Origin of the sequence: Streptomyces sp. NPDC050743 (genome assembly GCF_044456925.1) — a bacterium.
Taxonomy (GTDB): domain Bacteria; phylum Actinomycetota; class Actinomycetes; order Streptomycetales; family Streptomycetaceae; genus Streptomyces.
Genome location: NZ_JBITGJ010000061.1, coordinates 1 through 54530, shown reverse-complemented (window position 1 = coordinate 54530; position 54530 = coordinate 1). Strand labels below are relative to the sequence as shown.

Here is a 54530-nt window from a genome sequence, read left to right as displayed (position 1 = left end):
ACCGCCAAGAGCGTCACCGACCCGGTGGCCAACATCACCGCGGCCGCCAACTACGCCGCCCACCGCTACGGCTCCATCGACAACGTCAACTCCGCCTACTGACCAGCCCCGAGGCCGACTGCAGTGGCCGGTCCGCAACCGGCCCGACAGCCAGGACGGAGCTGGTCGGCCATCACGCCCGGTGCGCACTTCTCGCTCCCGACCCGTCCAGGCCGGATCACCCCTGCCAGCCGCTCCTCCTCGCCTGCGGCCCTTTCACAGCGGGCCCGACACCGGCCAGGGCCGTAAGGGCGTGCTGGACAACTCCCGCGCCACCCATCTGAGTCCGACCGGCCGTTTGACCGAGAGGTCCGGCCGGAGCCGTGCCACGGCGGCCGCATTCCTGGCAGGATCTCCTGCAAGCCCGGTCCTTCACGACCGGGTCAAGTTGACAACATGGGACATCAGCCGGCGCACGGCTGGGGAGTACCTCAGGGCCAGCGGCCGCAGGCGAACCGCACCCAGCGCATCCCCGAAGACGTCATGGGCCCGCTGTTTGTATGGGCCCTGCGGTTCATCGACCACTTCGCTGCGGACATCTGCGCGGCCGATGAGCAATGGCGTCGGCAACGCTGGGGGCATACCGGTCGACCGCATGACCAGGGTGAGTGAGGTCTCGACCCGAGCAGCCCTTGAGGCCGCGCTTGACACCTATCTCGCACACAACCGGCCGCTGCTCGGCTGGCGCGGACAGCCGAACCTGGTCCGCATCGCCCGTCAGATCGGCTACCACCGCGCGATGTTCCGCGACCCCGCACTGCGGCTGCCGGTCGAGTCGGCGGCCGCCGTGGTCGGTGTCGCCGAGACCGCCGGCTTCGATCTCGACATCCACGGCCGGCTGGACGGCAGGCCCTGGATCGGCCAGCTAAGCAGGTACTCCTCCGCACTCACATGCGCGCCGTCCTGTCCGGCGGCGACTCGGAGGGGGCAGGTCCGCCGCCGCGCCCTGGTCAGCCGGGCACGTCAAAGCCGCGTACGCCAGTGAGGTCGTCCGTCGAAGCTGAAGGCTGCGCGAGCGCATTGCCGACCTTTCCGGCATCGCCTGAATGCACTGCATCACGGCCGGTCAATCGATAGAGTCGAGCGGTGCGTTGATCTTCCGGGCGGCAGCCACGTGCAGCCGCGGACGGTGCCGGGTGCCTCGTAGCGGGGGCGCCCCAGCAGGCATACCCGTCAAAACCCCACCGGAGATCCACACCATGGCCGCTCAGCAACCCCTCACCTACGACGCCTTTGTCGAACTCGCTTCCGCTGATCCAGCCGTCGTCGGCCTCGTCCTCAAAGGGTCGCGAGCCCACGACGGCATGGTGACCCCGTACTCCGACCACGACCTGTACGTGGTCGTCGCCGACGACGCCCGCACCGATCTGACCCGGTTTGCGGGCCACCGTAGCGCCGAGCTCGACCTTGTCATCGTCACTCTCACCGAGTTCCGTCGGGCCGGGACGCCCGGTTGGGAACGCTACGCCCTCGCCCGCGCCCAGACCGTGCTCGACCGACTCGACGGAGGCATCGCCCGGATCCTCGCCGACAAGGCCCGTCTGGGTGCCGATGAGGCATTCCAGGACGCAAGTCGCTGGCTCGATGCCTATGCCAACTCGCTCTATCGCTCCGTAAAGAACCATCGGGACGGCCAGATTCTCGCTGCTCGTCTCGACGCCGCCGACAGCATCCGGTTCCTGCTTGAGCTGCTCTTCGCTCTCGACCGCCGCCCCCGCCCCTACAACAAGTACCTGGAGTGGGAACTCGCCCAGCACCCGCTGCCGGGCTGGGACACCGACATACTGCTCCGTGCCGTGGACCGCATCTCGGCCACGGGTGACCTATCCCAGCAACGACACGTCTTCGCCCTTGTGGAGACGGCGGCCCGAGAAGCCGGACACGGTGCGGTGCTGGACGCATGGGGCGATGACCTTGACCTCATGCGACCGCAACAAGAACAGAGCGACACTCCCTGAACTCTGCCCTGCTGCGACGGCATCGGACCGCCCTGGATGGCACGTTTCGCTGGGCTGAGCCCGAGGCAGGTCACCGTGTCGATCAGCGCGCTGCGGCGCGAGGCCGCCGATCTGGTTTCAACGGCTCCAGGCCCATCCCCGCCGCGAACCTGCTTGAACTCTCCGACGATCGAGCAGTGATCGACTGGTGCATCGAGCACTTGGGCTCCCCGGTTGCCGAGCGCACGTTGACGGCGGGGAACGTGTCCGTGGTCCACGGCCTCCGGCTGATGAACGGCCGCGAGGTGGTGCTGAAGATCCGCGAGGAGGATGAGCGGCTGGGAGCCTGTACCTGGGTGCAACGCCGGATGTGGCAGGCGGGCTTCCCATGCCCGGAGCCATTGGCCGGTCCGTTGCCGCTGGGCCTCTCGTGTTCGGCAAGCACCCGGTATGTGCTGGCGACGGACGGACTCTGTCCCTTGCGCTTGCCGGTGGGGATGATCAGGTCGGGCTGGATCTGCTCGGCGGACTCGCCGAGCGCCATGCGTCGCAGCACAGTGTGCAGCATGTCGTCCGCGATGACCGGGGGCCTGCCGCCGTACTTGCCCTTGCGGGCCTCGGTCTCCAGCGTCGAATCTCGGATGTTCTCCCGCTCCGTCTCAGCTATCGCAGCGAAGAAGCCGAACCGAGAGTGGCTGACCTTTTCCGCGTAAGGTCGGTGCCGTACGTGGGATTGCCGAAGCCTTGGTTCGGGCACCGAGGAGCCGTGGATGCTGGACCAGGATGTGCTGCGCGCCGCGCGCCTGGCTGGTTACGGGACCGTGAGCACTCAGCTCTCCTTGCTGAGCGACCACCGGCTCGGGGAGGCCGTGGCCGCCGCTACCCCCCTCGGGTCGGGCATCGGCGGCAGGTCGGCAGAGCTGGACATCAACGGAACACGCGTCTTCGTCAAGCGGGTCCCTTTGACGGACCTCGAATTGCGCCCGGAGAATGTGCGGTCGACGGCGAACGTCTTCGAACTGCCGATGTTCTACCAGTACGGGGTGGGCTCGGCCGGGTTCGGTGCCTGGCGCGAGCTTGCCGTGCACACCATGACCACGAACTGGGTTCTCGGCGACGAGTATGCGGGATTCCCCCTGATGTACCACTGGCGGGTTCTGCCTGATTCCCCTCCCGAAGGATTCACCGACGTGTTCGGGGGACTGGAGGGGGCCGTCGCTCACTGGGAGGGATCACCCGCCGTTCGTGACCGGCTGGAGGCCATCGGCCAGTCCTCGTACAGCCTGGTGGTCTTTCTGGAGCACGTGCCGCACACACTCGCCGGATGGCTGGCCGACCACCGCAAAACCGCCGTGCCGGTAGGCGGGGACGGCTCGCCCTTCCGCTGGGTGGAGGAAGCTCTGATGGACGGAGCTGCCTTCATGAGTTCTCGCGGACTTGTCCACTTCGATGCTCACTTCGACAACATCCTGACCGATGGCCGCCAGCTCTACTTCGCTGACTTCGGACTTGCCCTGAGCTCCCGCTTCGACCTTTCGGCGGACGAGTCCGACTTCCTCGCGGACCACCTCGCGTACGACCACTGCTATACCGCGAGCCACCTGCTCCAATACCACTTGCTCGACGGCGTCCGCGGTGACACCGAACGCGAAGTCTTCCTGCACGACTGGATCGCGGGCCGGCGACCTGGCGGCATCCCGGCTGAGATCACGGCCATCATCGACCGGCACGCACGCCCTACCGTCGTCGTGGACTCCTTCTTCCGCCGTCTGCTCACCGAGAGCAAGCAGACGCCGTTCCCGGCCGCGGAGCTCCAGCGGCAGTTGGGCGCTGGCGCTTCAACCCCGAGCTGATTCACGCCCTCGCCTCGGCTGCCACGGCCGCTGCCTGCCGACGGGCCTCTCGGCGCGCCTTCCCGGCCATAGGACACCGCAAGTCCGACGGGGCACCACTCAGCGGCGGTACCGAGACGACCGCGATGGACCTGTGCGGCCATGGGAGAAGCTCAGGTGACGCCTGCGCTGCTGCGGAGCATCGGGGCATCGGAGTCGATCCGTGGGCAGGGGCCCCTGGTCCACGGAAGGCCGCGGGCCAGGGCGTGGGTGCCGGTTCTTCGTGAGAGCGGTCAGCTGTTGACGTTGAGGACAGGGTAGTAGCCGGATGCGTGGCCGGTGGCGCTGGGGTGGTAGGACTCCCAGCTCGGGGAGACCACCAGGGAGTGCAGCCAGTCGTCGCCGGAACACAGTTCGTGCCCGTTGAAGGTGGAGCGGACGTCGCCGAAGACGAAGCCGTGCGCCGAGGCCCGGCCGGCGACGACGTTGTCGAGGACGTCTGCGGCCTCGTCGATCTTGCGGTGTTTCGTGTCGCTGAGTCCGACGCAGAAGACGCCGAGGGTGTACATCCGCGGATAGCCGAGCACGACGACCTTGGCATTGGGCGCCTTGGTGCGAATCGCGTTGTAGGTGGCGTCCAGGCGGGCGGGCAGCGTGTTCTGGGCGTAGCTCTCGGCCTGGTTGACCCGGTTGACGCAGTCGCTGTCCGATCCGGTCACGCAGGTGGTCATGACGTCGGAGAAGCCTGCGTCGTTGCCGCCGATGGTGACGGAGACCAGCGTGGTGGCGGAGTTCAGCGGACCGAGCTGGGAGTTGGTCACGTCCGTGGTCACTGCACCCGAGCAGGAGGTGTCGGCGAACGAGGACGGGGCGTGGACGTTCTTCCACAGGTAGGGGTAGGCGCTGAAGCTGCGGTGGCAGGAACCGCTCGAACTGTCGTAGTTGCCGGCTCCGTTGCCGGCCGCGTAGGAGTCACCGAGGGCGACGTAGGAGGCGCCGGCGGCCTGTGCGGGAGCGGTCAGTGTCAGGCTGAGCACGGTCGCGAAGCACAGCGTGGCGAGGGCTGATAGACATCTGAGGGGTCTCACGAAACCTCCCGAGAGCGAAAACCGGTTGCCATGGGGCCGGAAGACGACGAACGCAATGAGGTGTGCTCATGACAAGCGTTCTTCACGCGTAGACTCCGCGTGCGCCGCGGCGCGCGGGAGCGCTTGCGGATGTGACGTGAACGACCGTCGCCTGCCGGTGACTTGCGTCGGCGACGGACGGACGGGAGTGGCGGCGCGCGTAGTGCGGGCTCGGTCGGGGCGGTGCGCGACCGGGCGCGGACGCAGCCGGGGGGAGTGTGGGATCGGGGAGTGTCAGCGCACGTGGGTGCCCTGGGTGTTCAGTTCCTGGTCACCGGCTGAATGGCAGGCGTACTGCCTCTGGGGCCGCCGCTGTCGCCGAGTGAGGCTGAGCCGCCCCGGCGTCAGGGGGAAGGGGGCCGTGGGTGCGGGTTGTGGGCGCGGCGGGTGCCGCCGTCGTGAACAAGCCGGACGCCGAGCCGGTTTGCCCGGCGTGTCTCGTGGTGCTGCGCGTTTCGAACCGCACGCGGTCCTCCTGGGAGGGGATGCCTTCAGGGGGGTGCGGCACGGGGTGCCCGCCGAAAAGCCGCATTCGGCGTGCTCCTGACAAGTTCAAGTCTTGATTATCCGAGGCACAAGCGCGGTAGGCAAGCGGTCGGACAAAATCTGTGCGTGTAGCACCGGAACGGGTACTCGCCTGCCGTAGCCCCGAGTCCCCTCGTGGGCATACTCGTTCGTGCATCAACCTACAAGCGTGCGAACACGCGGCGGTTTGACTGCCTAGTGCTCGGGCGCAACATCCGCATGTGGGGTCGGCGACGCCGTGCTTGGGCCCGTACGCCGCCATTGGGTGTTCGGTCGGGGCTGGTTCAGCTGTTTCTGGCGAGGAACACCGGGCCTTCAGGCCCGGGAGGAATCGCCTCCTCAACCACGGCGCCGCGCAGCGGCGCCGCTTCACTGCCCTCCGTGCTCCAGCGGCCGGGCACGGCAGCTATTGCCAGTACCTGGCACTGAGGCACATGGGCAACTGCGGCCCACATCGGGTCCGTTGTCAGTGTCGAGGGGTACGGTTCGTCGCGTGAAGATCGCCGTGCGGGCAAAGCTGTGGCCGACTGCCGTGCAGGCAGTCGCGCTGCGGTCGACCCTGCTCGAGTGCAACGACGCCGCGAACTGGGTCTCCAGGATTGCGTTCGAGCACGGCGTCCCGCGCGAATACGAACTCCGGAAGTACACGTACGCGGAGCTGAAGGCCCGCGGACTGGGTGCGCAGGCGGCGCAGCACGTCATAAGGAAGGTCCGCGACGCCTACACGACCCTGCACGCGAACATCGAAGCCGGCAACCTGGGCAAGCCGTGTTCGAAGCGCCGGGTGAAGGCCGAGTCAAAGCCGATCACCTTCCGAGCCGGCGCAGCTCAGCCGTACGACGACCGGTGCCTTGGCTGGCAGCATGATTCAGGGGCCGTTTCCCTATGGACGACGGCCGGCCGGCTCAAGGGCGTGCGCTTCATCGGGTCCGCCGACCAGCTGAAGGTGCTGCGCGAGTACCGCCAGGGCGAGTCGGACCTCGTCGAACGCGACGGAGAGTTCTACCTCCTCGCGACGTGCGACGTTCCCGAGACCGACCTCAACGAGAATCCGGAGGGACTTCTCGGCGTCGACCTCGGCATCGTCACCATCGGAACGACGTCTGACGGCGACGTCCTCGCCGGCCGGAGACTGAACCGGTACCGGACCCGGCAGATGCGGCTGCGGCGAAGCTGCAGAAGAAGGGCACGAAGTCTGCGAAGCGCCGCCTGAAGGAGCGCTCGCGGCGCGAGCGGCGGTTCGCCGCCAACACCAATCACGTCATCTCCAAACGCATCGTGGCAGAGGCTGAACGCACCTCGCGCGGCATCGCCCTGGAAGATCTCAAGGGCATCCGTGCGAGGGCACGGCTCACAAAGCCCCAACGGGCCGCGGTGCACTCGTGGGCATTCGCCCAGCTCGGGCAGTTCCTGGCGTACAAGGCCCGCCGTGCCGGCGTGCCCCTGGTCTTCGTCGACCCGGCGTACACCAGCCAGACGTGTGCCGCGTGCGGACGTGCAGACAAGCGGAACCGGGCCCTCGCAGGCCCGGTTCCAATGCAGGTCGTGTGGCGTCGTTGCGCACGCCGACCTGAATGCTTCCCGCAACATCGCCCGAAAGGGCGAGACCGCGTGGAATGCGGGGCGTGAGTCACGCGTCCCGGCCCTGCCCAGCGGGTGGCTCGGATGCGGGAGGTCACGCGGCAGCCAGCCGCGCCCTACCTGCAAGCCCGGTCCCTCAGGACCGGGTCAAGTTGACCGGTAGGCGCTCACAGCGGCGAAGTAGAGGGCTAGGCAGGTGGCGGCAGCGCGATGGGCTGCCACCGAGCGGTCCTGGCTCGACCTCGCCTGCCGGTTCGCCGGCCGGGATCTGCAACCCGAAGAGTGGCGGGAGGTAACTGGCTTCAATCCCCCAGGGGACCTCAGCTGTCACAGGTGAGCCGTCAGGGGAGACCAGGGGGCCAACGTGTCCGCGCTCTGCCAAGAGGACGGCCGGTAAGGCCATAGCGTCCACCGTACCGGGGGCGGCCGGGCGTGCCCGAGGCGGGGGAGTGTCAACTTAGCGGCCGGTCTTGGTTGTTGAGTGGTCGGCGATTGCTTGGGCTCAGTCGGCCGTCGAAGGCGATCTGGAAGGCGTTCAGCGGTGCCTTCCAGCGCATGGTCCATCTGCGTCGGCCCTTTCCGGTTGGGTCCAGGCTCATCAGCGCGAGGTAGACGCATGTGAGGGCGGCGGCTTCGATCGGGAGGTGCCCACGTGCCGCACGGCCTTGCGGATGTGGGCGTTGACCGACTCGATCGCGTTCGTCGAGCAGATGACTTTGCGAACAGGAACGGGTACACGCGGTCCAGCGGGCGGCTCTGCCAGGCGGCCATGCCGTCCATGATCTGGGCGGTGATGGTGGAGATGGCGGTGGGGCGAGTCTGGGCGAGTACCGGGACGGGCTCCCGCCGCGTCCAGCAGGGTCAGGAGGCACTCGGCCGGCTGGTCGCACAGGCCCGCGGCCTGCAACCCGGCCTGCGGCCGTGGCTTCGACCGTTCGCGTTCGCGCTGCTGAACTGGGTCTTCGACGTCGCTTGTCTGGCTGCCAGCCTGTGGGCGCTCGGCATCGGTGTGCCCTGGCACAGCCTGCTGCTCGCCTACGTGCTCACCCAGATCCCCGGCAGCCTGTGCCTGACCCCGGGCAGCCTCGGCATCGTGGAGACGAGCCTGTCCGCACTGCTCGTGTTGTACGGTCTCCGGCCCGGCCCGGCGATCGCCGCGACGCTCTTGTACCGCGCCGTCAGCTATTGGGCCCTGCAACCCGTCGGTTGGGCGTGCTGGCTCGCCATCACCCTGCATACCGGTGCGTCGGGCTCTCCGCCACGCCACTCGGCACGACGTGGTAGCCCCACGCAACTGTGAGTGGAGATCACAAGGGTGGCCGGGACAGCGACCGCCGCAGCGTCAGTCCTTCGGGAGAAGGAGCGTGCACGTCTCCCCCGGGGCGATGGTCACCGCTCGGTCGGCCAGCACTACGCGGATCGCCGACTCTTCCGAGTCGGGTACGGCGATCTCCAGTTGCCCGCTTCGGCGGCGCACGCCGACACCCCAGTGACCGCGATAGTGGAGCGAGAATCCGTACTCGGACAGCGCTGGGAGAGGCACCGGGTCCAGCCAGAGGGCGTCCTCGCGTGTCTCCAGTCCCGTCAGGCCGCGCTGGATCAGGTCGAGGGTTCCGGCCATGGCACCGAGGTGGATGCCTTCGCCCGTGGTGCCGCCCTGGATGTCGGCGATGTCCGCCTCCAGGGCTTCGTGGACGTACTGCCATGCGTCGGCCCGTCTGGCTCTGGCGAGGACCAGGCCGTGGACGAGTTCGCTGAGGGTCGAGCCGTGGCTGGTGCGCTGGAGGTAGTAGTCGACGGTGCTGCGCCAGATCTTGTCGTCCAGGTGGTAACCGAGACGCCGGAACAGACCACGCAGTTCTGTGGGCGAGAACAGGTAGCCGAGCATGAGGACATCGGCCTGTTTGGACGCCTTGTAGCGGTTGACCGTGTCGCCCTCGGCTTCGAGTACACGGTCCAGCCGCCGGATGGTGCCGTAGCGGGCGCGGTAGGCGTCCCAGTCGAGTTCGGCGAGGTCGTCGTAGCCCTCGAACTGGCTGATGACGCCTTGGTGGAAGGGCACCCGCAGGCGTCGGGAGACCTCCTCCCACTCCGGCAGCGCGTCGGCGCTCAGCCGGACCCGCTGGAACAGTTCCTCGCGCCGCCATGCGGGAAGGCGCCGCACGAGCTGCAGAGTGCGGGTGAGGACCCAGGCGGCCGTGACGTTGGTGTACGCATTGTCGTCCAGCCCGGGCTTCGCGGCACCGGGATAGCCGTCGTGGTACTCGTCGGGGCCGACGACACCGCGGATCCGGTAGCGGCGCGTGTCATGGTCGAAGACTGCCAAGTCGGCCCAGAAGCGGGCGATCTGCAGCAGCATTTCCGCGCCTTTGGTGTGCAGGTACTCCGTGTCACCGGTGGCCTCGCAGTACTGCCAGACGTTGTAGGCGATCGCCGAACCCACGTGGTGCTGGAGGCACGAGTGGTCCGGTAGCCAGCGGCCCGAGACAGGGTTGAGATGCCATTCCTGGGATTCCTCACGCCCGTTGCTGCCGCTCTGCCAGGGATACATCGCCCCGGCCCTGCCGGCCGCGCCCGCCGCCGCGCAGGCTCGGGGGAGGCGTCGGTGGCGGTAGTTCAGCAGCGCCCGGGACACCTCCGGAAGGTGCAGGTTGAGATAGGGGAGGACGAACAGCTCGTCCCAGAACACATGACCCCGGTACGCCTCGCCGTGCAGACCCCGGGCAGGCACGCCTACATCCAGCTCCGCCGTGTGCGGTGACAGCGTCTGCAGGACGTGGAAGAGATGGAAGCGCAGGATGCGGCCGGCCTCTCCGGGCACCTGTACGTCCGTGCGTCGCCACAGCCGCTCCCAGGCTGCGACATGGGAGTCGAGCAAGGCCGGGAAGCCCGCCGCCACGGACACCCGCTCGGCGGCCTCGCCGAGGGGATCGCTGATCGCTGTGTCCCGTGAGGTGTGCAGTGCCACCGTCTTGTCCACGGTGACGGGCCGGGCGCGGGTGATCGGGACGACCAGACGGTGGACGGCGCGGTGGCGGGCGGGCCGAAGCACTGATGAGGCCGGAGCCTCGTCCGCGCGGACCGTCGTCCGGGCGGCCAGGGCGACGGTGATGTCCGATGTGCTGGTCCGGCAGCTCAGCCAGATGGTGTGGGGCTCGTGCGCACCGGTTCGCACGTGGTTCAGGTGGTGGCGGTCGAGTGCGCGGTAGCGGTGCACGTTGCCGTTGATGACATCACCGTCCAGAGAGCTTTCGATCTCGATCTGCCCGGTCCAGTCCTCGGCCGTGAGTACCGTCCGCAGTGCGGCCAGGTGCGGGTCCTCCATGTGCACCAGGCGGGTCTGCTCGACGCTGAGCACACCCAGTTCGTCGTTCCGGTGGCGGGAGGACCGTGCGAGTGTGCCTCGGCGCAGATCCAGGGTGTGCCGGTGGTCCAGGAGGGTGTGCGTGCCGGGGGAGAACCACGGGCTCCACGTCCCGTCCGTTCGGCGCGCCCGGAACCGGAGGAAGAGCCAGTTGGGGAGGTTGACCACGTCTTCGTGCACGACCTGCCGCCCCGCCACGGTCGACTCCAGGCGGTTGTAGCACCCCGCTGCATAGGTGCCTGGATAGTGCATCAGGCCGGCCCGGTGTTCCGGCAGTGCGCCGCGTGTGGCGAAGTAGCCGTTGCCCAGTGTGCAGAGGGACTCACGAAGTTGCTCGGCGGCGGGGTCGTAGCCCGTCCACTCCCATGTCCACTCCGACATCTGCCACCTTTCCCTCTCTTCCGCGGTCCGCGGGCTGTGCCGGCCCAGGTACCTGCGGCGGGCCTCAGACCGGCTGGGGGACGACGGCGACCGGGCAGTCCGAGTGGTGCAGCAGGGTGTGGCCGACCCGGCCGAGCTGCAGACCGAAGTGGCCGTGCCGGCGCTGAGCGCCGACGACGATCAGGTCCGCTTCGGCCGATTCCCGCAGGAGGACCTGGTGGGCGGCGCCCTCGACCGCCTTGCGGCGGACATCGACCTGAGGGTGCTCTCGTACCGCCTCGCGCAGGGCATCTTCGAGGCTGGTCGACACCCGCTCCTCGCGCAGCCTGGCGGCGTCGTCGGCGATCAGCATGTGGTCCACGGGTTCTTGTGACGGATTGCGCCAGGCCCGTACGGCTGTCAGGGCGCAGCCGCGCACTTCGGCTTCCCGGACGGCGAACCGTACGGCACTCGCGCCACCGGGCGCGTCACCGACCCCCACCACCACGCGGCCGTAGGCCCCCCGGCGGTTGGCTTCCGCGCCCCGGATGACGACGACCGGGCAGACGGCGCGGGCCGCGACCGCGAGGCTGACGGATCCCAGCAGCATCCCGGCGATCTCGCCGCGCCCACGTGATCCCGTGACCAGAGCGAACGCCTCGGGCGCCGTCCGTAGCAGCGCGGACACGGCGTCCTCCGGCAGTGCCTTGCCGGACACCTTGACCTCGGGATTGCGTCGCCGGGCCCGTTCCACGCACGACGCGACGATGTGCTCGGCCATGACCTCCTCGGCCGGACGGTCGGTGCTGAAGGACGGTTGGGTTCCCTCGTACAGCTCCCAGAGGGAGGCATGGACGAGATGGAGGGGCAGACCGTGCCGTGCCGCCTCGTCCACGGCCCAGTCGACCGCTGCCAGACTGGAGTCCGATCCGTCGACGCCCACGACCAGTAGGAGTCCCATAGACGTCACCGCCCTCTCGCCCGGTGCCGAGATCCTCCTGTGAACACCGTCGCACTGCCTGCCCGGCGCCGCGACACGCCGCCGGGTCCCGGGCCAGGGTGGCTCTCCGGCCGGTTTGCGACCTGTCAGGTCATGGTGATGCTTGAGGCATCGGCCGCCCCTCGAGGACGAAGACATGCCCGTCACTGTTCCGCACATCGTGAGCGATGTGATGACCACGCCCGCGGTCGCCGTCGGGCGGGACACGCGGTTCAAGGAGATCGTGCGGGTCATGGACGAGCGCCACGTGAGTGCCCTGCCGGTCGTGAGCGGCGAAGGGCGGGTCGTCGGCGTGGTGTCCGAGGCCGACCTGCTGCCCAAGGAGGAGTTCCGGGATCGCCTGCCCACCCGCTCCGAGCGCATCCGACTGCGGTCCGACCTGGCCAAGGCGGCAGGTGTGAGTGCTGAGGAGGTAATGAGCGCGCCCGCTGTCACGGTCCGCCCGGACGACACCCTGGCCCGGGCAGCGCGCCTCATGGCCGTGCACCACGTCAAACGGCTCCCCGTCGTCGATGCCGAGGACGGATTGCGCGGCATCGTCAGCCGTGGCGACCTGCTGAGGGTCTTCCTGCGGTCGGACGAGGAGATCGAGGAGGAGGTCCGCCGCACGGTGGTGTCCTGCCTGTTCCCCCTGCACGCCCACGCCATTCACGTGTCTGTGCGGGACGGCGTCGTCAGGCTCCTCGGACCCGTCCACGACACCTCGCTCATCTGGGTCGCCGAGCGCCTCGTGAGCGGGCTGGAGGGCGTCGTGGGCGTCGAGTCCCGACTGAGCGGCGAGGGTTCCGGACCGGACAGCCCTGCGTCCGAGCCATGGCCGTCTACTGATCGGCAGGGGTGATCCGGCGGCCCGTGAGGTTGGTGGGCTCGATCGACACCCACATCTCGCGCGCGCCGCCCGCCCACGGCGTGGTGTGCGTGCGTTGGGCGAGCCCGCGTACCGCCTCCGGGTCCGTCACCACACGTGCCGGTCCGACGGCGAGCACGCTCCAGCCCTGGCTCAGGGCGTCGTCCACGTGGTCGACCTCGAAGGCGACCTCCGTCTCCGCTGCCGCCGCTGTCACAGAGTCGGGTGCGGTCCGGAAGACGATGGCGTCATCGACGAATTCGTAGTTGACCGGGACGACCGCCGGGCGGCCGTCGGCCGTCGCCACCGCGACCCGCCCCACCCCGTGCGTGGAGAGTAGGGTGCGGCACTCCTGGGGGCTGAGGTCCCGAATCTGGGGGTGCAGCAGTGCGTGGCCCTGACCGGGCGGGAGATCGATGCCTCCGCCGCGCAGTGCGGCGACCGAGGTGCCCAGCGCGTCGGCCAGTCTGATGAGCGTCGCCAAGGTCGGATCGGCGGGCTGTTCCTCCAGATGGGCCAGATAGTAGGGCGACATTCGCGCGCGGCGGGCTGTCTCCTCTCGGCTCAGTCCGCGCCTTCGGCGTTCGACGGCCACCCGCCGGCCGATGTCACCGGGATTGCCCGTTCCGGCTGGCCTGGTCACCGTAGACGCGGCCGCCGCCTCGCCGGTTGTCGGCGGCGCCTCGCCCACCCCCGGGGGCTGCTCGTGCTCGAGATGGCGTATGTGGGCGTCCGGTCCGGGAAACACGAGCGTCACATCGTCCGTGTCCGACCAGCGCACGTCGTAGGGGGGTGTTCCGTCGTCGTGGTGGAGTCCGACGATCTCGCCGTCGCGCCTGGCGCCGCCGGTCGCCGGACTCTCGATGACGAGTTGGTCGCCGAGGTGAGCTCGCATGGTCGCCGCCCTCTCCTCAGAATGGTGCTGTATCCAACCTGCCACGCGGGCCGCACCGCCGCACGGGGCGGCGGCCTCGTATCCGCGCGGTGGGTGTCCCGCACCCGGGAGGCACCATGCATCACCGAACAGTCGAGGAGCTGATGTCCCGGGACGTCGTCCGGGCACGGCCCGACACGCCGTTCAAGGAGCTCGTAAGGCTGCTGGAAGAGAACGACGTCACCGCCGTACCCGTGGTGGACGAGCTCGACCGTCCGATGGGCGTGGTGTCCGAGGCCGACCTGCTGCGCAAGAGCGCCGACCAGGCCGACCCGTCCGGCAGGACCCCCATTCCGCATCTGGAGGCCTGGGAACGTGCCAAGGCCGAGGGATCCCGGGCCGAGGAACTGATGTCCGCTCCCGCGGTGTGCGCCCGGCCCGAGTGGACCGTGGTCGAGGCAGCCCGCCTCATGGAAGCCCAGAATGTCAAACGCCTGCCCGTGGTCGACGAAGCCGATCGGCTGCTGGGCGTCGTCAGTCGTGGTGATCTGCTGAGGGTCTTCCTTCGCCGTGACGACGCCATCCGCGAGGAGATCACCGGAGACGTTCTGCGGCGCACGTTGGGGCTCGATCCGAGGGACGTGACCGCGGAGGTGCGCGATGGGCGGGTTGCCCTTGCAGGCACCGTGGAGCACAGGAGTCTGATCCCCGTCATCGAGCAGTTGTGCCGGGGCGTCGACGGCGTGGTCTCGGTCACCGCGCAGATCTCTTTCCGGACGGATGACGCCCGGGACACACCTACCGGCACGCTGTGAAGCGGCTGGGCATCAGAGGGGTTGTCCGGCTGTCTGGCGGGTGCTGGGTTGTGGGGCGTTGGCCTGGACGTCGCGTTCGGCGGTCTCCAGCGGCTGATGAGCCAGATCGACCAGCGCCCTGCCTGCTGCCAGCTCGTCGCCGATCTCCGTGCGCGGTTCCGTGGCCGGTGAGCGCCGTGGTGTGCGCGACATCGTTCGCTCCTTGCCTCCGCGGCTCCACGATCCGACGACGGCCGTCCTGGATCACGGGGCCGAAGGTCCCGGGCTACCGGCGCCCGGCCCTGGAAGCCGGTCGTGCGGCCCGATCCTGCGGCCGTCACATCTGGGGTACGACGGCCACGGGACACGGTGCGTGATGCAGCAGTGCGTGGTTGATCAGGCCGAGTTGCAGTCCCGGATGCCCAAGTCGCCGCCGAGCGCCCACGACCAGTAGATCTGCGGTCGACGCGGCCTCCAACAGCGCCTGGCGCGCCGGTTTCTCGATCAAGCGCCGGCTCACCGCGGCGTCGCCGTACCTTTCTACAGGCCGGCGCAGAGCGTCGTCGAGCACCTGCGCCGGGGGACGCCGGTGGGCCTCCAACTGCCACGAGGCTGCCTGGGGTGTCGTACACGCACCGGACGGTGCACTCCAGGCGTGCACGGCCTCGAGCCGGCAGCGCCGCACCTGAGCCTCGCGCACCGCGAAGTCCACGGCCGTGCCGCTGCCCTCCCCGTCCTCGACACCCACGACGACGCTTCCGAACCGGGCAGCGCGGTGCTCCGAACTGCCACGGACCACGACCACCGGGCAGTCGGCGCGTGCGGCCACGGCGAGGCTGACCGAGCCGAGGAGCATGCCGGAAAGATCTCCGAGTCCCCTGTTCCCCAGTACCAGCGCGAAAGCATTGCGCCCCTTGCCGACCAGGGCGGAAGCCGCCTCCTCGTGCGACACCTCGCTGGACAGCCGCACCGCCGGAACACCCTCCCTGGCGCGCGCCGAGGCAGCGCTGATCACGGCGGACGCTTCCTGCTCGCCGGCCACCGCGTGCAGCAGGTGGAGCGGGATCCCATGCCGGGCCGCCTCGTCGGCGGCCCAGTCGACGGCCTCGAGGCTTGCCTCGGATCCGTCGACACCCACCACCAGGGGAATTGTCACCGCGCCTGTCTCCTCTCCTGCCGCACGCCCCGCTTTCGCGCCCGCCTCAGGGGTCCACATGCGCCGTGGCGAGGACCGGGAGATCCTCGAAGGGGAGAAACTCGTCGCTCCCGGTATGCAGGCGATGTCCGGACCGTCCACACGATCGGACTCGTTCGCCGTCCCCTTCAGCTTCTTACGAGACGGAGACCGCCGCCATGCAACCAGTCGTCACCGTGGGCCTCGACGGCTCGCCCGAGAGTCTGGCCGCCGCCCGCTGGGCCGCCGACGAGGCCGGGAGGCGGAAGCTCACTCTCCGGCTGTTGCACGCGTGGCCGACGCTTGCCCCGGAACCGGCTCGTCTCCCCGCGGAAGTCGATCAGAACTACTGGGCGAAGCGTCTCGTCGACACAGCGCAGGCGGAACTCCGGACCCGGCACCCGGGCCTGGCCATCGACAAGAGTCTGGTCGCCGACGATGCCCAGCACGCTCTGCTCCAAGCGGCCTCCGAGTCGGAGATGGTTGTCCTGGGCTCCCGAGGACTCGAGTCCGTCGCGAGTTACTTCCTTGGGGACGTCAGTATGCCCGTCGTGGCACGGGCCGAGCGGCCCGTGGTGCTGGTGCGCGCCGAACCCCGGGACGAGGGGAGACCAGCCACGGCGGCGAGCCGTGTCGTTGTGGCCCTGAAGCTGCACGGATCGCCGGACGGCCTACTGGATTTCGCCTTTCATACCGCTGCGGCCAGGGGCGTCCCCGTCCTCGCCGTCCACGGCCGTAGCGTGCCGCTTCACGCGCGTACGCCCTGGGGAGTGGACCACGGCTTCAGCGAGGAGGCGACCCGGGGCGCGCACGAGCAGGTGAGCAAAGCGCTGCAGCAGTGGCGGGAGAAGTACCCGCGGGTGGACGTGGCCGACAGCATCCGTCTCGAAAGCCCCGCCAAGGCCGTCGTACGAGCTGCGGAGGGCGCCTCACTGCTGGTCGTGGGCCGACGCCGGCACCGTACCGGTCTGGCGCCCCACCTCGGTCCGGTGGCGCAGGCCGCCGTCCATCATGGACGCTGCCCGGTCGCCGTGGTTCCTCATGACTGAGCCCGGTCTCCGCGAGCCGCGTGCCGACGTGTCCGCTCTGCGGTCGGGCGCTCCGCACGACGGGGAGCCGCTGTCGCGCGCTGCGGTGTGCGAGACCCACACCGCGACGCTGTTCTTCGTCGGCGACCGAGCCTACAAGCTCAAGAAACCGGTCGATCTGGGGTTCTTGGACTACACCACGATCGCGGCCCGCCGAGCCGCTTGCGAGCGCGAAATAGCCCTCAACCGCCGGTTCGCCCCCGACGTCTACGTGGGACTCGGTGAGTTCCGCAGTCCCGATGGGGAGTCACCCGAACCACTCGTGGTGATGCGCCGCATGCCGGAGGAGCGCCGCCTCTCCCATCTCGTGCGGGCGGGGGCTGTTGTGGACGACGTCCTTCGCACCGTAGCCCGGCAACTGGCGGCATGGCACGCGCACGCACCCCGTGGCCGCGACGTGGACGAGCAGGGCACGCGGGACGCGCTGTCGGCACGCTGGGAGGCGAGCTTCGCGCAAGTTCAGGCACTGGCCGCGGACGGCGCCGTGCCCGACTGCCTGACGGAGATCGAGGGGCTGGCGCGCCGCTATCTCGCCGGTCGCAAGCGGCTGTTCGACACCCGTATCGAGCAGGGACGGGTGGTCGACGGCCACGGCGACCTGCTCGCCGAGGACGTCTTCTGCCTCGACGACGGCCCCCGGGTCCTGGACTGCCTGGAGTTCGACGACCGCCTCCGCTATGTCGACGGCCTCGACGACGCCGCCTTCCTCGCCATGGACCTGGAACAGCTCGGAACCCCGGAGGCCGCGGCGTACTTCCTCGTCCGGTACGGCGAATACTCCGGGGATCCCGCGCCCCCGTCCCTGTGGCACCACTACGTCGCCTACCGCGCCTTCGTCCGCGCCAAGGTCTCGGTGATCCAGGCCCGGCAGGGCACGTCCGGCGCCGAAGCGGCGTCGCGGCGGCTCGCCGCCATGGCACTGCGCCACCTGCGCACCTCCGCCGTCGGCCTCACCCTCGTCGGCGGACTGCCGGGCAGCGGGAAGTCCACCCTCTCCGGGGCCTTGGCCGACCGGCTGGGGGTCACCCTGCTCAGCAGTGACCGCATGCGCAAGGAGCTGGCGGGCATCCCGGCGGAGCAGTCCGCCGCGGCGGGCTACGGCGAAGGGCTGTACACGCCCGAGTGGACGGCCCGGACCTACGCCGCCCTGCTCGACCGCGCGGCCGCACTGCTTTCGTCCGGTGAATCGGTGGTCCTCGACGCCACCTGGTCCGACGCCGCACAGCGTGAAGCCGCTCTGCGCGTGGCCGACCGCACCAGCGCCGAACTGGTGGCCCTCCACTGCCAGGTGCCGGGCGAACTGTCGGCGGCCCGCCTGAGTGCGCGCGCGCCCGGCATCTCCGACGCAGGCCTCGACATCGCCACCGAAATGGCTGCCAAGGAGCCGCCGTGGCCCGAGGCCGTCCCGGTCGACACCAGTGGCGCGCTGGAGTCCGCGGTGGCCCAGGCGCTGGCGGCCGTACGCCCGTGGGGCACCGGTCAGGCAGCGGTCTTCCGCCGCCCGTACATGGAGCCGGATTGAGGTGTTACGAGTGGCCGTGTTGCCCGGGTGCGGTGCGGGGGTGACCGTGGAGGTGGGGGAGCGAGGGAGTGAAAGCGGTGCGAGCGCTCGTGTACCACGGCCCGGCACACACCTCCTGGGACACCGTCCCCGATCCGGTGATCGAGGAGGCCACCGACGCGATCGTCCGGGTTGCCGCAACGACCGTCTGCGGCACTGATCTGCACATCCGGCGGGGCGACTTCCCCGAGGTGAAGCCGGGGACGGTCCTCGGCCACGAGGCCGTCGGCGAGGTCGTCGACGTCGGTGAGCAGGTCCACCACCTGCGCCCCGGCGATCAGGTGATCGTGTCGTCCGTCTCGGCCTGCGGTGATTGCGCGGAGTGCCGCGACGGCAGGTACGGACAGTGCCGTGGGGGTGGCGGATGGATCCTGGGGAGTCTGATCAACGGCACCCAGGCCGAACTGGTGCGCGTGCCGTTCGCCGATCACTCCACCACCCGACGGCCCCCCGACCTCCCGCTCGCTGACGCGGTCTTGCTCGCCGAGCTCCTCCCCACCGCCTACGAGGTCGGGGTCCGCAACGGACACGTCGGCCCCGGAGACACCGTCGTCGTGGTGGGCGCCGGCCCCGTCGGTCTCGCCACGGTGGTCCTTGCGCGGCTCTACTCGCCCCGCAGGATCATCGTCGTCGACCTGGCCGGCGCTCGGCTGGAGAACGCCAAGCGTGTGGGGGCGGATGCCGCCGAATCGCCAGGAACCATGATCGCCGACCTCTCCGAGGGGCCGGGGGCCGACGTGGTCATCGAGGCGTCCGGCGACCCGGACGGTTTCGTGCTCTGCACGCGCGCCGTCCGCACGGGAGGGCACATCGCCAACATCGGCACGCACGGCAAACCGGTGTCACTGCATCTGGAGTCCCTCTGGCGCAAGAACGTGACGATCAGCACGGGCCAGGTCGACACGTCCTCCACACCGTGGCTGCTGGAGCTGTTGAGGTTCGGCCGTCTGCCCGTCTCCCCCTTGGTCACCCACACCTTCGGCCTCGACCGGATGGAAGACGCCTATGAGGCGTTCGCGCGCGGCACCAGCACAGGCGCCCTGAAAGTCGTGCTGCACCGGGAGTCGTCATGACCCCTGGCCGGTCCTTTCGACCAGGAACCGCGTCGTGTCGGACAGCGTGGTCAGGTCCGGGTAGTCCTCTTCGTCGATACGGACGCCCGCACGCTCGGACAGCAGCTCGACCAGGCTGAGGAAATCGAGCGAATCCAGTTCGAGCACATCGCGGAACTTGTCGTCCGGTTCGACCAGAGTGAAGTCGGCGTCGGGGATGACCTGCGTGATCGACTCCTTGATCAGCGACAGAGCCTCCGCGTTGTTCAGTGGCTTCATCTGACTCACAGTTCCTCCGGTCTCTGCAGAAGTCGGTCGACCGCCGTGAGATAGCGCGCCCCCACGGCGCCGTCCGTGGCCCGGTGGTCGGCGGCCAGGGTCGCGGTCACCACTGGACGCACTCCGAGCATCCCGCCCACGGCCCAGGGCCGCTCGACGACGGCGCCGAAGCCCACCAGGGCCACCTGGGGCGGGAGGATCACCCCGAACACGGCCTCCACGCCCTGGTCGCCCAGGCTGGTGACGGTCAGGGTGGCGTCGGCCATCTCGCTCCCGCGCAGCCGCCCTCGACGGGCACGCTGTACCAACTCCTTCAGACGGGTCATGAGGGCGTCGGGCGGCAGCGTGTCGGCGTTGTGGATCACCGGGGCGAGCAGTCCGCCCTGCCGGAGTGAGACCGCGAGGCCCAGGTTGATCTCGGATGCGGGGGAGAATCCACCGTTCTGCCAGTAGCCGTTGAGCGCCGGCACCTCGCGTGCCGCGATGGCGGCGGCTTTCAGGAGCAGGGCCGCGGGCACGAGTCGGTCGGCGGGCGTACGAGCGCGGTTGATCCGACGGAGCCAGTCCTCGGCGATCGTCAGGTCAATGGTGGTGGACAGGTAGTAGTGCGGGATCTCCCGCTTGGAGCGGCTCATGAGGTCGGCGATGGCACGCCGCATGGTGTCCGTACGGTCCTCCGGGCGGCTGTCTCTTCGTACGGCGGCGTCCGGACGCTTGTCGCCCATCAGCGGGCCTCGATCGGGTCGCTCGGGTCCGCTTCCTCCGGCAAGGGTGCGCATGGCCGTACGCACGTCCGCCGCCCGCACGGCTCCGCCGTCCCCGGTGCCCCGCACCGCCGCCAGGTCGACGCCGAGGTCCTGGGCGAGGCGCCGTGCGTACGGGCTGGCCCGCACCCTCGGGGCGAGCGGTGGCTGGGCGCGCTCCACGTCGGCACGCGTGATCCGGCCGCCCCGGCCGGTGCCGTGCAGCGTCGTCAGGTCGACACCGCGCAACACGGCCAGGTGCCGTACGAGCGGACCGACGCCGATCACCGAGACGGCTCCACCGGACGGCTCCGGGGGCGCATGTACGTGCTCGTCGGTCGGCTCCTTCCGGGATGCGGCGAGTGCCGGCTCCGGAGTCGCCTCGGGCTTGCGGGCCGCCTTCTTCCGAGGCGCCGGACGCTGGTGCCGTGCGGCCGGTTCCTGGTCGGCCGCCGCGCGCGTGGGCGCCTTGCTCACGATGGCCTCCCCGACGCCCGCCCGCTCGTATGGCACGGCTTGGTCCTCGATCAGCGCGAGCGGTGTTCCCACCGGCACCCGGGTACCGGGCTCGACGAGCAACTGCCCCACGGTCCCGGACTGGAAGCACTCGACCTCGATGGCGGCCTTGTCGGTCTCCACGACCGCCATGACATCACCCTTGTGCACCCGGTCCCCGGGACTCACGAGCCACTCCTGCAGCAGCCCTTCGTCCATGTCCGCGCCGAGCGAGGGCATGGTGAACGCGGTCATCTCAGCCCGACCTTCCGGTCACCGGTTGCCGTTCCGCCCCGTTGGTTCCAGTCGGCACCGGTTCGCCCACGGCGCGGTGCGCGGCTGCGACGATTCCGTCGACCTGAGGCAGCGCGGCCTCCTCCAGCCGGCGTGCGTAAGGTATGGGCACTTCGGCGCTACACACCCGCTCTACGGAGGCGTCGAGGTCGTAGAAGTGCTGTTCCGTGAGGCGTGCCGAGATCTCCGCGGCGAGGCTGCCGGTGCGCCAGCCCTCGTCGACGACGACGGCACGGTGGGTGCGAGCGACCGAGTCGCCGACGGTGGCGTCGTCCAAGGGACGCAGCGTGCGCAAATCGATGACCTCGGCGCTGATGCCGCCGCTCGCGAGGTCGTCGGCGGCGGCCAATGCCTTGGGGAGCGACCCGCCGTACGTGATCAGCGAGACGTCCGTGCCGGGTCGGCGGACGGCCGCGTGGTCGATGTCGACCGGCCCCGCGTCGGCGGGCAGGTCGCCCGAGACGTTGTACAGGCTGCCGTGCTCGAAGATCAGCACCGGGTCGGGGTCGGCGAGCGCGGGGGCCAACATGTACCGGGCGTCGGTGAGAGTCGCCGGGGCGAGGACCCGCAGGCCCGGGATGTGCGCGTACCAGCCCTCCAGACTGTGCGAGTGCTGGGCCGCGAGCTGCCGTCCCGCGCCCGTGGTCATCCGGATCACGATCGGTACGGGCAGTTGGCCGCCCGACATGTGCAGCAGTGTCGCCGCGTTGTTGAGGATCTGGTCCAGGGCCAGCAGGCTGAAGTTGACCGTCATGATCTCGACGATCGGCCGCATGCCCGCCAGGGCGGCACCGATGCCGGCACCGACGAACGCCGACTCCGACAGCGGGGCGTCGCGGATCCGTTCGGGCCCGAACTCCTCCAGCAGGCCGAGGCTGACACCGAAGCAGCCGCCGTACCGGCCCACGTCCTCGCCCATCAAAAACACCCGCTCGTCGCTGCGCAGCGCCTCGCGCATGGCCTCACGCATGGCCTCCCGATACGTCGTCTTCCGGTCGGAAGGCGCGGCGGCTTCGGCGACACGCGTGTGCGTCGTGGTCATGGCCGGGTCACCTCCACTGGGCTGGTGACGTACTTCAGCAGGTCCTCGACGGGCTCTTCCGGAGCCTGCTCGGCCGCCTCCACGGCCGCGTCGATCTCAGCGGCCAGACGGTCCTCCAAGGCTGTGCGAGCCTTGTCGGAAAGCTCCTTCGCATCCTGCAGCCGCTGCACGAGCCCCTCGACCGGGTCGCGTTCCTTCCAGTGTTCGATCTCGGCCTTGTCGCGGTAGCGGTCGGAGTCGTACATGGAGTGGGCGCGGAAGCGGTACGTGCGCATCTCCAGGAAGTGCGGCCCGGTTCCAGCACGCACCCCTTCGGCTGCCCGCCGGGCGGCGTCCTCTACGGCGAAGACGTCCATGCCGTCGACGGCCCAGGAGACCATGCCGTACGCGGCCGCGCGCAGCGCGAGGTCGGTCTGGGCCTGGTGACGGGCCAGAGCGGTGCCCATCGCGTACAGGTTGTTCTCGCAGACCAGCAGCAGGGGCAGCTGCCAGAGCGCGGCGAGGTTGGCGGTCTCGTGGAACTCGCCCTCGGCGAAGGCGCCGTCGCCGAAGAAACAGCAGGTGACGCGGCCCTGGCCGGTCATGCGGTCGGCGAGGGCGAGGCCGGCCGCGAGGGGGAGCCCGCCGCCGACGATCGCGTTGCCGCCGTAGAAGCGGCGGCCGGCGTCGAACAGGTGCATCGAGCCGCCACGGCCTCGGCTGCAGCCGGTGACCTTGCCGAACATCTCGGCCATGATCGCCTCGGCCGGAACGCCGCGGGCGAGTGCGTGTCCGTGTTCGCGGTACGTCGACACGACCGCGTCGTCGTCCGTGAGCGCCTCGTTGACGCCGACGGCCACGGCTTCCTCGCCGATGTAAAGGTGCATGAATCCCCGGATGCGCGCCGCGCTGTACAGCTCCACGCAGCGTTCCTCGAACCGGCGGACGCGCAACATGGATTCCAGCAGGGCCAGGCGATGTGCGGCCTGACGGTTCGACCGGGCGGCGGGCCGCGGTGCGCGGGGGCTGCGTGTGGTGGTCATGCGGGCTGCTCCGTCCTCGCCGTGGAGACAGCCTCCGAAGTGGAGTCCTCCAGGGTGGAGATGTCACCCTCGGGCAGCCCGAGTTCCCGTGCCCGCAGCAGGCGGCGCATGACCTTGCCGCTACGGGTGTGCGGCAGGTGCTGGTCGAAGGCGATCTCGCGGGGCGCCACGGCCGGGCCCAGCCGGCGCCTGGCGAAGGCCAGCAGATCCCGCCGGGTCGCGCTGCTCGCGTCGAAGCCCGGCCGCAGCGTGACGAAGGCCTTGACAATGTTCCCTGCCACAGGGTCCGGCCGGCCGATGACCCCGGACTCGGCGACCGCCGGATGCTCCATCAGAGCGCTCTCGACCTCGAACGGACCGATGAGGTGTCCTGCCGATTTGATGACGTCGTCGGCGCGCCCGACGAACCAGAACCAGCCGTCGGCGTCGCGCCGCACCAGGTCACCGGTGAGGTACCAGCCGTCCGCGAAGGCCGCCGCACTGCGCGGCTCGTCGTGCAGATAGCCGCGGAACATGGACGGCCAGCCGGGCCGGAGCGCCAGCTCGCCCTCCCCGCCGGGCTCTTCCAACACGGTGACGTGCCCGTCGGCGACCTCTGCCCGGCCGTCCTCGCCGCGCCGCAGCACCGCCGCCTCCACACCGGGCAGCGGTCGCCCCATCGAGCCGGGGCGGATGTCGCAGGCGGCGAAGTTGGCGATCATTATGGCGCCGGTCTCGGTTTGCCACCAGTTGTCATGCACCGGCAAGCCGAGCACGTCCCGACCCCACACCACGGCCTCCGGGTTGAGCGGCTCACCGACCGATGCGATGAACCGCAGCGCACTCAGGTCGAAGGAGCGGGGCAGGTCGTACGGCCCCGTCCTCGGCGTCGTCCGCATCAGCATGCGCAGGGCTGTCGGCGCCGTGTACCAGACGCTCACCCGCTGCTCGGCGAGGATCCGGTACCAGCGGCGGGCGTCGTAGTCGCCCTCATCCACCACGACCGTCACGCCGTGCATGAGAGGGGCGACGATCCCGTAGGACATGCCGGTGACCCAGCCCGGGTCCGCGGTGCACCAGAACACGTCGCCCTCGTGGAGGTCGAGGGCGTACAGCGCGGACACGTAGTGCGCGACGGCCGCCTCGTGCACATGCACCGCGCCCTTGGGGATGCCGGTCGTGCCGCTCGTGAAGTGCAGCAGGGCCATGTCGTGGGGGGAGGTCGGCGGGATCGTGAAGGTGTCGGCCGCGTCGGCCATCAGCGCGGTGAGGGGCAGGGTTCCGGGCAGTTCGTCCGCGCCCTCGCCGACGATCAGTACGTGGCGCAGGGCGGCGAGTGCGTCGCGTCGCCCGGCGACCTTCTTCCGGTACAGGTCCGCCGTGGTGACCAGGACCTGCGCGTCGCCCAGCGTCATCCGCTGGAACACCGGGTCCGGTCCGAAGGCGGAGAACAGCGGGCACAGGACACTGGTGTTCTTCAGCGTGCCGAGGACCGCGGTGTACAGCTCGGGGCAGCGTCCCAGCAGCGTCACCACCCGGTCGCCGTACCCGATCCCGAGGCCGCGGAGCACGTTGGCGAACCGTGCCGTCGAGCGGGCCAGCTCCCCGTAGGTCACCGAGGTGACGGAGTCGTCCCGTCCCACACAGCGCAGTGCGACCGCTGTGGCCCGGTCCGATGCCGCGTGCCGGTCGACGGCCTCGTGCGCGATGTTCAGTCCCCGCCCACCAGGCAGCCCCTGTAGCCTGCGGCGTGCCGCCTGCCACGAGAAGCTCGCGCACTCCTTGTCGTAGTCGCGCAGATTGGGGGCGGTGCGCAGCGGAGGCGGAGTGTCCTTCCGGATGGTCTCCCATGGCATGCCGGCCCCTCCTTCCTTCGGGCCCTTTTCGACCATCCGCCCGGCTCGCCCTGTCCGCACTGGGTCGAAGGGCCCCCGTCCGCGGCCGGACGGCTCAGATCCGCGTCATCCTTCTCGCCTGCCGGGGCGGAACGAGGAGGCTGACGATGCCGTCGCTCAGGGAGCGAGGGAGAAGTAGTTCTCCTCCTCCTGGGTGAAGTGCAGGCGCAGGATCGTGTTCAGGCCGTACAGACAGGAGCGCAGGTCGTCGAGTTGCTCAGGGGAGAGGCCCCCGCTTGCGTGGGCAAGTTGCAGGTGGGTGGCGATGCGGCGGGAGAGACGTTCTATTTCGGTGTGGGCACGGCTCATGGTGGCGGTGGCCTCGGGTCCGCCGAGCGTCGGCGCGAGGGCTGGGTACAGCTCGTGCTCCTCGGCGTACTCGTACGGGAGGAGCCGCTCGATGAGCAGCCGGTGGGTCTCCTCGACGGCTTCCAGGGCCTGCCGGCCAGGGGAGTCGGAGAGGCGGTCGGCGGTGTCGCGGACGGATTCGAGGACGTCCTGAAGCCCTTCGTGTTCGGCGGCGAAACGGTGGATGAGGGTCTCGGCAGCCGGAGCGAGGGCCGGCCGTGTGGCCTGGCCGACTCGCAGGGCGCGCAGGGCGTTGAGGATGACAGCGACGTCGATGCCCTCCTGGAGCAGCGCGCCGGCGGCGGGCGGGAGCAGGCCGACAGCGGCCGCGGCCATGGCCGCCAGGGACATCAGCATGCCGCCGAGGGCGCTCTGGACGGCGATGCGCCGCGCGCGTTGGGCGATGGCGACGGCGTCGGCGAGTCGGTCGACGCGATCGGCGGTCAGGATGATGTCGGCCGCTTCGGAGGAGGCGGTGGAGCCGCGTGCGCCCATGGCGACGCCGATGTCGGCGGCGGCTAGGGCGGGCGCGTCGTTGACGCCGTCGCCCACCATCACCGTGACCGCGTGCTCGCCTTCGGACCGTACGGCGGCGACCTTGTCGGCGGGAGAGAGCTCGGCGCGTACGTCGTCCAGACCGAGGACGGTGGCGACTTCGCGGGCGGGTGCGGTTCGGTCGCCGGTGAGCATCAGCAGCCGCGCGAAACCCGCTGCCCGCAGGTGGCGCAGGGTGCGCGATGCGTCGGGGCGCAGCGGGTCGCGCAGCAGGATGGCGCCGGCCAGGTGTCCGTCGAGGGTCAGCCAGGCGACGGCCGCGCCGTCGAGGAGGGCGCGCTTGTCGACCGCCCGGGCCCAGGTCGGCCGGTCCTCGCCGGCGGCGATACGGCCGATGGCGAGCCGGTGCCCATCGGCGGTGCCGGTGGCGCCCCGGCCCGGTTCCTCGGTGACGCCGGAGGGGATCGACAGCTCCAGCTTGCGATCCCGGGCGGCGTCGACGATGGCCTGGGCCAGTACGTGGGGCGAGTACTGGTCGAGGGAGGCCGCCAGGCGCAGGACTTCCGTGGGTTTGACGCCGGGGGCGGCGGTGACGTCGACAACGCGGGGCCGGCCTCGGGTGAGGGTGCCGGTCTTGTCCAGCAGGAGGGTGCGGGCGCGGCCCAGGTTCTCCAAGGCGCCGCCGTCGCGGATGACGACGCCGATGCGGGAAGCGCGGGAGAGACCGGAGACGATGGCGACCGGAGCCGCCAGCAGTAGCGGGCACGGGGTGGCGACCACCAGTACGGCGACCGCTCGTACGGCCGAACCACTGATCAGCCACGCCAGTCCCGCCACCGCCAGGGACAGCGGCAGGAACCAGGTCGCGTACCGGTCCGCCAGCCGCACGACCGGCGCGGACCCGGCGCCGGCCTGCTGGGCCAGTCGCACGATCCCGGCGTACGTACTGCCCTGCTCGGTGGCCGTGGCCCGCATCTCGAAGGCGCCTCCGGCGTTGACCACGCCGCTGCGCACGGTTTCCCCGCCAGCCCGCTTGACCTGCAGGGGCTCACCGGTGAGCACCGACTCATCGAGGACCGCGGCGGCGCTCTCCACGCGGCCGTCGACGGGAACCACCTCACCAGGGCCGACGACGAGCAGGTCACCGGCGGCGACCTCCGCCAGCGGCACCATGGTCACCCCGCCGCGAGTGCGGCGGCGTGCGGAGCGTGGTGCGTGATCCAGCAAGGCACGCAGGTCGTGCGAGGCACGTCGCTGGGCTGCGGCCTCCAGGGTGCGGCCAGTGGCCAACATCAGTGCGATCAGGGCACCGGCCAGGTACTCGTGCACGGCCAGAGTGCCGCCGAGCGCGAGTACGGCGATGAGGTCCACACCTGTGCGGCCCTGCCGCAGGGCGGCCAGCACCCATCCCACCGCGGGAACGAGGGCAAAGAGGGTGCCCAGTTCCCAGAAGAGGCCGGCCAAGTCACCGGCATCCATGAGCCAGGCGATGCCACCAGCGATCAGGGCCGCCGCGGTCACGGCCAGCAGGACGGGTTCGAGCCGCGGCGACACACCCGCCGTCGAGCGACGCAGTCGTGCCGTGAGGGAGGGTCGGTCATTCATGGCATACCTGAGTGCCGGGTGCGATGACTCTCGGGTCGAGTCCTTCTTCATGACATCGCCGCACTACGAGTGCACGCCAGGGGACGTTCGTCCCTGTTCCTGGGCCGACCGCCGACCGCATTCGGTCGCCCTCGCCGCTCTCGGTGAGAGGCGTGGGCGGAACGGACCGCCGCCGTCTGATCGTCGCGCTCGCACGGGTCCACCTGGTCTCCGGCTGGACCAGGTAGAACCTGAGCCCGCCCATCTCCGCGACAGATCGTCGCCGCTCCGGATCGCCTGCCCGTAGTTGCTCTCAGCCACCACACCTGTCGGCCCCGGTCAACGGGACCAATGGACCCCGCGTCGTGGCCACGTGGCTCTGCCAGCGCGGCGCTGCAGCGGAAATGCTGCGATCGTAGGTGTGAGGGGACGGCGGGGCTCCACGTGCCGTCCGCTGTGCCGAAGGAGGCCGGTCATGAGCACCGACGCCGATGTGCATGCCTCCCAGCCGCCCGCGTCCGACGGGCTCGTCATGGGCAAGGACGGTATGGCCGCGCTCGTGGACGTCCTGATCCGGCGCGGCTTCACCGTGGTCGGACCCACCGCCCGGGACGGCGCCATCGTGCTGGCGGAGCTGCGGTCGGCCGACGAGTTGCCGTACGGGTGGGGAGTGGAGCTGGAGGCCGGGCGGTACCGGCTGCGGAAACGGCCGGACGGCGCCGCCTTCGCGAACGCGGCGGGTCCCCAGTCGTGGAAGTCCTTCCTGCACCCGGCACGGGTGCGGGAGTGGAGCGCCGACCGGGTGGAGGGGGAGCTGGTCTTCACAGCCGACCAGGCCACGCCGCCTCGGTACGCGTTCCTCGGTGTGCGCCCCTGCGATCTGAGGGCCATCGCCATCCAGGACCGCGTACTGACCGGTGGGGCGTACCGCGATCCCGGCTACGAGGGGCGGCGTTCCGGGGCACTGCTGATCGTGGTCGAGTGCACGGAGCCCGGCGCCACGTGCTTCTGCGTCTCGATGGGCACCGGACCCGCTGCTGGTCCCGGCTACGACCTGGTGATGACGGAAGTGGTCGACGAGGACGGGCACCGCTTCTGGATGCGCAGCGGCAGCGAGGAAGGCGCGGAGATCCTGGCCGAACTGCCCGCTCGTCCGGCCGACCCCGAAACCCAAGAGATGGCTCGCGCGGGCGTCACGGCCGCCGCGGACCGCATGGGCCGGACCATGCCCGAGGCAGACCTGCGGGAGCTGATGGCCGGAACCCTCGACGCTCCCCGCTGGGACGACGTCGCAGGTCGGTGCCTGACGTGCGGTAACTGCACCATGGTGTGCCCCACCTGCTTCTGCACCACCACCGAGGACGTCACCGACCTCACCGGCGACCACGCGGAGCGGTGGCGGCTGTGGGACTCCTGCTTCGACCTGGACTTCTCCCAGCTGCACGGCGGTCCGGTCCGCGCCTCCTCGCGCAGCCGCTACCGGCAGTGGATGACCCACAAACTCGGCACCTGGTACGACCAGTTCGGCTCGTCCGGCTGTGTGGGTTGCGGGCGTTGCATCGTGTGGTGCCCCGTCGGCATCGACATCACCGAGGAAGCGGCCGCCCTGCACGACTGGACACAGTCCGGAACGTCGGCATCGGCGCCGGAGCCACCATGAGCACCGTGACGCCCCCGCTGCCGTACCGGGTCGCCGGCACCTGGGACGAGACCGGCGACACCCGGTCGATCGAGTTGGTACCGGCCGGACGGAAACTCCCGCCTTTCGCACCAGGGCAGTTCGCGATGATCTACGGGTTCGGGGTCGGTGAGGCGCCTATCTCTGCCAGCGCCCTGCAGGGCCGCCATGGAGGGCTCGTACACACCGTGCGTGCGGTGGGTGCGGTCTCCGCCGCTCTCTGCCGACTGCGCCCGGGTGACAGCGTCGGGCTCAGCGGGCCGTACGGCACCGGCTGGGACCTCGAAGCGGCGGTCGGCCACGATGTTCTGATCGTCGCCGGCGGCATCGGTCTGGCACCGTTGCGGCCGGTTGTCCACGCCGTCCTGGACCGGCAGGCGGCGTACGGCCCGCTCGCGGTCCTCGTCGGCGCCCGTACCCCTGCCGATCTGGTCTACCGCGACGAGATCGAGAGCTGGCGGGGCCAGGCCCGGGTGGAGGTGACCGTCGACCGGCCCGCCCCGGGCTGGCAGGGCGCGGTGGGCGTGGTCACCACGCTCCTGGACCGCCTCGAACTGCGCCCGGAACGGACCTGCGCGTTGGTGTGCGGGCCTGAGGTGATGATGCGTCACACCGCTCGCGACCTCGTGGCCCGGGGCCTGGCCCCGCACCGCATTCAGGTGTCCCTGGAACGCAACATGCACTGCGCCACCGGCCATTGCGGCCACTGCCAGCTCGGTCCGCTCCTGCTGTGCCGCGACGGGCCGGTCGTCGGCTACGACCGCGTGGCGCCCCTGCTCCTTGTGAGGGAGTTGTGACATGGCCACCGAACCTGGGCAGGCTCGCGACCCGCGGCCGACGCTCGCCGTGTGGAAGTTCGCCTCCTGCGACGGCTGCCAGCTGACCCTGCTGGACTGCGAGGACGAACTCCTCGGCCTCACCGAGCGCGTACGGATCGACCACTTCCTGGAGATGACCCCGGCTGAGGGCGCCGACCGGGAGCGTGCGCGGCTGGAGGGTCGGGGACCGTACGACCTCTCCCTGGTCGAAGGGTCGATCACCACCGCCGAGGACGCCGAGCGGATCCAGCACGTCCGCCGCATCTCCCGGTACCTGGTGACCATCGGGGCCTGCGCCACCGCGGGCGGCATCCAGGCACTGCGCAACTTCGCCGACGTCGACGACTTCCTCGCCGCCGTCTACGCCCGGCCGGAGTACATCGCCACGCTGGAGACCTCGACACCGATCTCGGCCCACGTGCCGGTCGACTTCGAGCTGCGCGGATGCCCCATCGACCGTCGCCAGCTCCTCGAGGTCATCACCGCCTACCTGGCCGGCCGCAGGCCCCAGATCTCCAACCACAGCGTCTGCTTCGAGTGCAAGAGGCGCGGCACCACCTGCATCACCGTGGCCCACGGTACCCCCTGTCTGGGCCCGGTCACGCACGCGGGGTGCGGTGCCATCTGCCCCGCCTACGGACGCGGCTGCTACGGCTGCTTCGGACCGTCGAGCAAACCCAACCTGCGCTCCATGATCGCCCAGTTGCGCCACGACGGGATGAGCGAGCGGGACGTCCAGCGTGTCTTCCGCACCTTCAACGCCGCGTCGCCGGAATATGCCCCCGTACCCGACCTCGCGGCCGAGGAGCGACAGGGCCCTCCGGCCTGACGGACCCCCGCCCGGAAAGGCTCGCATGAACCATCGCGGAACCCGCGTCCTGCGGCTGGACGCGCTGGCCAGGGTGGAAGGCGAGGCTGCCCTCCACCTGCGCGTCGAGGGTGACACGGTCGCCGAGACGCGGCTGCGCATCTACGAACCCCCACGCTTCTTCGAGGCCTTCCTGACCGGCCGGGGCCACACCGAACCCCCTGACATCACCGCCCGCATCTGCGGCATCTGCCCGGTCGCCTACCAGATGAGCGCCTGCCAGGCGATCGAGAACGCCAGCGGCATCACGGTCGACGGCCCCCTCGCGGAACTGCGCCGCCTGCTGTACTGCGGCGAGTGGATCGAGAGCCACACCCTGCACATCTACCTGTTGCACGCCCCGGACTTCCTGGGGCGTGCCGACGTCGTGGAACTCGCCCGCGACCAACGAGCCGCCGTCGAGCGCGGCCTGAGGCTCAAGCAGGCCGGCAACGCGATCGTCGAACAGCTCGGCGGCCGCCCCATCCACCCGGTCAACGTCCGGATCGGCGGCTTCTACCGGACGCCGACGCCGGACGAGCTGCGCCCTCTGGCGGAACGGCTGCGGCAAGCCCGGGACGACGCGCTGGAGACCGTCCGTTGGGTGGCGGCGTTCGACTTCCCCGACGCGGTGTGCGACCACGACCTGTTCGCGCTGCGCGACCCCGGCCGGTACGCCGTCGACACCGGGACACCGGCGGTCATGGCCGTTGCCGACAACGGCCGGGCGCCGCACTCGATCCCCCTGTCCGACTTCGAACAGCACGTCCGGGAAGGGCAGGTACCCCACTCCACCGCCCTGACGGCCACGCTCGACGGCCGCCGCTACCTCACCGGCCCGCTGGCCCGCTACGCGATCAACGGTCAGTGGCTGCATCCCGTGGCCGCCGAGGCGGCGGGGGAAGCCGGTCTCGGTGATCCCGCGGCCGGCGCTATCTGCGACAACCCCTTCCGAAGCATCGTCGTACGGGCCATCGAAGTGGTGCAGGCCGTAGAGGAGGCCTTGCGGATCATCGACGGATACGAACCACCTCCCCGGCCGGCCGTCGAGGTCCCGCCCCGCCGGGGCGTGGGCGCCGGGGCCACCGAGGCGCCCCGGGGTCTGCTGTACCACCGCTACGCGCTCACGGAGGACGGCACGCTCACCGAGGCCCGCATCATCCCGCCGACGGCCCAGAACCAGACGGCCATCGAGGAGGACGTGCGCAGAGCTGTCCAGGCTCGCCTCGACGGGCCCGGGCCTGCCGCCGACGACGAGGAACTGACTCGTCTCTGCGAACGGGCCATCCGCAACCATGATCCCTGCATCTCCTGCGCCGCCCACTTCCTCGACGTCACCGTGGAACGCGCATGAGCCGGCGGGTCGTGGTGATCGGCGTGGGCAATCCCCTGCGCGGTGACGATGGTGTCGGCCCGGCAGCCGTGGAGGCCTTGCGGGGCCGGGTTCCCGACGGAACCGTCCTGGCGGTCAGCGACGGTGAACCTGCCCGGATGCTCGACCTGTGGCGCGGCGCTGACACGGTGGTCGTGGTGGAAGCGCTCCGCGCTCGGCCGAGCCGGCCAGGGGAGCTGCACACCCTCACGGCGGCGGACGCGGCCACCCGAACAGCGGGTACGGCGAGTACGCATGCGCTCGGCCTCGGGGAGTGCCTCGCCCTGGCGGAGGCCCTCGACCAGCTGCCGCCGAGTCTCGTGGTGCACGCCATGGAGGTGGCCGACGTCGAACTCGGCGCGCGCCTGAGCGAAGCGGTGCGGTCGGCGCTCCCGGGATTGGCCGACCGGGTCGCTGCCTCCGTGCGGCAGGCGTACGAGCGAAACCACGAGCGGTAGCGGGGCCGAAAGTCCCCCGGCACGGGTCGAACCGCCCTCGCGACCTGTGACACGGGGATGCGACGGTGAAGGTCACCCCCCACGTGCCGTACGCCAGGCACCCAGGAAAGGCGGTGGGGACGATGACACTCCCTCTGGTGGTGGGCGTCGACGGATCGGACTCGTGTCTGACGGCGGTCGACTGGGCCGTGGACGAGGCCGTGCGCCACGGTGCTCCGATGAGGCTCGTGTACGCCTCCCTATGGGAGCGCTATGAGGCCGGCCTTCCCTCGGTGGGCCCGGGGCGCCCTTCCGAGCAGGTGCTGGCCGAGCACATCGTGGCTTCGGCGGCCGATCGCGCCGAACGCCGCAACCCGGATGTCAAGGTCACCGCTGACATCATCCCGGAGGACCCGGTGGCCGCTCTCGTTCACGAGGGTGGCCAGGCCTTCACGCTGGTGACGGGGTCGCGTGGCCGGGGCGAGGTCAAGGGACTGCTTCTCGGGTCGGTCGGCCTGGCCGTGTCGGCTCGGGCGCACTGCCCGGTGATCGTCGTCCGGGGCGATCCGGCGGGGCTCGCGGGCACGCATGAGCGGATCCTGCTGGGCATCGGTGACGCCGACGACACGAGTACCGAGGCCGTGCGGTACGCCTTCCGGGAGGCCGAAGTGCGCGGCTGTGTCCTGGACGTGGTCCATGCCTGGCGCAGGCCCGCCTTCGACAGGAACGGCAACCGGATACGTACAGAAGGGTCGGCGGACACGCACGAGGACCGTGCCTCTGCTGTCGTCGACGCTCGGCTCAAGGCCGCGATCGCCGAGTATCCGCATGTCCGGACGCGCTCGGCGACGCCGGAGGGACCGGCCGCCAAGATCCTCGTGGACCGGTCGGCCGCTGCCGACCTGGTGATCGTCGGGGCACGGCGCCGAACGAGTGCCTTCGGATTCCAGCTCGGCCGCGTGAGCCATGCACTCCTGCATCATGCCCAGTGCCCGGTCGCGGTCGTGCCCGAACGGCAGTGAAGGGTCGAGGCATCGGCACACGATGGAGAGCGAGGCACGGACGACGCCGCGCTCTCAGCCGAAGAGGCTCCGAATCCTGATGGTCTCGACGCGTCCACGTGCCGTCGGGCAGCAGCATCCGATCGCCTTCCGCGCTGCGAGCAATCGAGCAGACGGTGCCGATGGCCGGGCGAGTGGCTCGCCGCCGAGCGCTCCTGGCAGAAGTCGCCGGAGCACCGCAAGAGACGCGCTCGGCCTGCGGAATGGCTTGGGTGCGATGGCTCATCGGCCCCTCCCGAGACGGTCGACACCCAGCGTCGATCCCCTGGGCACCGTGGCCCGACGACTCCAGGGCGGAGGCCGTGCCATGCGGACACCCCGGACTCCTGGTGAGTCCTCGCGCGGGCCCGGGGCTCGAAGCCCATTGGAACGGCCGGTGGACCGGTGGGAGCGCAGGCTGCCCGTCATCCTGACAGTCGTCGCCGTCGCGGTGCTGCCGTTGCCGGACAGGCTGTGTCCGGCCACTACACGCAGATGCGGCAGGTTCGGTCAGCCCGACTACATCTGCGAGGCGGCGGCGGTCGATGCTGCGGTCGACGGGCCGCCGGACGCGGTAGGCGGCAGCCGGACCAGCGAGAGCCGTCGCAAAGCCCACCGCCACACAGGCGGCCACCGCGAAGTCCCGGTTCTCGGGCGGGATGGCGATGAGCCCGCGGGCGTCGAGCCATACCGTCTCCGTGGCTCCCCGGTGAAGCCATGCCCTGACCGGCGCGGTGCCCGTTCGGCTGCCGTCCCAGTCGCTCCAGCGCACCAGCGCCTGGAAACCCGGCTGCGCCCCGCGGCGGTCTCCGGACGACCACGCGTCCGTCAGCAGCCGCGCCGCAACAGGCTACGGGCGCTGACGGCACCGTCGCTCCCATCGCCCGTCATGCCGCCGGATGCTCATCTCTGGCGGTGCGGCGAGGAGGCCCGCAGCGTGGAGAGCAGAGGTGCACCGGCCCGGCGGGCACAGACGAAGGAGAGGTGGGACGCATGGACAAGGATGCCTCCGAGCGCCGGGTGGTGGTCGGTGTCGACGGGTCACAGTCCTCGTACGAGGCCCTGCGCTGGGCAGTGCGCTATGCCAGCCTGGTCGGCGGCACCGTGGACGCGGTCGCGGTGTGGGAGCTGCCGGGCCTGTACGGCTGGTCGGGGCCCGCTGTGGACATGGACGTCGACGAAGACGAGACCCGGCAGAAGATGAGTCAGGAGCTGGCCGACGTGCTCGGCGCGGACGCCGCGAGCTCGGTGCGGACCCATGTGGTGCACGGCAACCCTGCGGATGTTCTGCTGCGGGCCGCCGAAGGTGCCGAGCTCCTGGTCGTCGGCAGCCGGGGCAGGGGCGGGTTCGCCCGCGCCCTGCTCGGCTCCGTCAGCCAGCATGTGTCGCAGCATGCGAGCTGCCCAGTCGTGATCGTGCGCTGCCAGAAGCAGTGACGCGAAGCCGGTCCCGTGCCGGGGCAGCTCACTGGAAGGCCGCGTGGATCTCCTGTTCGGTCGCCTCGTGCGACACGAGCAGCAACTCGTCGCCGGGGAGCAGCCGCACGTCGGGACCCGGGACAGTGGGTTGTCCGCCCCGTACGACGGTGGCGACCACGGTGCCGGCGGGCAGGGAGACCTCGCCCAGCGTGTGACCGGCGGCCCGGGACCGTTCGGTGATCGCGGTCTCGATGACCTCGACACCGGCCTTGCTCAGCCGCAGCAGTGCCACCGTGTCCGTGGCTCCAGTGGCTTCCTCGATGAGGGAGATCAGCGGGGTAGCGGCGGGCACCGCCGCGTCCACGCCCCACCGCTGGTCGAAGAGCCAGGCGTTCTCCGCCTCGTTGACGCGCGCGGCAACCCGGCCCACCCCGAACTGCCGCTTCGCCAGCAGGCTGATGACCAGGTTGTCCTCGTCGCGGCCGGTGACCGCGATGACGAGGTCGCAGGCCAGCGCGCCCGCGCTCTCCAACAGGCCCGGCTCGCAGGCGTCCCCCGCCACGAGGCGCACGTGCGGCAGGCCTCCGAGTTCCGCCACGCGCTCGTCGTCGTACTCGACGAGGGTGACGTCGTTACGGGCGGCGGACAGCACCTGGGCGATCTGGGTGCCGAGTCGGCCCGCGCCCGCGATCAGGACCTTCACGTTCCCAGCTCCTTGTCGAGAAAGCCGCTCAGCCGGCCCAGCGCCGTTGCGGCGACACCGAAGGTGACGAGGTCGCCGGGCTCGGCCAGGACACCGCGTGCGGGGAGCAGCGACCGGCCGCCACGGGTGATCTCCACGACCCGGATCTCGCCGTCGACGTCGAACTCCGTGACCTGTCGTCCGGTGAGATAGGACGGCAGCTGGGAGCGGACGAGGAGCGTCTCGCCGTTGCCGAAGGAGACTTCGGGTGTGAGGTGCCGGTGCAGCAGCATCTGGTGGATGCGGCCCACAGCCCAGCGGACGCTGGAGATGGTCGGGATTCCCAGGTCCCGGTAGATGTCCGCGCGGCGTGGATCGTGGATGCGGGCGAGGACTATCGGGACCCGGTACGTCTCCTTGGCGGTGCGCGCGCTGACGATGTTGCTGTTGTCCCCGGAGGTGACGGCGACGAACGCGTCCGCATGGGCGATGCCGGCCGATTCCAGCGCGGACCGGCTGAAGCCGTTTCCGACGTGGAAGGCGCCGGGGAAGCCCGGTGACAACCTCTGCCGCGCTTTGGGCTGGCGGTCGATGAGGCGGACGTCATGGCCCTCGGTGACGAGTTGCGTGGCCAGGGTGGCCCCGAGCCGACCGCAGCCCGCGATGATCACTCTCATGGCCTTCCTCCCGTCGGGGATGCTCTCCGGCGCCGCAGCGTCCACTTGCGGAGTTCCTCGGCCGCCAGCAGCAGAGCTCCGAACGCCACCAGGACCGCCCAGTCGGCTGGGGTCAGCGGCGCGGTGTTGAAGACGGCCTGGAGCGGTGGCGCGTAGCTGATGGCGGCCATCAGCCCGATGCCGAAGCAGCCGGCGGCCAGCAGCCACGGATTGCTCAGCAGACCGGCTCGGAAGACGCTCTGCCGGTCGGTGCGCACGGCGAGGGCGTTGAAGAACTGGCTGACGACGATGCCGGCCTGGACCATCGTGATCGCCTCGCGGTAGACGGGATTGTCGTTGGTGAAGTCCGCGTAGGGGATGCCGGAGGCGTGGATGTGCCAGAAGAACACGGCGCACACGCCGAGGGCCTGGATACCGCCCAGGAAGAGGATGCGGCCCATGACGGCGGCCGAGAAGAGCCGCTCCTGTCGGGGCCTCGGCGGGCTGTTCATGACGTCGGGTTCCATCGGTTCCGCGCCGAGCGCGAGGGCGGGCAGCACGTCGGAGCCGAGGTCGATGGCGAGGATCTGTACGGCCGTGATCGGCACCAGCGGGAACCCGGCGAAGGTCGCCGCGAGGATCGGCATGAGTTCGGCGATGTTGTGGCTGAAGAGGTAGATCAGGAACTTGCGGATGTTGCGGTAGACCGAGCGGCCCAGTCCCACCGCGGTGGTGATGGAGGCGAAGGAGTCGTCGAGCAGCACCATCACGGCGGCCTCGCGGGCGACGTCGGTGCCGGAGGCGCCCATGGCGACGCCGATGTCGGCGTGCTTGAGGGCCGGGGCGTCGTTGGCCCCGTCGCCGGTGACGGCTACGACCTCTCCGCGCCGCTGCAGCGCGGTGACCACCCGCATCTTGTGCTCGGGGCTGACGCGGCACAGCAACAGTTCGGTGGAGCCGGTCAGCAGGTCGTCCAGCCCGTTGTCGTCCATCGTGTCCAGCTGGGTGCCGGTTGCCACGGCCGGAGCCGCCTCGCGCACGATGCCGACGCGACGGGCGACCGCCTCCGCGGTCAGCGGATGGTCACCGGTGACCATGACGATGCGGATCCCGGCCCGCCGGCACGAGTCCACCGCGTCCCGTACCTCCGGCCGGGGCGGGTCGTACATCCCGGCGAGCCCCAGCAGGGTCAGCTCCGACTCGACATCCGCGATCGGCGGCCGAGGCCCGGAGACCTGACGTCGGGCGACCGCCAGCACGCGCAGGCCCTGCCCGGCCATGCCGTCCGCCGCTGCGATCACACGGCTGCGATCGGCGTCCGTCAGCGGCGTCTTCCCGTCACCGTGGTCGAGGGCGTCGCAGCGGGTGAGCAGTTCGAGGGGGGCGCCTTTGGTACATGCGAAATACGTCCCGTCGCTGTCGCGATGGACGGTGCTCATCAGTTTCCGCGCCGAGTCGAAGGGATACTCCGCCACCCGGGGTGCCCGCATCTCCTCCTTGGCGGGGTCCAGACCGGCCTTCATGGCCGCCACCAGCAGCGCACCCTCGGTCGTGTCTCCCAGCACCCGCCACGCGTCCCGCCCGGCGGGCCGCACCACTCGGGCGTTGCTGCACAGAGCCGCCGCCCGCAGCAGTTCCCGTACGGGCAGGGCGTCGGTGATCTCACCGACCGGCGCGTACCCCACTCCCGCCACGGCGTGCGACACCCCATCCGCCCACAGCTGCACGACGGTCATCTCCGCCTGCGTGAGAGTGCCCGTCTTGTCGGTACAGATCACGCTGGTCGAACCCAGCGCCTCCACGGCGAGCAACTGCTTGACCAGTGCGTGCCGACGGGCCATGCGACGCACACCGATCGCCAGCGACACGGAGAGCGTGGCCGGCAGCCCCTCGGGCACGAGAGCGACCATCACACCCAGCGAGAAGACGAACGTGTCGACGAACGGCTGCCCGCTGGGCACGCGCACCGCGAACAGGGCGGCGCCGGTTGCGAGTGCCACGCCCGCGACCCGGCGGGCCATGACGGCGACCTGCCGCTGCAGTGGGGTCTGCTGCCTGGGGGCGGCGGCGGTGAGCCGGAAGATCCTCCCGAACTCGGTGGCCGTGCCGGTGGCGAACACGACGGCCTTGCCGGTGCCGGCGACCAGGTCGGTGCCCATGAAGACGCAGTTGCGTGCCTCCAGCGGCGGCCCCGGCGGCACGGGTTCCGCGATGCGTGTGACGGGATCGCTCTCACCGGTGAGCGCGGCGTTGTTGACGGCCGCTTCCTGAGCCTCGACCAGCCGGCAGTCGGCTGGCACCGCGTCCCCGGCCTCCAGGACCACCACATCGCCCGGCACCAGATCCCGCGCGGACAGCTCCCGCCGTTCCCCGTCCCGCAGTACCCGGCAGGTGTGCGGCACCATCGCCTGCAAGGACTCCGCGGTGCGCTCGGCGGAGTACTCCTGTGCGAAACCGATGCCGGCGTTCAGCAGCACCACACCGAGAATGGCCAGGGCCAGTTGCAGGGTGGCGGGGTCCCGGGGCTGTCCGAGCCAGTAGGCGAGGAACGTGATCGCCGAGGAGACCAGCAGGACGACCGCGAAGAGGTCGGTGAACTGGGCGAGCAGCCGACGCCATACCTGGCCGTGACTTGCTTCAGGCAGCTCGTTGGGACCGTAGCGGTCCCGTCGCGCGGTGGTCTCGGCTGGCGTCAGACCGCGCGGGGAGCTTCCCAGGGCGGCGAAGACCGCGGGAACCGGCAGGGAGGGGATCGACGGCACAGGGGTGCTCGGCCGGTCCGTGGGTGGCGCCTGTGCCGCGGTCTCGCCGCCCGCCGCCGGATCGTCCTCGTGGAGCGCGGTCGTGCCCTGCCGGGCCTGTTCAGGGTTCATCCGGGGCTCCGGCCTCCTGGGGCGGTCCCGGAGGCTCCTGCAGGACGCTCCAGGCCACCGGCCCCAGCAGGTCGGCGAACCGCCGGAACAGGTCGAGGAACAGGTCGTCGATCGTCAGCACCCCCACCACCCGGCCCGCGTCCAGGACCGGAAGCCGGCGGACCCCCGTGCGACGGAACGCGCGATAGGCAGCCCCTACATCCTCGACGGCCTCGACCGTGACGACGCGGGCCGACATCACCGCGTCCACCCGTGCCCTCGCGTCCAGGCCGCCGCCCATGCCACGAACGGCGAGGTCGCGGTCGGTGACGATGCCGTGCAGTGCTCCGTCCTCGACCACCAGCACAGACCCGACGGCGCTCTCGGCCATCTGCCGGGCCACCTCGACCAGGGTGACGTTCGGCGCCACGCACACCGGAGGAGCCGTCATCACCTCGGAGACGTTCATGCGTTCCTCCTCGCTGTCCCATGGCTCGCAGGGGCCGGTTCAGAGAACGTCGAGCAGATCGGCCACAGCCCGCCGTGGGCTCGCGGGGCCTTCGGGGCCGTGACCGAGCCGGATGACCATATGGACATGAGCCATCGCAGAGACCGGGTCGCGGACGGCCCACCGGATCTCGGGCCACTCCAGGGGCTGGGAAGTGACCGAGGCGACCAGCCCGTCCATCGTCGCCTGGAGCAGGACCCGCTCCAGAGCCTGACCGGCCGACAGCCAGTCCGCGGGCCTGTCGTGGGTTGTGCCCAGCAGGGCGATGTTCGGTTCCCTCTCGAAGGGCGCCCAGCCGCGTTCAGGCAGCGGACGACCGGCGGCGAAGTCACGCACGGGGACCGAGGTGTGGCGCTGCCGAGGACCGAAAGCCTCGGCCGCGATGCCGTCAGCGGCCCCGGCATTGCCGGAAGAGCCGGTGTGGGCCCAGCGCGCCGTCTCCTCACGCACGTCCGGCGCGAGCGCCTCCCTGCCCTCGGCGTCCCGCACCAGCTCCAGGATCGACTGCACGTGCCACGCGCCCGGGAACAGCAGCTGTGCGCCCTCGGCGAGCGCAGCTTGTTGCAACGTCTCCTGCACGGCGAGGGGGAGCGTCTCCTCGCGGAAGGGGAAGCGGCTGGAGTGACGGCGATGGATCGCAGGACTCAGCCGGGCGAGCGCCCCGTCGGGGGTTCCCGTGCCGCACAGATGCGCCTCGGCGAGGAATTCCGGGCAGGCCCGGTCCGGTAGCAACCGGACGACCGGCGCGAGCCCGGCTGCCGCAGCGGCCACGCGCAGGTTGAGCAGGGCGGCGCCGCACCCCACGTGCAGGCCGCGGTTCTCGGGGTCGGTGCGCGGCAGTGCCCGCCCCAGGTCCGCGTACAGCCGCAGGACACCGAGGTCCCGCAGGTAGCGGAAGGTCCAGGGCTGGGCGTTGTGCAGCGAGGGCGCCGCCGCGGCGTCCGCCACGAGCCCGGCGACAGTGTCCACGTCGAGAGGTTGTGCAGTCACGGCGGCTTCCCTTCGTGCCAGTCTGCCGGTTCACTCGCGGGTCGGTACGGCGATGACAGGGCAGCGGGCGTGGTTCAGCACGCCTTGGCTGACCGAGCCCAGCAGCATGCCGGTGAAGCCTCCACGGCCCCGGGTCCCCACCACCAGGCCCAACGCATGCGCCGAGGCGTCGGTGAGCACCTGGACGGGATGCCCGACGAGCACTTCGTGGTGCAGGTCCACCTCGGGATAGCGGGCCTGGCGTCCCGCCACGATCTCGGAGAGGAGCCGTCGGCACTCCTGCTGCGGCTGGTGCTCGTCGAAGACCCTCAGCGGTCCGGGCTCCCAGACGAGCAGGGCCCGCAGCCGGGCGCCGCGCAGGGCCGCCTCCTCGAACGCCACGTCGACCGCGGCGGCGGAGTGCTCGCTGCCGTCCACACCGACGACGAAGTAGGCCGGCTCCTCGGTGACGTGTTCCGGCTCGGGGACGACCACCAGGGGACAGTGCGTACGGGCCATGACCGGCAGGGCGACCGACGCGGAGCCGAACACCTCCTGCTTCCGGCTCAGGTGCCGCGATCCCAGCACGACGGCGGTGGCGTCGCGGCTCTGCTCGCGCAGTACCCACACCGGGTCGCCCTCCGCGAGCAGTGCGTCGACCTGGAGCTGCGGGTGCCGGGCCGCGACGAAGTCCACGGCCTGCCCCAGCACCTGCTGGCCGGCCTTGTGCAGAGCCTCGTTCCATTCCTCCCAGGACGGCGGGACTTCCTGCCTCCGGTAGCCCCGAGTGGGCACGCCCTCCACATGGACCGCGCGCAACGGCACCCGACGGCGGGCGGCCTCGTCCGCCGCCCAGGCCAGTGCCATCCGGTGGACGGGATCGGGATCGACACCCACCACGATTGGTCGGCCGTCACCGGGCCCGGACATGCCCGCCCCCGCTCACCAAGTGCCGGACGTACGCATCAGGACCCGGGAAATACAGGGTCACTCGTCCGTCCTCGGCCCACCGCACGTCGTAGGGCGGGCTGCCGTCCTGATGGTGGAGGCTGACGATCTCGCCGTCTCGCGCGACGACCCCGGCCGTGGTCCCACGTATGACGATCTCGTCGCCCACGCGGGCGCGCATGGAGGTGCCGGTTGCCTCTGGGCCGGCGTGCGTGACGGCATGCGCGTTCTTCGCTGGTGCGGGAGCGGACATCGCCCTCGCCTCCTTCTTTGCGGTGGCGCGGAAGGATGCCGCCGCCACTTCCATGGAAGGCGTTGGCAGCGCCTGCCTGCCAGGGGCCATTGGTCCCCACCGGAGGCCTGCCGACCCCTCCGCCGTCACGTGGCAGGTCAGTGTCCGGAGACCGAGAGCGCGGCGGAATGGGGGCCGGCCATGTCCGACGGCATGGTGCGGTGCTCCGGGCTACGGCGGACTTCGATGTCGGCTCGTACCGAGGCCGTCAGATGGTCGAGTGCCTCGGACCGCACCGGCCGGACCGGCTCGGGATTCACGATCCGGCGCGCTGAGTCGGGCAGACCGGCCAGGTCCTCGCGGAACCGCTTGCGTGCGTCCAGCCAGTGGTCCAGTGCCCCCGTTCGCCGCCCACGCCGCATGACCGTGCGCAGCAGCGGCTGTGCGGAGTCCGGTGGTTCCTCGGCCGCCAGGGCGATGACGTCCGGCCTTCCGGGCCGACGGAAGACCTGCTTGCGGCCCGGGGCCGTGACCTTCGCCGAGGACAGCTTCATCACGGGCCTGCCGTCGTACTCGACGAGCTTGTAAGCGGCGTCGAGGTACGGGGCGTCCGCGGCGACGCCCACCTTGGTGCCCACGGCGTACACATCAATGGGGGCTCCATCGCGTATGAGCCGGTCCACCCCGTACTCGTCGAGTCCGCCGCTGGCAACGATCTGTACGTCGGTGAGCCCGGCGGCGTCGAGCAGGGCGCGCGACCGCCGCGAGAGTGCGTGGAGGTCGCCGCTGTCCAGGCGGATCGCGCAACCGGGCCCGAGTCCCAGCGCGGTCAGGACCCGGGCGGCGACACGCACGCCCTCCTCCGTGTCGTAGGTGTCGACGAGGAAGGTGACCGGGCCGGGGTGGCAGCGCGCGAACGCGCGGAACGCCTCCTCCTCACCGGGGAACGCCTCGATGTAGGAGTGGGCCATGGTGCCCGAGGCCGGAATGTCCAGGGAGGTGGCGGCGGCGACGTTGCTGGTGCCGGCGAAGCCCACCATGGCGCCCAGTCGGGCGGCCTGCAGCCCCGCCCAGGGGCCGTGCGTGCGGCGCAGTGAGAAGTCCACGACCGCCCTGCCGGCCGCGGCCAGGACGCAGCGTGCCGCCTTGGACGCCACCGCCGTCTGGTGGCAGAGCTGGTTCAGGAGGTACGTCTCGACGAGCTGGGCCTGGGGGAGTGGTGCGGTCACTTCCAGCAGGGGCTCACCGGCGAAGACCACATGGCCCTCCGGGATCGCGCGCACTTCGCCCTCGAAAGAGAGCCCGAGGAGCGGTTCGAGGTCCGGGACAGGCCGGTGCAGGGCGTTAGCGAACCTCTCGACATCGTCCCTCTCCACGCGGAAGCGGGCCAGAAAGTCCAGGGCGGACTCCAGACCAGCGGCCACGAGAAAGCCCCGGCCGGGCGGGAGGTCGCGGACGAAGAGGCTGAAGGTGGCCGGCGCCCGCATGACCTCCCGGAGGTAGGACATGGCCATGGTCACCTCGTAGAGGTCGGTGGTGGTGACGTCGGACATGGTGATCGCCGCCGAGTGTCGAGGTTCCCTGATCCCAGTCTGATCGCGACCGTGTAGGAGGAAAGGGACTTCAGGGTCCCGCGCATGGGCTCTTCGGCCCAGGCGTCAAGGGACCGGACGCGGTGCGATGGGCGCCAGCTTGATCCCGCGCGAACCGGTCCACGCCACCAGAGACGATCCATCATCGGTCCGCGCGGGTGGCGGCCCAGCGGCGTCGTACCGCTTCTTCGTGTTCCGCCTCTTCCAACGCCAGCTCCACAGCGTCCAGTTCGGCCCGCAGGCGCGGGATCCAGTGTCTGCGGAGGGCACGGACTCGCTGCCGTGTCCGTTCGGCCTCGGCGGCCAGCAGGTCGGCGGCTGTCTGATGGGCGGCGAGTTCCGCCGCCGCGCGGACCGCGGCGCGGTAAGCCGTTTCGGCGTGGGCGAGCGCCGTGTTGGAGGGAGTCGGCTCCGCCGGGGAGCGTACGGGCGCCGCGCACTCCACTGCCGCCGGGTGGCGTACGCCCATCAGCGCGGCCCACCGGATGTCGACGCGGGCCCGGTCTGCGGGCGCCGCCTCGGCCAGCGCGCGTTCGCCTCCGAGCAGCACCCCGCGCAGCAGCCAGGTTTCCGCGTCGGCCAGCTTCTCCTCCCACACCCGGCGCGCGTCCTCAGCAGCCCGGCGTGCCGTGTGCTCGCGGTCCAGCAGGAGCCGGAGTTTGCGTTCGAGCAGGTCCGCTCCGCGCAGCGCCGTGGCGAGACCGCGACGCAGCCGTAGGCGCCCGGCCCGCCCTGCCGCGACGCGGCGTCCCCGCGGATTCATCGCCGTTCCTCGTGCTGCGGTGGAGCGTGGGTGTCGATCAGGTCGGCCGGGAGCATGCCGAGTTGGCTGCGCGGCAGGGTCAGTAGCACCTCCCAGGCCCGATCCAGGGAATCGTCCAACGGCCGGTCCTCGTCGGTGCCCTGCGCGAGAAAGCGATCCCGGAAGGCGTCCTGGAGGTCCAGGTAGCGCAGATCGGTCGGACTGAGCGCGGCACGGCCGATCAGGTCGGCGAGTTCCGCGACCTGCCGGGACCGGGCCAGCGCTGCTATCAGCTGTGCGGCGACCGCCGGATGATCGGCACGGGTGCGTCCCGCCCCGGTTCCCTTGCGCATCAGACGCGACAGCGAGGCCAGCGGATCGACGGGCGGGTAGGTGCCGGCCGCCTGGACGTCGGCGGACAGCACGATCTGTCCTTCGGTGATGTAACCGGTGAGGTCGGGAACGGGGTGGGTGATGTCGCCGGCGGGCATGGTGAGCACCGGCAGGATGGTGACGGACCCTGGGCGGCCCCTGATTCTGCCACAGCGTTCGTAGAGGGAGGCCAGGTCGCTGTAGAGGTAGCCGGGGTAGGCACGCCGTGCCGGTATCTCGCCACGTGCGGCGGACACCTCGCGCAGTGCCTCCGAGTAGGCCGTCATGTCCGTCATCACCACCAGAACGTGGCGGCCCTGGGTGAACGCCAGGTGTTCGGCGACGCTCAGGGCGAGTCGCGGAGTGAGCAGCCGCTCGATCACCGGGTCGTCGGCGGTGTTGAGGAACAGGACGAGTTCCCGTGCCGCGGAACGCGCGGCCAGCCCGTCACGGACGAACGCCGTGTCGGCGTGGGTGAGCCCCATCCCGGCGAATACGACGGCGAACGGCTCACCCCCACAGGTCGCCTGGGCCGCTATCTGCACGGCCAGTTCCAGGTGCGGCAGCCCGGCGGCCGAGAACACCGGCAGCTTCTGTCCCCGCACCAGCGTGGTCAGCACGTCCACCGCGCCCACCCCGGTGAGCACCGGTTCGTTCGGCGGTTCCCGGCGCACCGGGTTGATCGGCGCGCCGCTGACCGCCTTGTACGACCCGCCCAGCACCGGCGGTCCACCGTCGGCCGGTTCGCCGCGCCCGTTGCACACCCGCCCCAGCCACCCGGCACCGACCGGGATCCGCATCGGCGACCCCGAGAAGGCGACACGGGTGCCGGTGCGGTTCATGCCGGACGTGTCCTCCAGAACCTGGATCACCGCGAGGTCGCGGTCCACCTCCAGGACCAGCCCGTGTCGCCGTTCACCGGAGTCGAGCACGATCGTAGCGAACTCGTCCCAGCCCACCCCGCTCACCCCTTCGACGACCACGAGGGGACCGCGCAGTTCACGCACGCCCGTGTACTCGACCTCCGCCGGGCCGCTCACGCTGTCTCCTCGAGCCGGGCCAGCACGGTGTCTCGGGCAGCCGTCACCGGAGCTGTCTCCGCGGGGCCCGCCGCCTCGCGTGCCCGCAGCAACGGGCTGAAGTCGACCGCCTCGACGACCTCGGCCTGAGTACCGGCGTCCACCACCTCCAGGCAACGGTCGATCACGGTCAGCACGGCATCCACCAGAGCCGCCGTCCTCGCCGGGGCGCTGTAGGCGTCCGCAGGGGACAGCGCGCTCTGCTGGATCACGGCCTCGCGCAGCAGCCGCCCGGCAAGCACACTGATCCGTTCCCGGGGCGGCAGAGCGGTGATGCCGACCAGCTCGACGAGGTCGGCCAGCCGGTCCGCCTCCGCCAGCTGCCGCGCGACGCGCCCGCGCCGCTCGGCCCAACCGGGGTCACCGGCACGCGCGTGTGCGACCGACAGCGCGGCGGCGTCCCGGGAGAACGACTCCGACCAGGACACGGCCGGATAGTGCCGTGCGTAGGCGAGGTCGCGGTCCAGGCTCCACAGACACCGCACGAACCGTTCGGTGTGCGCGGTGACGGGCTCGGTGCGGTCGCCGCCCGGTGGAGACACGGCACCGATCACCGTGACGGACCCCGTCGCGCCGCCCAGCGTGCGAACGGCCGCCGCCCGCTCGTAGAACGCGGCCAGTTGGGAGGCGAGGGAAGCCGGGTAGCCCTCCTCGGCGGGCAGTTCGCCCATACGGGAGGCGAACTCGCGCAGCGCCTCCGCCCACCGGGAGGTCGAGTCGGCGATGAGGACGACGTCCAGGCCCATGTCGCGGAAGTACTCCGCCACGGTCGCGCCCGTGTGCACACTCGCCTCGCGTGCCATCATCGGCATGTTCGAGGTGTTCGCGATCGTCACGGTCCGCTCCGCCAGCCGGCCACCGGTCCGAGGATCGGTCAGCTCCGCCAACTCCTCGGTGACGTCCGCCATTTCGTTTCCGCGCTCGCCGCAGCCGACGTAGACGATCACGTCCGCGTCGCACCACTTGGCGATCTGCTGCAGCAGCATGGTCTTGCCCGTGCCGAAACCGCCCGGGACGGCGACCGTGCTGCCGCGCGCCACGGGGAAGAGCAAGTCGACGGCACGCTGCCCGGTGTTCAGGGGCGTGTCCGCGGGCAGGCGCCGGCCGACCGGCCGCGGCCTGCGCACCGGCCACGACTGAGCCATGCGCACGTCGTCTCCGCCTACGACGGCGAGCGTGGCGTCCGAGGCGTACGCGCCCGCCGACGCGATCCGCGTCACCTCGCCCGACAGGTCCGGGGGTACCAGAAGCCGCAGTGGGACACGCGCGCCGATGTCCCCGAGGACGTCACCGGGCCCGACCCTTTCCCCTCGCTCCACCCGGGGCGTGAACGACCGTGCAGCCGCCTCAGCGGTCGCCGGCCCGCTCGTCGTCAGAAGATCGCCGGCGCCCACCAGGGGGCGCAGGAGGCCGTCGAACACGCCACCGAGCAGATCCGGGCCCAGCCGCACCGTCAGCGGCCGCCCTTGAGGCTCCGCCGGGTGTCCGGGCGCCAACCCGCCGGTGTACTCGTACGCCTGGACGGAGGTGGTGTCCCCGTGGATGGCGACGACCTCGCCCGGCAGGCCGGCGCTGCCCAGCAGGACGAGATCGTGCATGGCGACCGTGGGAGGGCAGGCGATCTCCACGAGGGAGCCGGCCACACGGAGGATGCGGAGGCGATCAGCCCGGCCGGCGGTCGGGGCACCGCCCGCGACGTGTGCAAGCGCGCCCGCGCCGGACCGGTCCGGCCCCGGGTCGCCAGGAGTGATCACGGCGGTCCCCAGAGCGTCTTGGCCCGCACCCCCAACCGGTCCAGGGCGCCGTCGGCAAGGGCGTCCGCCGACAGATCGACTCGGCGGCCAGGCACTTCGGCCGTCACCCCGCCCTGCTCAGCGGCCCTGACCTCAGCCTCCGCACCCAGTGCGGCCCGTGCCACGTCAGCAAGGTGTGACCGGGCAACCACACCCTCCCGAGCCAGCGCCCGCCGCACGCCCCGTCGGACCTCGGCCCTGAGTGCCGCGTAGACCTCGGCGCGGACCGCGAGTTCCGTCTCCCAGGCCTCCTGTGCGGCCCGCACCCTTTCCCGGTCGGCCTCCTTGGCGCCGTCGGCCTCACCAAGTCGGCGGGCCTGCGCGAGGACTGTTTCAGCCGCGGTGCGGGCTGCGAGCAGGGTGTCGGCCGCGTCGGCGCGTGCACGGTCCAGGGTGACGTCGGCAGCGGCTCGTGCCGCGCGCAGCAGCTCGACGCGGACGGGGTCCAGCTCATCAACCGGCGCGGTCACGAGGGCATCACCACCGTCAACGGCCGGGTCGCTGCCGGCGCCATCGCCGCGTCCCCCAAGACTTCGGCGGCCTCGGCCGTGAGAATCACCAGGCCGACCGTGCCGGGCAACGTCCGCCAGGCCCTGCGAACGGCGTCCGGGTCCTCCGCCACGAGGACGTCGACGCCGGCAAGCGCCAGTCCGCACACGCTGGTCCGTGCGCCGATGGCGGCCACCGTTCCCATCGTCAGGCCTTTCCGATCAACAGGATCGCGACGACGAGCCCGTACACGGCGATGCCTTCCGCCAGTCCGACGATCACCATGGCCCGGCCGAACATCTCCGGTCGTTCGCTCAGCGCGGCCAATGCCGCAGCTCCCGTGTAGGCGACGGCTATCGCGGCTCCTATCGACGCTCCGGCCACCGCGATGGCCGCACCGATCAAGGCGGACCCGTTGACCCCACCGGATGCGGCGGCCTGCGCCGAAGCCTGTGCGGGCCCCGTCAGCGCCGTGCCGAGGACGACCAGGGCGCCGCCCAGCAGAGCGAGGTTCGTGGCCAGAAGCCAGCGGAAGGCGTGTCTGGTCCGGCGCCGCCGCAGCAGCCGGACGGCACCGAGCACCGAGACCAGGACCGGCAGGACGATCAGCCAGGTGAGCATGCGATCACCTTCGCAGCGGGGTCGGCAGGTTCCGCAGGGGGAACGTGCCAGGGACGGAACGGGCGGCCCTCGGTCTCGAAAAGCCGGGAGAAGAGTTCGTAGAACTCCAGCCGCAAGGCCTGCACGCCGACCACCAGGGCCTCCAGGCCGAAGGAGACGGCCGTGCCCACGACGAACAGCAGAGCGGCGCCCGCGACACCGGCGGCGCCACGCCCTGACAGGGCCGTGGTGCCGCGCCACACCAGGTCGGCGAGCGCGGCATGAGTGAGACCGAAGGCTGCGAGCCGGGCGAACGACAGGGTGTTGGTGCCGGTACGCACGACGACGTCGAACAGCCGCACCACCGTCTCGGCGACTCCCGCGCCGCCGCCCGCCGTGACCCGGAACAAGCCGAACGCCACCAGCGCCAGCCCGGCCGCGGCGCACGCAGCCCCGGCCACTGCCAAGGCCGGCCAGTGCAGGAGCAGGCCCGCCGCGGCCAGCGCGAGCCCCAGGTAGAACAGCAGCCCGGCACAGCCGGAAGCCGCGTACAGGCCCACGGCCCACCCGTTCTCCCGCACGCGGTTCACCGCGCCCGCGGCATGGGCGAGCACCAGCAGACCGGCCCCGAAGACCACTGCGGCGGCCAGCAGACGAGCGGGCTCGTCCAGCGGGCTCAGCCACAGCACCGGCAGCAGCCCGGTCGGCCCGAAGAACTCGCCGTAGGCGGCGCCCGCGACCATGGCGGCGACTCCCGCGCCCGCCAGGAACGGCCACAGCCGGGTGAAACGCGCCAAGGAGCGGGGCCACCCCAGGTGCAGAGCGAATGCGCCGAGCACCAGCAGCGCGCCGTGCCCCACGTCACCGAACATGATCCCAAACATCACGACGTAGGCCAGGCCGGCAGGCCACGAGGGGTCGAGATCCGCGTAGGCCGGTGTGCCGTACGTCGACACCAGGGGAGTGAAGGAGGCGGCCCGGCCCGAGCGCAGCAGCGTCGGCGGATCCGTGCCGCGGGGCAGGGGCAACGGCAACAGCGCGCCGCCCGCCGCGGCCAGTCGGTCCGCGACGCGCGGTACCTCGGCGGCCGGGCACCATCCGGCCAGCGCGGCCACCTCCCCCTGCCGCACGGCGCCCTGCGCACGCTCCTCCAGCTGGGCCTCACCGGCCAGCAGGGCGACCTGGCGCCGATGGTCGAGCATGTCGAGATCGGGCGCCGTGACGGCCAGTACGGCTGGAGCGGCGCTCTCGGACTCGGATGTCGTTCCCTGTCCACGCAGCCGCTGCAGCCGCACGGCCGCCGCCCCCGGAGCCGCCTCCTCGGCGCGGTCCAGTTCCACGCAGCCCTCCTCGGCGATCCGCACCAGCGCGTCTCGCAGGCCGGTCTGCGGTACGACCACCGCCACGCGGCGCATCCGGACCGGTGTAATCGCCTCAGACCAGGGCATCGAACGCCTCTCCGGGCCGTCCACCCCGTGCCGCGGACTCCAGCGCGGCCCGCACCCGCCAGGCGTCCACGGACAACAACGCGACCGCGCCGACGACGACCGCGGGAACGTACCGACCTTGGCGCAGCATCGCCGCGCCCTCGGTCTGTACCGTCCGCCACCAGCGGGTCTCGGCCCGCCACAGTTCACCGGGCTCGTCGATGCCGGCCAGGACCCATCGGGCGGCTGAGGGAAGGCTGTCGCGGAACTCCCGGTAGGACGAGGCGGTCGACGCCCGTGTCCCGAGCAGTCGTGCCGCATCGCGACGTACGGACTCCGTGAGAGAGCGGTGGTGCACGAAGAGTTCTCGCGCGGTCAGCAGGACCGCACGCCCCTGAGCCCAGCGGTGTGCGGGCGGGACGGACACGGCGGTGCGCCGCGCTGCGGCCATCCGCATGCCGGTGACCAGGGCCCACGGGGTGTCGCCGCCCGGGTCACCCCAGGGCGAGGCGGCGAGCGCCGCCCGCAACTCCGCGAGCGTCCCGGCACGCTCCAGGCTGCGCCAAGCTGTCTCCAGGGCACCGAGCCGGTACGGCTCCGGTGTCTCGGTTCGCCGACCGTCCGGTGTCGGCAGCCGGGTCACCACGTTGGCGATCTCGAATCCCGCCGCGAGCGGAACCAGCAGGCGAGCGCCGCCGGGCGGCAGCCATCCGGCCAGCACCCGCAGATGCCACAGGAGGCCGGCGGCCACCGCCCGCTGAGCATCGGGAAGGCCCGCGGTCGTCCGCGTGTACCGTGCGTACGGCGTCGTGGCGAGGCGCCGCAGGGCGTCGTCGAGCGTCGGACCGCGGGCGATCTCACGTGCCCCCTCGGCGCCCGGATACCTTGCGACGAGGGCTCGCGCGCGCACCGCTGCGGCGACCCAGCCGGCGCTCACGGCTCTTCCGCCGTCCCGCGAGCCGGTCTCATGGCATCGGCCACGGCGAGGTCCACCAGGTGCGGCATGCGTTCCCTTGCCCGCTCGCGGATCGCCGAGGCCGTACGGTCTTCAGCTGCGCGCAGCGCGGCGGCCTCCTGCCGGGCTTCTCGGAGGAGGGGTTCCGCGGCCTGCCGGCGAACCTCTGGAGCCTGTTGCCGCGCCTCCGCCAGGAGATGTTCCGCCTCGCGTACGGCGTTCCGTCGAAGGGCCGCGGCCGTCTCCTCCGCGGCGGCCAGGATCCGTGCCACCTGCTGCTGAACATCCGTCAGCCGAGCAAGAGCAGGCTCCAGTTCGGCCGCGCGCTCCGCCATGCGGTCGGCAGGCACGCCGGTCGCCGACGCCCCCGGCGTCCCCGCCGGACGGAACCGCTCCAGGAAGTCCCGCAGGCTCATCGGCAGCCTCCTGCCGGTCGGTGCTCCTCCAGTTTCACCGTTCCCGGCCCACCCCGCACCGGATAGGGCCTTTACGTCGTTCCACCAGGGCCGTTCGGCTCTTGGCATGGGCGACGAGAACGGGAGACTGGGACGGTAGGCGACTCGACGGAGTCAGGAGGCCGCTGTGAACGCGCACGAGAACTTCCGCGCGGAGGCCGATGCTCGGCAGGGTGTGCCCGCACATGCCTGGAGCCCGGGAGAAGCGGCTCGACAGGACATGCTGCTCCGCTACCTGGGTGCGGTCGCCTCAGCCGCGGCCAAGCACTCCGGCAGTGCGGCTGAACACGCGGACACCGAGGAGCGGGCACCGTCGGCCACGACGCCCGCACGGCGGCCAGACCTCCCGCAGGAACCCAGTACGCCACTGGTGCGGGACGTGATGGACGTGCCCGCCGCTTCCCTCTGCGAGGACCAGGCGTATCGCGACATCGCCCGGCTGCTGGCCCGCGAGCAGGTGGGCGCGCTCCCGGTCGTGGACACCGATGACCATGTCGTCGGCGTCGTCTCGGAATCCGATCTGCTGGCCAAGGTCGCGTTCGAGGCCTCCGGCCACCGGCCCGGACGCATCGGCAGACTGCGCGAACGCCGGATGCACGACAAGGCCCGGGGCGAGACGGCCGCCGACCTGATGACGAGTCCCGCGATCACGGTACTGCCGGGCACGACGGTGGCCGAGGCCGCCTGGCTCGCCGCGTTGTCCCGGGTGAAGCGCATGCCCGTCACCGATCGCAACGGCCGACTCGTGGGCGTCGTGCGGCGTGACGCGTTGTTGCAGGCGCTGATCAGGGATGATTCCGGTATCCGGGCGGAAGTTCAGGCCACGCTCGAAGCCTGCTGCCCACCGGCTGACCGGGAGAGTGTGGCCGTCACCGTGCACGACGGGATCGTGGAGCTGACCGGGAGGCTGCCGTCGGCGACGATGGCCCGACTGGTGGCGGAGGTCGAGGGGATCGCCGACGTCATCGAGGTGAAGAACCTGCTCAGCGCCGACTGAGGCCGACTGAGTTCGGCCGCTCCCATCCGATCACCGGGGGATCTGGCCTCCCGGCATGGTGGGAATCGTGCAGGTGGGGGTTTGGCTGGTCGAGGTGGGAGGCGAGGACGGCCGCCTGGACCCGGCGCTGCACTCCGAGCTTCGCCAGTAGCCGGGAGATGTGGTTTTTGACGGTCTTCTCCGACAGGTACAGCCGCTTGCCGATCTCGCGGTTGGTCAGGCCGTCACCGATCAGCGCGAGGATGTCCCTTTCCCGAGGAGAGAGGCCGGCCAGTTCCGCCGGCAGGGAGGGGACCTCGGCCGCGTCCGCGCGCAGGGAATGCATGAGCCGGGCGGTTGTCGCCGGGTCCAGCATCGACTGCCCCGAGGCCACGGTGCGCACCGCTGACACCAGGTCCGAGCCCCTGATCTGCTTCAGGACGTATCCGGACGCGCCGGCCATGATGGCATCCAGCAGGGCGTCCTCGTCGTCGAACGAGGTCAGCATCAGACACGCCAGCTCGGGCATCCGGTCGCGCAACTCGCGGCAGACCGAGATGCCGTCGCCGTCGGGCAGGCGGACGTCGAGAATGGCCACGTGGGGGCGCAGGGCGAAGCCCCGGACCAGCGCGTGTTCGGCGGTGTCCGCGTCGCCGACGACGCTGATGTCGGGTTCCGCGTCGAGGAGGTCGGCAAGGCCACGTCGTACGACCTCGTGATCGTCGAGCAAGAACACGCGGATCGGGTCCTGCTCGCTGAAGGTGCGCATCTCGGTCATGGCGACCCCACGTTTCGCGGACGATGGCAGACTGCCGACTGCCCCAGGACGCCGATCATCACCGGCGGTCGCACGAGGGCCGACCTGCCCAGTCACCACGACGATATCGCCTCCGGTTACCGCACGGCGGTGTCGTGAGCGAGGTCGAACTCCACGTCCACCACCCCTTCGACGGCCCTGATCAGCCGGGCTGCGACGGGCACGAGGGCGGTGTCGGGGAGCCGGCCGGTGAGCGTCACGACCCCGTCGTGCACCTCCACGTGGACGGCCGACGACGGCGGCGGGAAGAGGCAGGAGGCGATCTCCCGCCGCACCTCCTCGGCGATGTCCTCGTCGTCGCGCAGGAAGACCTTGAGCAGATCGGCCCGGCTGACGACACCGGCCAGCAGCCCTGCGTCGTCCACCACGGGCAGCCTCTTGACCCCTTCGTGCGCCATGATGCGCGCGGCCTCGGCGAGGGTGGCGCCGGCCCTGACCGTGACGGCGGGGGACGACATGAGGTCGCCGGCCGTGAGAGCGCCGGCCTTCGCCACATCGACGGGCTGTCGCAGCTGGAGGTAGCCCGCGTCGGGCTCGTCCCGGAGCTCCTCCTTGGGCAGCAGGTCGGCTTCGGAGACCACGCCGACCACCCGGCCCTCGCCCTCGATCACGGGCAGGGCGCTGACCTGCCAGTCCTGCATCAGCTGCACGATCTCCTTGAAGGGGGCACGGCGGCCGACGGCGGCGACCGGCTGGGTCATCACGTCGCTGACGATGTGGCGGGTGCCGTACATGGTGACTCCGTAAGGGCCTCGATGAGGTGTCCGCTCCATCCAGGGTGTGCCGGGGACACCGGCAGCGCCAGGGGCCGCAGGGCACCTCGGACGGGCCCGTGCGGCTTCCGGGCCGCAAGAGGGGCGCTTCCGGGCCGCAGAGGGTCGGTCGGGCCATGATGGGGCCGTGTGCCCCCTGATTGCCTCGGCACCGCGACGCCACGCTGGTGTCGGAACCCTCGACCCGGGAGGTGGAGACCATGTCCCGCACCGTCACCGTAGGTGTCGACGACTCGCCCGAGAGCCGGGACGCGGCCGAGTGGGCGGCGCGAGAAGCGGTGCTGCGCGGCCTGCCCCTCAAGATCATGTACATCTCGGAGCCGACTCCCAGGTTCGTGGTCAGGACACCACTGCTGGATCCCGACACTTACCGGCACTGGGCAGAGCAGGTGACGAGCGACTCCGCGGACGGCATCCGGCTTCGCCACCCTGGCATCGAGGTGATCACCGAGCAGCTGACCGGGACCCCGGCCGACGTCCTGTGCGAGACGGCGGGCTTCGCCGAGCTGCTGGTCCTGGGCTCGCGGGCCCTCGGTGGGCTGGAGGGGTTCATGGTGGGCTCGGTGAGCGTCTCTAATCAGCTAAGTGGACCTATGCGAACCGTAAGGTCTGGCAAGGGTTCTGCCCATCTGGGCGGGGATGCGTGAGCGTGGAGGTGGAATCCTGCGCCC

Annotated in this window: 51 protein-coding genes and 2 pseudogenes; 21 read left to right on the top strand and 32 right to left on the bottom strand. The window is 70.9% G+C overall.

Annotation, left to right across the window (positions count from 1 at the left end):
- Positions 1-435 precede the first annotated feature (435 nt).
- The 5 genes from ACIBJF_RS37375 (at position 436) to ACIBJF_RS37355 (ending at position 3829) form a co-directional block, all read left to right on the top strand.
- Positions 436-651 carry a hypothetical protein gene (locus ACIBJF_RS37375; protein ID WP_399180673.1) on the top strand — a complete coding sequence of 72 codons (216 nt, stop codon included), beginning with the start codon at positions 436-438 and terminating at the stop codon, positions 649-651.
- A complete protein-coding gene (locus tag ACIBJF_RS37370; protein WP_399180672.1) occupies positions 635-1024 on the top strand; it encodes a hypothetical protein in 390 nt (129 codons plus the stop codon). Before ACIBJF_RS37375 ends, ACIBJF_RS37370 begins: the two co-directional genes overlap by 17 nt.
- Before the next feature lie 214 nt (positions 1025-1238).
- Positions 1239-1997 carry a hypothetical protein gene (locus ACIBJF_RS37365; RefSeq protein ID WP_399180670.1) on the top strand — a complete coding sequence of 253 codons (759 nt, stop codon included), beginning with the start codon at positions 1239-1241 and terminating at the stop codon, positions 1995-1997.
- Positions 1998-2173: 176 nt separating this feature from the next.
- Positions 2174-2689, top strand: coding sequence for a hypothetical protein (locus ACIBJF_RS37360; RefSeq protein WP_399180669.1), 516 nt, complete (start codon positions 2174-2176; stop codon positions 2687-2689).
- Positions 2690-2746: 57 nt separating this feature from the next.
- A complete protein-coding gene (locus ACIBJF_RS37355; protein ID WP_399180667.1) occupies positions 2747-3829 on the top strand; it encodes a protein kinase family protein in 1083 nt (360 codons plus the stop codon).
- Positions 3830-4101: 272 nt separating this feature from the next.
- Here ACIBJF_RS37355 and ACIBJF_RS37350 read toward each other — a convergent pair whose 3' ends face one another.
- Positions 4102-4896: an SGNH/GDSL hydrolase family protein gene (locus tag ACIBJF_RS37350; protein ID WP_399180666.1), complete on the bottom strand. Its 795-nt coding sequence runs from the start codon at positions 4894-4896 to the stop codon at positions 4102-4104.
- Between the two features lie 1057 nt (positions 4897-5953).
- Here ACIBJF_RS37350 and ACIBJF_RS37345 point away from each other — a divergent pair.
- Positions 5954-7204: pseudogene (locus ACIBJF_RS37345) on the top strand (RNA-guided endonuclease InsQ/TnpB family protein).
- A 289-nt stretch (positions 7205-7493) separates the two neighbouring features.
- Here the strand turns inward: ACIBJF_RS37345 and ACIBJF_RS37340 are convergent.
- Positions 7494-7771, bottom strand: a pseudogene (locus ACIBJF_RS37340) (transposase); the annotation flags it as partial.
- 48 nt (positions 7772-7819) lie between these two features.
- On the opposite strand from ACIBJF_RS37340, the gene ACIBJF_RS37335 reads away from it, so the two are divergent.
- A complete protein-coding gene (locus tag ACIBJF_RS37335; protein WP_399180664.1) occupies positions 7820-8341 on the top strand; it encodes a YbhN family protein in 522 nt (173 codons plus the stop codon).
- A 42-nt stretch (positions 8342-8383) separates the two neighbouring features.
- Here the strand turns inward: ACIBJF_RS37335 and ACIBJF_RS37330 are convergent, their stop codons facing one another.
- Positions 8384-10786, bottom strand: a complete 2403-nt coding sequence (locus ACIBJF_RS37330; protein ID WP_399180662.1) for a glycoside hydrolase family 65 protein — start codon at positions 10784-10786, stop codon at positions 8384-8386.
- A gap of 64 nt (positions 10787-10850) precedes the next feature.
- Positions 10851-11726: a universal stress protein gene (locus ACIBJF_RS37325; RefSeq protein ID WP_399180660.1), complete on the bottom strand. Its 876-nt coding sequence runs from the start codon at positions 11724-11726 to the stop codon at positions 10851-10853.
- A gap of 175 nt (positions 11727-11901) precedes the next feature.
- Here ACIBJF_RS37325 and ACIBJF_RS37320 point away from each other — a divergent pair, with 175 nt between their 5' ends.
- Positions 11902-12606, top strand: a complete 705-nt coding sequence (locus ACIBJF_RS37320; protein ID WP_399180658.1) for a CBS domain-containing protein — start codon at positions 11902-11904, stop codon at positions 12604-12606.
- Here the strand turns inward: ACIBJF_RS37320 and ACIBJF_RS37315 are convergent.
- Positions 12587-13507: a pyridoxamine 5'-phosphate oxidase family protein gene (locus ACIBJF_RS37315; RefSeq protein WP_399180656.1), complete on the bottom strand. Its 921-nt coding sequence runs from the start codon at positions 13505-13507 to the stop codon at positions 12587-12589. The genes ACIBJF_RS37320 and ACIBJF_RS37315 overlap by 20 nt on opposite strands.
- A gap of 116 nt (positions 13508-13623) precedes the next feature.
- Between ACIBJF_RS37315 and ACIBJF_RS37310 the strand changes: the two genes are divergently transcribed.
- Positions 13624-14301: a CBS domain-containing protein gene (locus ACIBJF_RS37310; RefSeq protein ID WP_399180654.1), complete on the top strand. Its 678-nt coding sequence runs from the start codon at positions 13624-13626 to the stop codon at positions 14299-14301.
- Between the two features lie 12 nt (positions 14302-14313).
- Here ACIBJF_RS37310 and ACIBJF_RS37305 read toward each other — a convergent pair whose 3' ends face one another.
- Together ACIBJF_RS37305 and ACIBJF_RS37300 are read right to left on the bottom strand one after the other, a co-directional pair.
- A complete protein-coding gene (locus ACIBJF_RS37305; RefSeq protein ID WP_399180652.1) occupies positions 14314-14493 on the bottom strand; it encodes a dsRBD fold-containing protein in 180 nt (59 codons plus the stop codon).
- A 124-nt stretch (positions 14494-14617) separates the two neighbouring features.
- Positions 14618-15436, bottom strand: coding sequence for a universal stress protein (locus ACIBJF_RS37300; protein ID WP_399180650.1), 819 nt, complete (start codon positions 15434-15436; stop codon positions 14618-14620).
- A 197-nt stretch (positions 15437-15633) separates the two neighbouring features.
- Between ACIBJF_RS37300 and ACIBJF_RS37295 the strand changes: the two genes are divergently transcribed.
- From ACIBJF_RS37295 to ACIBJF_RS37285, 3 genes are all read left to right on the top strand, one after another.
- Positions 15634-16503 (top strand): universal stress protein, encoded by an 870-nt coding sequence (locus tag ACIBJF_RS37295; protein WP_399180648.1) that lies wholly within the window; start codon positions 15634-15636, stop codon positions 16501-16503.
- 85 nt (positions 16504-16588) lie between these two features.
- On the top strand, positions 16589-18064 hold the full coding sequence (locus ACIBJF_RS37290; RefSeq protein ID WP_399180675.1) for an AAA family ATPase: 1476 nt from the start codon (positions 16589-16591) through the stop codon (positions 18062-18064).
- 77 nt (positions 18065-18141) lie between these two features.
- A complete protein-coding gene (locus ACIBJF_RS37285) occupies positions 18142-19176 on the top strand; it encodes an alcohol dehydrogenase catalytic domain-containing protein (RefSeq protein ID WP_399180646.1) in 1035 nt (344 codons plus the stop codon).
- Here the strand turns inward: ACIBJF_RS37285 and ACIBJF_RS37280 are convergent.
- From ACIBJF_RS37280 to ACIBJF_RS37255, 6 genes are all read right to left on the bottom strand, one after another.
- Complete coding sequence (locus ACIBJF_RS37280; RefSeq protein WP_399180644.1) at positions 19171-19434, bottom strand: acyl carrier protein; 264 nt, start codon at positions 19432-19434, stop codon at positions 19171-19173. The two genes, ACIBJF_RS37285 and ACIBJF_RS37280, sit on opposite strands and share 6 nt — an antisense overlap.
- A gap of 5 nt (positions 19435-19439) precedes the next feature.
- Entirely contained in the window at positions 19440-20927 is a 1488-nt protein-coding gene (locus tag ACIBJF_RS37275) for a dihydrolipoamide acetyltransferase family protein (protein WP_399180642.1), read from the bottom strand.
- Between the two features lies 1 nt (position 20928).
- Complete coding sequence (locus tag ACIBJF_RS37270; protein WP_399180640.1) at positions 20929-22008, bottom strand: alpha-ketoacid dehydrogenase subunit beta; 1080 nt, start codon at positions 22006-22008, stop codon at positions 20929-20931.
- The gene (pdhA, locus tag ACIBJF_RS37265) at positions 22005-23030 is read right to left on the bottom strand and encodes a pyruvate dehydrogenase (acetyl-transferring) E1 component subunit alpha (protein WP_399180639.1); all 1026 of its coding nucleotides are present in this window, start codon (positions 23028-23030) and stop codon (positions 22005-22007) included. The genes ACIBJF_RS37270 and pdhA overlap by 4 nt, the downstream gene beginning before the upstream one ends.
- Entirely contained in the window at positions 23027-24865 is a 1839-nt protein-coding gene (gene acsA / locus ACIBJF_RS37260; protein ID WP_399180637.1) for an acetate--CoA ligase, read from the bottom strand. Before acsA ends, pdhA begins: the two co-directional genes overlap by 4 nt.
- Before the next feature lie 156 nt (positions 24866-25021).
- Positions 25022-27352 (bottom strand): heavy metal translocating P-type ATPase, encoded by a 2331-nt coding sequence (locus ACIBJF_RS37255; RefSeq protein WP_399180635.1) that lies wholly within the window; start codon positions 27350-27352, stop codon positions 25022-25024.
- 454 nt (positions 27353-27806) lie between these two features.
- On the opposite strand from ACIBJF_RS37255, the gene ACIBJF_RS37250 reads away from it, so the two are divergent.
- The 7 genes from ACIBJF_RS37250 to ACIBJF_RS37220 all read left to right on the top strand — a co-directional run bounded on the left by ACIBJF_RS37250 (position 27807) and on the right by ACIBJF_RS37220 (position 34960).
- Positions 27807-28991 (top strand): 4Fe-4S dicluster domain-containing protein, encoded by a 1185-nt coding sequence (locus ACIBJF_RS37250; RefSeq protein ID WP_399180634.1) that lies wholly within the window; start codon positions 27807-27809, stop codon positions 28989-28991.
- On the top strand, positions 28988-29806 hold the full coding sequence (locus ACIBJF_RS37245; RefSeq protein WP_399180632.1) for an FAD/NAD(P)-binding protein: 819 nt from the start codon (positions 28988-28990) through the stop codon (positions 29804-29806). The genes ACIBJF_RS37250 and ACIBJF_RS37245 overlap by 4 nt, the downstream gene beginning before the upstream one ends.
- Before the next feature lies 1 nt (position 29807).
- Entirely contained in the window at positions 29808-30656 is an 849-nt protein-coding gene (locus ACIBJF_RS37240; RefSeq protein WP_399180630.1) for an oxidoreductase, read from the top strand.
- Positions 30657-30681: 25 nt separating this feature from the next.
- Positions 30682-32028 carry a Ni/Fe hydrogenase subunit alpha gene (locus ACIBJF_RS37235; RefSeq protein ID WP_399180628.1) on the top strand — a complete coding sequence of 449 codons (1347 nt, stop codon included), beginning with the start codon at positions 30682-30684 and terminating at the stop codon, positions 32026-32028.
- On the top strand, positions 32025-32504 hold the full coding sequence (locus ACIBJF_RS37230; protein ID WP_399180626.1) for a hydrogenase maturation protease: 480 nt from the start codon (positions 32025-32027) through the stop codon (positions 32502-32504). Before ACIBJF_RS37235 ends, ACIBJF_RS37230 begins: the two co-directional genes overlap by 4 nt.
- 122 nt (positions 32505-32626) lie before the next feature.
- Entirely contained in the window at positions 32627-33505 is an 879-nt protein-coding gene (locus tag ACIBJF_RS37225) for a universal stress protein (RefSeq protein ID WP_399180624.1), read from the top strand.
- A gap of 1011 nt (positions 33506-34516) precedes the next feature.
- On the top strand, positions 34517-34960 hold the full coding sequence (locus ACIBJF_RS37220) for a universal stress protein (protein WP_399180622.1): 444 nt from the start codon (positions 34517-34519) through the stop codon (positions 34958-34960).
- A 28-nt stretch (positions 34961-34988) separates the two neighbouring features.
- Here ACIBJF_RS37220 and ACIBJF_RS37215 read toward each other — a convergent pair whose 3' ends face one another.
- From ACIBJF_RS37215 to ACIBJF_RS37135, 17 genes are all read right to left on the bottom strand, one after another.
- The gene (locus ACIBJF_RS37215; protein ID WP_397993694.1) at positions 34989-35645 is read right to left on the bottom strand and encodes a potassium channel family protein; all 657 of its coding nucleotides are present in this window, start codon (positions 35643-35645) and stop codon (positions 34989-34991) included.
- Positions 35642-36301 carry a potassium channel family protein gene (locus tag ACIBJF_RS37210; protein WP_399180620.1) on the bottom strand — a complete coding sequence of 220 codons (660 nt, stop codon included), beginning with the start codon at positions 36299-36301 and terminating at the stop codon, positions 35642-35644. The genes ACIBJF_RS37215 and ACIBJF_RS37210 overlap by 4 nt, the downstream gene beginning before the upstream one ends.
- The gene (locus ACIBJF_RS37205; RefSeq protein ID WP_399180618.1) at positions 36298-39153 is read right to left on the bottom strand and encodes a cation-translocating P-type ATPase; all 2856 of its coding nucleotides are present in this window, start codon (positions 39151-39153) and stop codon (positions 36298-36300) included. The genes ACIBJF_RS37210 and ACIBJF_RS37205 overlap by 4 nt, the downstream gene beginning before the upstream one ends.
- Complete coding sequence (locus tag ACIBJF_RS37200) at positions 39143-39601, bottom strand: CBS domain-containing protein (RefSeq protein ID WP_399180616.1); 459 nt, start codon at positions 39599-39601, stop codon at positions 39143-39145. Before ACIBJF_RS37200 ends, ACIBJF_RS37205 begins: the two co-directional genes overlap by 11 nt.
- 39 nt (positions 39602-39640) lie before the next feature.
- Positions 39641-40630: an Acg family FMN-binding oxidoreductase gene (locus ACIBJF_RS37195; protein ID WP_399180614.1), complete on the bottom strand. Its 990-nt coding sequence runs from the start codon at positions 40628-40630 to the stop codon at positions 39641-39643.
- Positions 40631-40660: 30 nt separating this feature from the next.
- The gene (locus tag ACIBJF_RS37190) at positions 40661-41539 is read right to left on the bottom strand and encodes a universal stress protein (protein ID WP_399180612.1); all 879 of its coding nucleotides are present in this window, start codon (positions 41537-41539) and stop codon (positions 40661-40663) included.
- Positions 41523-41810, bottom strand: a complete 288-nt coding sequence (locus ACIBJF_RS37185; RefSeq protein WP_399180610.1) for a DUF1918 domain-containing protein — start codon at positions 41808-41810, stop codon at positions 41523-41525. The genes ACIBJF_RS37190 and ACIBJF_RS37185 overlap by 17 nt, the downstream gene beginning before the upstream one ends.
- 137 nt (positions 41811-41947) lie before the next feature.
- Positions 41948-43342, bottom strand: a complete 1395-nt coding sequence (locus ACIBJF_RS37180) for a nicotinate phosphoribosyltransferase (protein WP_399180608.1) — start codon at positions 43340-43342, stop codon at positions 41948-41950.
- A gap of 181 nt (positions 43343-43523) precedes the next feature.
- Entirely contained in the window at positions 43524-44144 is a 621-nt protein-coding gene (locus ACIBJF_RS37175) for a V-type ATP synthase subunit D (protein ID WP_399180607.1), read from the bottom strand.
- Positions 44141-45535 carry a V-type ATP synthase subunit B gene (locus ACIBJF_RS37170; RefSeq protein ID WP_399180605.1) on the bottom strand — a complete coding sequence of 465 codons (1395 nt, stop codon included), beginning with the start codon at positions 45533-45535 and terminating at the stop codon, positions 44141-44143. Before ACIBJF_RS37170 ends, ACIBJF_RS37175 begins: the two co-directional genes overlap by 4 nt.
- A complete protein-coding gene (locus ACIBJF_RS37165) occupies positions 45532-47217 on the bottom strand; it encodes a V-type ATP synthase subunit A (RefSeq protein WP_399180603.1) in 1686 nt (561 codons plus the stop codon). Before ACIBJF_RS37165 ends, ACIBJF_RS37170 begins: the two co-directional genes overlap by 4 nt.
- A gap of 107 nt (positions 47218-47324) precedes the next feature.
- Positions 47325-47837, bottom strand: a complete 513-nt coding sequence (locus tag ACIBJF_RS37160) for a hypothetical protein (protein ID WP_399180601.1) — start codon at positions 47835-47837, stop codon at positions 47325-47327.
- Positions 47834-48061 (bottom strand): V-type ATP synthase subunit F, encoded by a 228-nt coding sequence (locus tag ACIBJF_RS37155; protein WP_399180599.1) that lies wholly within the window; start codon positions 48059-48061, stop codon positions 47834-47836. The genes ACIBJF_RS37160 and ACIBJF_RS37155 overlap by 4 nt, the downstream gene beginning before the upstream one ends.
- A gap of 2 nt (positions 48062-48063) precedes the next feature.
- Positions 48064-48477 (bottom strand): ATP synthase subunit C, encoded by a 414-nt coding sequence (locus ACIBJF_RS37150; RefSeq protein WP_399180598.1) that lies wholly within the window; start codon positions 48475-48477, stop codon positions 48064-48066.
- Positions 48462-49871, bottom strand: coding sequence for a V-type ATPase 116kDa subunit family protein (locus ACIBJF_RS37145; protein WP_399180596.1), 1410 nt, complete (start codon positions 49869-49871; stop codon positions 48462-48464). Before ACIBJF_RS37145 ends, ACIBJF_RS37150 begins: the two co-directional genes overlap by 16 nt.
- Positions 49872-49890: 19 nt before the next feature.
- The gene (locus ACIBJF_RS37140) at positions 49891-50820 is read right to left on the bottom strand and encodes a hypothetical protein (protein ID WP_399180595.1); all 930 of its coding nucleotides are present in this window, start codon (positions 50818-50820) and stop codon (positions 49891-49893) included.
- Positions 50817-51254, bottom strand: a complete 438-nt coding sequence (locus ACIBJF_RS37135) for a hypothetical protein (RefSeq protein ID WP_399180593.1) — start codon at positions 51252-51254, stop codon at positions 50817-50819. Before ACIBJF_RS37135 ends, ACIBJF_RS37140 begins: the two co-directional genes overlap by 4 nt.
- 166 nt (positions 51255-51420) lie before the next feature.
- On the opposite strand from ACIBJF_RS37135, the gene ACIBJF_RS37130 reads away from it, so the two are divergent.
- The gene (locus ACIBJF_RS37130; RefSeq protein WP_399180591.1) at positions 51421-52290 is read left to right on the top strand and encodes a CBS domain-containing protein; all 870 of its coding nucleotides are present in this window, start codon (positions 51421-51423) and stop codon (positions 52288-52290) included.
- On the opposite strand, the gene ACIBJF_RS37125 is transcribed toward ACIBJF_RS37130, so the two are convergent.
- On the bottom strand, positions 52277-53047 hold the full coding sequence (locus ACIBJF_RS37125) for a response regulator (RefSeq protein ID WP_399180589.1): 771 nt from the start codon (positions 53045-53047) through the stop codon (positions 52277-52279). The genes ACIBJF_RS37130 and ACIBJF_RS37125 overlap by 14 nt on opposite strands.
- A gap of 116 nt (positions 53048-53163) precedes the next feature.
- Positions 53164-53820 carry a CBS domain-containing protein gene (locus ACIBJF_RS37120; protein ID WP_399180587.1) on the bottom strand — a complete coding sequence of 219 codons (657 nt, stop codon included), beginning with the start codon at positions 53818-53820 and terminating at the stop codon, positions 53164-53166.
- Positions 53821-54059: 239 nt separating this feature from the next.
- On the opposite strand from ACIBJF_RS37120, the gene ACIBJF_RS37115 reads away from it, so the two are divergent.
- Positions 54060-54506, top strand: a complete 447-nt coding sequence (locus tag ACIBJF_RS37115; protein WP_399180585.1) for a universal stress protein — start codon at positions 54060-54062, stop codon at positions 54504-54506.
- The last annotated feature ends 24 nt before the right edge of the window (positions 54507-54530 follow it).

Bases quoted from the DNA above. Each gene is read 5' to 3' on its own strand.
- ACIBJF_RS37230 (WP_399180626.1), top strand. From the start codon at position 32,025: ATGAGCCGGCGGGTCGTGGTGATCGGCGTGGGCAATCCCCTGCGCGGT.
- ACIBJF_RS37250 (WP_399180634.1), top strand. From the start codon at position 27,807: ATGAGCACCGACGCCGATGTGCATGCCTCCCAGCCGCCCGCGTCCGAC.
- ACIBJF_RS37200 (WP_399180616.1), bottom strand. From the start codon at position 39,601: ATGAACGTCTCCGAGGTGATGACGGCTCCTCCGGTGTGCGTGGCGCCG.
- ACIBJF_RS37115 (WP_399180585.1), top strand. From the start codon at position 54,060: ATGTCCCGCACCGTCACCGTAGGTGTCGACGACTCGCCCGAGAGCCGG.
- ACIBJF_RS37280 (WP_399180644.1), bottom strand. From the start codon at position 19,434: ATGAAGCCACTGAACAACGCGGAGGCTCTGTCGCTGATCAAGGAGTCG.
- ACIBJF_RS37325 (WP_399180660.1), bottom strand. From the start codon at position 11,726: ATGGGACTCCTACTGGTCGTGGGCGTCGACGGATCGGACTCCAGTCTG.
- ACIBJF_RS37125 (WP_399180589.1), bottom strand. From the start codon at position 53,047: ATGACCGAGATGCGCACCTTCAGCGAGCAGGACCCGATCCGCGTGTTC.
- ACIBJF_RS37275 (WP_399180642.1), bottom strand. From the start codon at position 20,927: ATGACCGCGTTCACCATGCCCTCGCTCGGCGCGGACATGGACGAAGGG.
- ACIBJF_RS37310 (WP_399180654.1), top strand. From the start codon at position 13,624: ATGCATCACCGAACAGTCGAGGAGCTGATGTCCCGGGACGTCGTCCGG.
- ACIBJF_RS37135 (WP_399180593.1), bottom strand. From the start codon at position 51,254: ATGAGCCTGCGGGACTTCCTGGAGCGGTTCCGTCCGGCGGGGACGCCG.
- ACIBJF_RS37295 (WP_399180648.1), top strand. From the start codon at position 15,634: ATGCAACCAGTCGTCACCGTGGGCCTCGACGGCTCGCCCGAGAGTCTG.
- ACIBJF_RS37315 (WP_399180656.1), bottom strand. From the start codon at position 13,507: ATGCGAGCTCACCTCGGCGACCAACTCGTCATCGAGAGTCCGGCGACC.
- ACIBJF_RS37245 (WP_399180632.1), top strand. From the start codon at position 28,988: ATGAGCACCGTGACGCCCCCGCTGCCGTACCGGGTCGCCGGCACCTGG.
- ACIBJF_RS37150 (WP_399180598.1), bottom strand. From the start codon at position 48,477: ATGCTCACCTGGCTGATCGTCCTGCCGGTCCTGGTCTCGGTGCTCGGT.
- ACIBJF_RS37335 (WP_399180664.1), top strand. From the start codon at position 7,820: ATGATCTGGGCGGTGATGGTGGAGATGGCGGTGGGGCGAGTCTGGGCG.
- ACIBJF_RS37255 (WP_399180635.1), bottom strand. From the start codon at position 27,352: ATGAATGACCGACCCTCCCTCACGGCACGACTGCGTCGCTCGACGGCG.
- ACIBJF_RS37210 (WP_399180620.1), bottom strand. From the start codon at position 36,301: ATGAGAGTGATCATCGCGGGCTGCGGTCGGCTCGGGGCCACCCTGGCC.
- ACIBJF_RS37185 (WP_399180610.1), bottom strand. From the start codon at position 41,810: ATGTCCGCTCCCGCACCAGCGAAGAACGCGCATGCCGTCACGCACGCC.
- ACIBJF_RS37155 (WP_399180599.1), bottom strand. From the start codon at position 48,061: ATGGGAACGGTGGCCGCCATCGGCGCACGGACCAGCGTGTGCGGACTG.
- ACIBJF_RS37330 (WP_399180662.1), bottom strand. From the start codon at position 10,786: ATGTCGGAGTGGACATGGGAGTGGACGGGCTACGACCCCGCCGCCGAG.
- ACIBJF_RS37235 (WP_399180628.1), top strand. From the start codon at position 30,682: ATGAACCATCGCGGAACCCGCGTCCTGCGGCTGGACGCGCTGGCCAGG.
- ACIBJF_RS37355 (WP_399180667.1), top strand. From the start codon at position 2,747: ATGCTGGACCAGGATGTGCTGCGCGCCGCGCGCCTGGCTGGTTACGGG.
- ACIBJF_RS37180 (WP_399180608.1), bottom strand. From the start codon at position 43,342: ATGTCCGACGTCACCACCACCGACCTCTACGAGGTGACCATGGCCATG.
- ACIBJF_RS37220 (WP_399180622.1), top strand. From the start codon at position 34,517: ATGGACAAGGATGCCTCCGAGCGCCGGGTGGTGGTCGGTGTCGACGGG.
- ACIBJF_RS37175 (WP_399180607.1), bottom strand. From the start codon at position 44,144: ATGAATCCGCGGGGACGCCGCGTCGCGGCAGGGCGGGCCGGGCGCCTA.
- ACIBJF_RS37370 (WP_399180672.1), top strand. From the start codon at position 635: ATGACCAGGGTGAGTGAGGTCTCGACCCGAGCAGCCCTTGAGGCCGCG.
- acsA (WP_399180637.1), bottom strand. From the start codon at position 24,865: ATGCCATGGGAGACCATCCGGAAGGACACTCCGCCTCCGCTGCGCACC.
- ACIBJF_RS37270 (WP_399180640.1), bottom strand. From the start codon at position 22,008: ATGACCACGACGCACACGCGTGTCGCCGAAGCCGCCGCGCCTTCCGAC.
- ACIBJF_RS37240 (WP_399180630.1), top strand. From the start codon at position 29,808: ATGGCCACCGAACCTGGGCAGGCTCGCGACCCGCGGCCGACGCTCGCC.
- ACIBJF_RS37190 (WP_399180612.1), bottom strand. From the start codon at position 41,539: ATGTCCGGGCCCGGTGACGGCCGACCAATCGTGGTGGGTGTCGATCCC.
- pdhA (WP_399180639.1), bottom strand. From the start codon at position 23,030: ATGACCACCACACGCAGCCCCCGCGCACCGCGGCCCGCCGCCCGGTCG.
- ACIBJF_RS37305 (WP_399180652.1), bottom strand. From the start codon at position 14,493: ATGTCGCGCACACCACGGCGCTCACCGGCCACGGAACCGCGCACGGAG.
- ACIBJF_RS37225 (WP_399180624.1), top strand. From the start codon at position 32,627: ATGACACTCCCTCTGGTGGTGGGCGTCGACGGATCGGACTCGTGTCTG.
- ACIBJF_RS37205 (WP_399180618.1), bottom strand. From the start codon at position 39,153: ATGAACCCTGAACAGGCCCGGCAGGGCACGACCGCGCTCCACGAGGAC.
- ACIBJF_RS37145 (WP_399180596.1), bottom strand. From the start codon at position 49,871: ATGCGCCGCGTGGCGGTGGTCGTACCGCAGACCGGCCTGCGAGACGCG.
- ACIBJF_RS37120 (WP_399180587.1), bottom strand. From the start codon at position 53,820: ATGTACGGCACCCGCCACATCGTCAGCGACGTGATGACCCAGCCGGTC.
- ACIBJF_RS37365 (WP_399180670.1), top strand. From the start codon at position 1,239: ATGGCCGCTCAGCAACCCCTCACCTACGACGCCTTTGTCGAACTCGCT.
- ACIBJF_RS37375 (WP_399180673.1), top strand. From the start codon at position 436: ATGGGACATCAGCCGGCGCACGGCTGGGGAGTACCTCAGGGCCAGCGG.
- ACIBJF_RS37320 (WP_399180658.1), top strand. From the start codon at position 11,902: ATGCCCGTCACTGTTCCGCACATCGTGAGCGATGTGATGACCACGCCC.